General features: G+C 70.7%; 56 protein-coding genes (2 of these 56 only partly in view). 34 read left to right on the top strand and 22 right to left on the bottom strand.

Annotation, left to right across the window (positions count from 1 at the left end; translation table 11 throughout):
- From rho to ACZ6CV_RS05350, 8 genes are all read left to right on the top strand, one after another.
- Positions 1-1214: the 3' portion of a transcription termination factor Rho gene (gene rho / locus ACZ6CV_RS05385; RefSeq protein ID WP_469249706.1), read on the top strand. 880 nt of this gene lie to the left of the window's left edge; 1214 of the gene's 2094 nt are visible here — the last part of the coding sequence; the start codon falls outside the window, past its left edge; its stop codon occupies positions 1212-1214.
- 319 nt (positions 1215-1533) lie between these two features.
- Positions 1534-2664, top strand: a complete 1131-nt coding sequence (locus tag ACZ6CV_RS05380; RefSeq protein ID WP_469249705.1) for an LCP family protein — start codon at positions 1534-1536, stop codon at positions 2662-2664.
- Between the two features lie 172 nt (positions 2665-2836).
- Entirely contained in the window at positions 2837-3058 is a 222-nt protein-coding gene (rpmE, locus tag ACZ6CV_RS05375) for a 50S ribosomal protein L31 (protein ID WP_355802802.1), read from the top strand.
- 116 nt (positions 3059-3174) lie between these two features.
- Positions 3175-4251 carry a peptide chain release factor 1 gene (gene prfA / locus ACZ6CV_RS05370; protein WP_355802801.1) on the top strand — a complete coding sequence of 359 codons (1077 nt, stop codon included), beginning with the start codon at positions 3175-3177 and terminating at the stop codon, positions 4249-4251.
- 48 nt (positions 4252-4299) lie between these two features.
- Positions 4300-5145: a peptide chain release factor N(5)-glutamine methyltransferase gene (gene prmC, locus ACZ6CV_RS05365; RefSeq protein WP_469249704.1), complete on the top strand. Its 846-nt coding sequence runs from the start codon at positions 4300-4302 to the stop codon at positions 5143-5145.
- 49 nt (positions 5146-5194) lie between these two features.
- Positions 5195-5842: an L-threonylcarbamoyladenylate synthase gene (locus ACZ6CV_RS05360; RefSeq protein ID WP_355802798.1), complete on the top strand. Its 648-nt coding sequence runs from the start codon at positions 5195-5197 to the stop codon at positions 5840-5842.
- Entirely contained in the window at positions 5839-6492 is a 654-nt protein-coding gene (locus tag ACZ6CV_RS05355) for an arsenate reductase/protein-tyrosine-phosphatase family protein (RefSeq protein WP_355802796.1), read from the top strand. The genes ACZ6CV_RS05360 and ACZ6CV_RS05355 overlap by 4 nt, the downstream gene beginning before the upstream one ends.
- 76 nt (positions 6493-6568) lie before the next feature.
- A complete protein-coding gene (locus ACZ6CV_RS05350; RefSeq protein ID WP_469249703.1) occupies positions 6569-7825 on the top strand; it encodes a serine hydroxymethyltransferase in 1257 nt (418 codons plus the stop codon).
- An 87-nt stretch (positions 7826-7912) separates the two neighbouring features.
- Here ACZ6CV_RS05350 and ACZ6CV_RS05345 read toward each other — a convergent pair whose 3' ends face one another.
- Positions 7913-8308, bottom strand: coding sequence for a hypothetical protein (locus ACZ6CV_RS05345; RefSeq protein ID WP_469249702.1), 396 nt, complete (start codon positions 8306-8308; stop codon positions 7913-7915).
- 498 nt (positions 8309-8806) lie between these two features.
- Between ACZ6CV_RS05345 and ACZ6CV_RS05340 the strand changes: the two genes are divergently transcribed.
- The 11 genes from ACZ6CV_RS05340 to ACZ6CV_RS05290 all read left to right on the top strand — a co-directional run bounded on the left by ACZ6CV_RS05340 (position 8807) and on the right by ACZ6CV_RS05290 (position 18834).
- Positions 8807-10132, top strand: coding sequence for an MraY family glycosyltransferase (locus ACZ6CV_RS05340; protein WP_469249701.1), 1326 nt, complete (start codon positions 8807-8809; stop codon positions 10130-10132).
- A gap of 290 nt (positions 10133-10422) precedes the next feature.
- The gene (locus tag ACZ6CV_RS05335) at positions 10423-10872 is read left to right on the top strand and encodes a hypothetical protein (RefSeq protein ID WP_469249700.1); all 450 of its coding nucleotides are present in this window, start codon (positions 10423-10425) and stop codon (positions 10870-10872) included.
- Positions 10873-11148: 276 nt separating this feature from the next.
- Positions 11149-11919 (top strand): F0F1 ATP synthase subunit A, encoded by a 771-nt coding sequence (gene atpB, locus ACZ6CV_RS05330; RefSeq protein WP_469250278.1) that lies wholly within the window; start codon positions 11149-11151, stop codon positions 11917-11919.
- Positions 11920-11991: 72 nt separating this feature from the next.
- A complete protein-coding gene (gene atpE, locus ACZ6CV_RS05325; protein ID WP_016643250.1) occupies positions 11992-12237 on the top strand; it encodes an ATP synthase F0 subunit C in 246 nt (81 codons plus the stop codon).
- A gap of 41 nt (positions 12238-12278) precedes the next feature.
- On the top strand, positions 12279-12833 hold the full coding sequence (locus ACZ6CV_RS05320; RefSeq protein ID WP_469249699.1) for a F0F1 ATP synthase subunit B: 555 nt from the start codon (positions 12279-12281) through the stop codon (positions 12831-12833).
- A complete protein-coding gene (locus tag ACZ6CV_RS05315) occupies positions 12830-13654 on the top strand; it encodes a F0F1 ATP synthase subunit delta (RefSeq protein WP_469249698.1) in 825 nt (274 codons plus the stop codon). The genes ACZ6CV_RS05320 and ACZ6CV_RS05315 overlap by 4 nt, the downstream gene beginning before the upstream one ends.
- 111 nt (positions 13655-13765) lie before the next feature.
- A complete protein-coding gene (gene atpA / locus ACZ6CV_RS05310; protein ID WP_355802785.1) occupies positions 13766-15355 on the top strand; it encodes a F0F1 ATP synthase subunit alpha in 1590 nt (529 codons plus the stop codon).
- A gap of 21 nt (positions 15356-15376) precedes the next feature.
- Positions 15377-16294, top strand: a complete 918-nt coding sequence (locus ACZ6CV_RS05305) for a F0F1 ATP synthase subunit gamma (RefSeq protein ID WP_355802783.1) — start codon at positions 15377-15379, stop codon at positions 16292-16294.
- Positions 16294-17736 (top strand): F0F1 ATP synthase subunit beta, encoded by a 1443-nt coding sequence (gene atpD, locus ACZ6CV_RS05300; RefSeq protein ID WP_469249697.1) that lies wholly within the window; start codon positions 16294-16296, stop codon positions 17734-17736. Before ACZ6CV_RS05305 ends, atpD begins: the two co-directional genes overlap by 1 nt.
- Before the next feature lie 130 nt (positions 17737-17866).
- The gene (locus tag ACZ6CV_RS05295; RefSeq protein WP_355802780.1) at positions 17867-18238 is read left to right on the top strand and encodes a F0F1 ATP synthase subunit epsilon; all 372 of its coding nucleotides are present in this window, start codon (positions 17867-17869) and stop codon (positions 18236-18238) included.
- A 146-nt stretch (positions 18239-18384) separates the two neighbouring features.
- On the top strand, positions 18385-18834 hold the full coding sequence (locus tag ACZ6CV_RS05290) for a DUF2550 domain-containing protein (RefSeq protein WP_355802778.1): 450 nt from the start codon (positions 18385-18387) through the stop codon (positions 18832-18834).
- A 60-nt stretch (positions 18835-18894) separates the two neighbouring features.
- Here the strand turns inward: ACZ6CV_RS05290 and ACZ6CV_RS05285 are convergent, their stop codons facing one another.
- The 3 genes from ACZ6CV_RS05285 to ACZ6CV_RS05275 all read right to left on the bottom strand — a co-directional run bounded on the left by ACZ6CV_RS05285 (position 18895) and on the right by ACZ6CV_RS05275 (position 22782).
- The gene (locus tag ACZ6CV_RS05285) at positions 18895-20709 is read right to left on the bottom strand and encodes a glycosyl hydrolase family 18 protein (RefSeq protein ID WP_469249696.1); all 1815 of its coding nucleotides are present in this window, start codon (positions 20707-20709) and stop codon (positions 18895-18897) included.
- A 235-nt stretch (positions 20710-20944) separates the two neighbouring features.
- The gene (locus ACZ6CV_RS05280; protein WP_469249695.1) at positions 20945-21595 is read right to left on the bottom strand and encodes a response regulator; all 651 of its coding nucleotides are present in this window, start codon (positions 21593-21595) and stop codon (positions 20945-20947) included.
- On the bottom strand, positions 21592-22782 hold the full coding sequence (locus ACZ6CV_RS05275) for a sensor histidine kinase (RefSeq protein WP_469249694.1): 1191 nt from the start codon (positions 22780-22782) through the stop codon (positions 21592-21594). Before ACZ6CV_RS05275 ends, ACZ6CV_RS05280 begins: the two co-directional genes overlap by 4 nt.
- A 153-nt stretch (positions 22783-22935) precedes the next feature.
- Here ACZ6CV_RS05275 and ACZ6CV_RS05270 point away from each other — a divergent pair, with 153 nt between their 5' ends.
- On the top strand, positions 22936-23475 hold the full coding sequence (locus ACZ6CV_RS05270) for a hypothetical protein (RefSeq protein ID WP_469249693.1): 540 nt from the start codon (positions 22936-22938) through the stop codon (positions 23473-23475).
- Positions 23476-23479: 4 nt separating this feature from the next.
- On the opposite strand, the gene ACZ6CV_RS05265 is transcribed toward ACZ6CV_RS05270, so the two are convergent.
- From ACZ6CV_RS05265 to ACZ6CV_RS05255, 3 genes are read right to left on the bottom strand one after another with little or no spacing between them, the layout of a single operon-like run.
- Entirely contained in the window at positions 23480-24067 is a 588-nt protein-coding gene (locus ACZ6CV_RS05265) for a cob(I)yrinic acid a,c-diamide adenosyltransferase (RefSeq protein WP_469249692.1), read from the bottom strand.
- Positions 24068-24080: 13 nt separating this feature from the next.
- Positions 24081-24836 (bottom strand): ABC transporter permease, encoded by a 756-nt coding sequence (locus ACZ6CV_RS05260; RefSeq protein ID WP_469249691.1) that lies wholly within the window; start codon positions 24834-24836, stop codon positions 24081-24083.
- 26 nt (positions 24837-24862) lie between these two features.
- Entirely contained in the window at positions 24863-25645 is a 783-nt protein-coding gene (locus tag ACZ6CV_RS05255; RefSeq protein ID WP_469249690.1) for an ABC transporter ATP-binding protein, read from the bottom strand.
- 84 nt (positions 25646-25729) lie between these two features.
- Between ACZ6CV_RS05255 and ACZ6CV_RS05250 the strand changes: the two genes are divergently transcribed.
- The 4 genes from ACZ6CV_RS05250 (at position 25730) to ACZ6CV_RS05235 (ending at position 30618) form a co-directional block, all read left to right on the top strand.
- On the top strand, positions 25730-26371 hold the full coding sequence (locus tag ACZ6CV_RS05250) for a TetR/AcrR family transcriptional regulator (RefSeq protein WP_469249689.1): 642 nt from the start codon (positions 25730-25732) through the stop codon (positions 26369-26371).
- A gap of 147 nt (positions 26372-26518) precedes the next feature.
- Positions 26519-27367 (top strand): 3-hydroxyacyl-CoA dehydrogenase family protein, encoded by an 849-nt coding sequence (locus tag ACZ6CV_RS05245; protein ID WP_355802761.1) that lies wholly within the window; start codon positions 26519-26521, stop codon positions 27365-27367.
- A 196-nt stretch (positions 27368-27563) separates the two neighbouring features.
- A complete protein-coding gene (locus ACZ6CV_RS05240; protein WP_030792181.1) occupies positions 27564-27887 on the top strand; it encodes an STAS domain-containing protein in 324 nt (107 codons plus the stop codon).
- 247 nt (positions 27888-28134) lie between these two features.
- Complete coding sequence (locus tag ACZ6CV_RS05235) at positions 28135-30618, top strand: ATP-binding protein (RefSeq protein WP_469249688.1); 2484 nt, start codon at positions 28135-28137, stop codon at positions 30616-30618.
- Positions 30619-30704: 86 nt separating this feature from the next.
- Here the strand turns inward: ACZ6CV_RS05235 and nucS are convergent, their stop codons facing one another.
- Positions 30705-31376, bottom strand: coding sequence for an endonuclease NucS (nucS, locus tag ACZ6CV_RS05230; RefSeq protein ID WP_362364886.1), 672 nt, complete (start codon positions 31374-31376; stop codon positions 30705-30707).
- A gap of 253 nt (positions 31377-31629) precedes the next feature.
- Here nucS and ACZ6CV_RS05225 point away from each other — a divergent pair, with 253 nt between their 5' ends.
- Positions 31630-32022: an SCO5389 family protein gene (locus ACZ6CV_RS05225; protein ID WP_355802756.1), complete on the top strand. Its 393-nt coding sequence runs from the start codon at positions 31630-31632 to the stop codon at positions 32020-32022.
- A 73-nt stretch (positions 32023-32095) separates the two neighbouring features.
- Here ACZ6CV_RS05225 and ACZ6CV_RS05220 read toward each other — a convergent pair whose 3' ends face one another.
- Positions 32096-33130 (bottom strand): LLM class flavin-dependent oxidoreductase, encoded by a 1035-nt coding sequence (locus tag ACZ6CV_RS05220; RefSeq protein WP_469249687.1) that lies wholly within the window; start codon positions 33128-33130, stop codon positions 32096-32098.
- Positions 33131-33338: 208 nt separating this feature from the next.
- Here ACZ6CV_RS05220 and ACZ6CV_RS05215 point away from each other — a divergent pair, with 208 nt between their 5' ends.
- The gene (locus tag ACZ6CV_RS05215) at positions 33339-33671 is read left to right on the top strand and encodes an ATP/GTP-binding protein (RefSeq protein ID WP_362364892.1); all 333 of its coding nucleotides are present in this window, start codon (positions 33339-33341) and stop codon (positions 33669-33671) included.
- A 22-nt stretch (positions 33672-33693) separates the two neighbouring features.
- Here the strand turns inward: ACZ6CV_RS05215 and ACZ6CV_RS05210 are convergent, their stop codons facing one another.
- The 8 genes from ACZ6CV_RS05210 to mce all read right to left on the bottom strand — a co-directional run bounded on the left by ACZ6CV_RS05210 (position 33694) and on the right by mce (position 44531).
- On the bottom strand, positions 33694-34557 hold the full coding sequence (locus tag ACZ6CV_RS05210; RefSeq protein ID WP_469250277.1) for an ABC transporter permease: 864 nt from the start codon (positions 34555-34557) through the stop codon (positions 33694-33696).
- A 113-nt stretch (positions 34558-34670) separates the two neighbouring features.
- Positions 34671-35873 (bottom strand): ABC transporter ATP-binding protein, encoded by a 1203-nt coding sequence (locus tag ACZ6CV_RS05205; protein WP_469249686.1) that lies wholly within the window; start codon positions 35871-35873, stop codon positions 34671-34673.
- A 155-nt stretch (positions 35874-36028) separates the two neighbouring features.
- Positions 36029-36856 (bottom strand): hypothetical protein, encoded by an 828-nt coding sequence (locus tag ACZ6CV_RS05200; RefSeq protein ID WP_469249685.1) that lies wholly within the window; start codon positions 36854-36856, stop codon positions 36029-36031.
- A gap of 47 nt (positions 36857-36903) precedes the next feature.
- Positions 36904-37674 carry an ABC transporter permease gene (locus ACZ6CV_RS05195; protein WP_358711762.1) on the bottom strand — a complete coding sequence of 257 codons (771 nt, stop codon included), beginning with the start codon at positions 37672-37674 and terminating at the stop codon, positions 36904-36906.
- Between the two features lie 3 nt (positions 37675-37677).
- A complete protein-coding gene (locus ACZ6CV_RS05190; RefSeq protein ID WP_469249684.1) occupies positions 37678-38655 on the bottom strand; it encodes an ABC transporter ATP-binding protein in 978 nt (325 codons plus the stop codon).
- Between the two features lie 73 nt (positions 38656-38728).
- Positions 38729-39664 (bottom strand): coiled-coil domain-containing protein, encoded by a 936-nt coding sequence (locus tag ACZ6CV_RS05185; protein WP_362364906.1) that lies wholly within the window; start codon positions 39662-39664, stop codon positions 38729-38731.
- Positions 39665-39846: 182 nt separating this feature from the next.
- On the bottom strand, positions 39847-43851 hold the full coding sequence (gene scy / locus ACZ6CV_RS05180) for a polarized growth protein Scy (RefSeq protein ID WP_469249683.1): 4005 nt from the start codon (positions 43849-43851) through the stop codon (positions 39847-39849).
- A gap of 239 nt (positions 43852-44090) precedes the next feature.
- Entirely contained in the window at positions 44091-44531 is a 441-nt protein-coding gene (gene mce / locus ACZ6CV_RS05175) for a methylmalonyl-CoA epimerase (RefSeq protein ID WP_469249682.1), read from the bottom strand.
- Between the two features lie 138 nt (positions 44532-44669).
- On the opposite strand from mce, the gene ACZ6CV_RS05170 reads away from it, so the two are divergent.
- Together ACZ6CV_RS05170 and meaB are read left to right on the top strand one after the other, a co-directional pair.
- Entirely contained in the window at positions 44670-45872 is a 1203-nt protein-coding gene (locus ACZ6CV_RS05170) for an acetyl-CoA C-acetyltransferase (RefSeq protein WP_469249681.1), read from the top strand.
- Between the two features lie 49 nt (positions 45873-45921).
- The gene (gene meaB, locus ACZ6CV_RS05165; protein WP_362364918.1) at positions 45922-46878 is read left to right on the top strand and encodes a methylmalonyl Co-A mutase-associated GTPase MeaB; all 957 of its coding nucleotides are present in this window, start codon (positions 45922-45924) and stop codon (positions 46876-46878) included.
- Positions 46879-47019: 141 nt separating this feature from the next.
- Here meaB and ACZ6CV_RS05160 read toward each other — a convergent pair whose 3' ends face one another.
- Positions 47020-47739 (bottom strand): PepSY domain-containing protein, encoded by a 720-nt coding sequence (locus ACZ6CV_RS05160; RefSeq protein WP_469249680.1) that lies wholly within the window; start codon positions 47737-47739, stop codon positions 47020-47022.
- 150 nt (positions 47740-47889) lie between these two features.
- Between ACZ6CV_RS05160 and ACZ6CV_RS05155 the strand changes: the two genes are divergently transcribed.
- Together ACZ6CV_RS05155 and ACZ6CV_RS05150 are read left to right on the top strand one after the other, a co-directional pair.
- Complete coding sequence (locus ACZ6CV_RS05155) at positions 47890-48609, top strand: response regulator transcription factor (RefSeq protein ID WP_469249679.1); 720 nt, start codon at positions 47890-47892, stop codon at positions 48607-48609.
- Positions 48606-50096 (top strand): sensor histidine kinase, encoded by a 1491-nt coding sequence (locus ACZ6CV_RS05150; RefSeq protein ID WP_469249678.1) that lies wholly within the window; start codon positions 48606-48608, stop codon positions 50094-50096. The genes ACZ6CV_RS05155 and ACZ6CV_RS05150 overlap by 4 nt, the downstream gene beginning before the upstream one ends.
- A gap of 207 nt (positions 50097-50303) precedes the next feature.
- On the opposite strand, the gene ACZ6CV_RS05145 is transcribed toward ACZ6CV_RS05150, so the two are convergent.
- The 4 genes from ACZ6CV_RS05145 to ACZ6CV_RS05130 all read right to left on the bottom strand — a co-directional run bounded on the left by ACZ6CV_RS05145 (position 50304) and on the right by ACZ6CV_RS05130 (position 52991).
- Positions 50304-50780 (bottom strand): MarR family winged helix-turn-helix transcriptional regulator, encoded by a 477-nt coding sequence (locus tag ACZ6CV_RS05145; protein WP_469249677.1) that lies wholly within the window; start codon positions 50778-50780, stop codon positions 50304-50306.
- A gap of 117 nt (positions 50781-50897) precedes the next feature.
- The gene (locus ACZ6CV_RS05140) at positions 50898-51704 is read right to left on the bottom strand and encodes an AIM24 family protein (RefSeq protein ID WP_469249676.1); all 807 of its coding nucleotides are present in this window, start codon (positions 51702-51704) and stop codon (positions 50898-50900) included.
- Positions 51701-52351 carry an AIM24 family protein gene (locus ACZ6CV_RS05135; RefSeq protein WP_362364931.1) on the bottom strand — a complete coding sequence of 217 codons (651 nt, stop codon included), beginning with the start codon at positions 52349-52351 and terminating at the stop codon, positions 51701-51703. The genes ACZ6CV_RS05140 and ACZ6CV_RS05135 overlap by 4 nt, the downstream gene beginning before the upstream one ends.
- Position 52352: 1 nt before the next feature.
- The gene (locus ACZ6CV_RS05130) at positions 52353-52991 is read right to left on the bottom strand and encodes an AIM24 family protein (RefSeq protein WP_469249675.1); all 639 of its coding nucleotides are present in this window, start codon (positions 52989-52991) and stop codon (positions 52353-52355) included.
- Positions 52992-53156: 165 nt separating this feature from the next.
- Here ACZ6CV_RS05130 and ACZ6CV_RS05125 point away from each other — a divergent pair, with 165 nt between their 5' ends.
- The 4 genes from ACZ6CV_RS05125 to ACZ6CV_RS05110 all read left to right on the top strand — a co-directional run.
- Positions 53157-53507: a DUF3817 domain-containing protein gene (locus ACZ6CV_RS05125; protein ID WP_358711779.1), complete on the top strand. Its 351-nt coding sequence runs from the start codon at positions 53157-53159 to the stop codon at positions 53505-53507.
- Positions 53504-53797 (top strand): MTH1187 family thiamine-binding protein, encoded by a 294-nt coding sequence (locus ACZ6CV_RS05120; RefSeq protein ID WP_355802719.1) that lies wholly within the window; start codon positions 53504-53506, stop codon positions 53795-53797. Before ACZ6CV_RS05125 ends, ACZ6CV_RS05120 begins: the two co-directional genes overlap by 4 nt.
- Before the next feature lie 183 nt (positions 53798-53980).
- Complete coding sequence (locus ACZ6CV_RS05115) at positions 53981-54691, top strand: hypothetical protein (protein ID WP_469249674.1); 711 nt, start codon at positions 53981-53983, stop codon at positions 54689-54691.
- Positions 54688-55198 carry the 5' portion of a DUF4166 domain-containing protein gene (locus ACZ6CV_RS05110; RefSeq protein WP_469249673.1) on the top strand. 179 nt of this gene lie beyond the right edge of the window, so 511 of the gene's 690 nt are visible here — the first part of the coding sequence; it begins with the start codon at positions 54688-54690; its stop codon lies beyond the right edge, outside the window. The genes ACZ6CV_RS05115 and ACZ6CV_RS05110 overlap by 4 nt, the downstream gene beginning before the upstream one ends.

Below are 55198 nucleotides of genomic sequence, written 5' to 3'. Positions count from 1 at the left end.
ACCGCGACCGCCGGGGCCGTCGCGGCCGCGACGAGCAGGGCTTCGGCAACGAGCCGCAGGTCTCCGAGGACGACGTCCTGATCCCCGTCGCGGGCATCCTGGACATCCTCGACAACTACGCGTTCATCCGTACGTCGGGCTACCTCCCCGGCCCCAACGACGTGTACGTCTCGCTCGCCCAGGTCCGCAAGAACGGCCTGCGCAAGGGTGACCACGTCACCGGTGCGGTGCGCCAGCCCAAGGACGGCGAGCGCCGCGAGAAGTTCAACGCGCTGGTCCGCCTTGACTCGCAGAACGGCATGGCGCCCGAATCCGGGCGCGGGCGGCCGGAGTTCAGCAAGCTGACGCCCCTTTACCCGCAGGACCGGCTCCGCCTGGAGACCGACCCGGGCGTGCTCACCACCCGCATCATCGACCTCGTCGCGCCCATCGGTAAGGGTCAGCGCGGTCTGATCGTGGCCCCGCCGAAGACCGGCAAGACCATGATCATGCAGGCGATCGCCAACGCGATCACGGTGAACAACCCCGAGTGCCACCTGATGGTCGTCCTGGTCGACGAGCGTCCGGAAGAGGTCACCGACATGCAGCGGTCGGTGAAGGGCGAGGTCATCTCCTCGACCTTCGACCGTCCCGCCGAGGACCACACCACGGTCGCCGAGCTCGCCATCGAGCGTGCCAAGCGGCTGGTCGAGCTGGGCCACGACGTCGTCGTGCTGCTCGACTCGATCACGCGCCTCGGCCGTGCGTACAACCTCGCCGCCCCGGCCTCCGGCCGCATCCTGTCCGGTGGTGTCGACTCCACGGCGCTGTACCCGCCGAAGCGCTTCTTCGGTGCCGCGCGCAACATCGAGGACGGCGGCTCGCTGACCATCCTCGCGACCGCGCTGGTGGACACCGGTTCGCGCATGGACGAGGTCATCTTCGAGGAGTTCAAGGGCACCGGCAACGCCGAGCTCAAGCTCGACCGCAAGCTCGCCGACAAGCGCATCTTCCCGGCGGTGGACGTGGACGCGTCCGGCACCCGCAAGGAAGAGATCCTGCTCGGCAGCGACGAGCTCGCCGTCACCTGGAAGCTGCGCCGCGTGCTGCACGCGCTCGACCAGCAGCAGGCGATCGAGCTGCTGCTCGACAAGATGAAGCAGACGAAGTCGAACGGCGAGTTCCTGCTGCAGATCCAGAAGACGACCCCGACGCCGGGCAACGGCAACGACTAGTCGTCCGCATCGATCGCACCGGGCCGCCCCGTCACAGCCGTGACGGGGCGGCCCTTTTGGTGCGTGGGGGCCGGGAGAGACGTTGGCCACACGCATAAGAGATTCTCACGGTCACGGCCCGTAGCCCGGTGGCAGAAAAAGCCGCAGGTGAGGCCTGAAATCGAGGGGCAGGGGAACACGGGCAGTCACCGGTGGTGCCCGGGGCGCGCACAGTCCGCTGTGCAACCCTTCAAGCGGTTTCGCCGTCTGACAAGTGACGAGACACCGCTACCTGGCCCTGAAAGCAGGGGGTAACCGACCGACGAGGACTGAGGAGCGCATGACCGACGAGAGCACGCCCGCGGGTACGGACGACGCGAAGCCCAGGCGCTCCCGCGGCGGCGGTGGCGGCCGGCGCCGCAAGCCCCGTCGGCGCAACAAGGTCCTCGTCGCCACGGCCTGGACCGCGGCCTCGGTGGTCGTCCTCGGGGGAGTGGGCGCGGGGTTCCTGTACTTCAAGCTCAACGGCAACATCAACGGCGTCGACATCAACTCCGCGCTCGGCACCGACCGCCCCGCGGACGTCGACAACGGCTCGCAGGACATCCTCGTCCTCGGCTCCGACTCGCGCTCCGGCGACAACGCCAAGTACGGCAAGGACGAGGGCGCGGCACGCTCGGACACGGCGATGATCGTGCACGTCTACAAGGGCCACAAGAAGGCCAGCATCGTCTCCATACCCCGCGACACCCTCATATCCCGGCCCTCGTGCAAGACCGACGAGGACAGGACCGACCCGGGCGGTCAGCGGCAGATGTTCAACACGGCGTACGAGGTCGGCGGGCCCGCCTGCGCCGTCAAGACCGTCGAGAAGATGTCCGGCATCAGGATGGACCACTACCTCGAGGTCGACTTCACGGGCTTCAAGAAGCTCATCGACACCCTGGGCGGCGTCGACATCACCACGAAGAAGGCCATCCACGACAAGGACAGCCACCTCGACCTGGACGCCGGCAAGCACTCGCTCACCGGCGAGCAGGCCCTCGGCCTGGTCCGCACCCGGCACGGCGTCGGCGACGGCAGCGACCTCGGCCGCATCCAGCTCCAGCAGGCGTTCATCAAGGCCCTCCTCGACCAGGTCAAGGACGTCGGCGTCTTCAGCAGCCCGAAGAAGATGTACGACCTCGCGAACGACGCGACCAGCGCCATCACCACCGACTCCGACCTCAACGACGTCAAGTCCCTCGCGAGCTTCGCGAACGGCCTCAAGGGCATCGGCGCCGGCGACATGAAGATGGTCACGCTGCCCATCCAGTACGACCCGAACGACCCCAACCGCGTGCTGCCCCTGGAGAAGGCCGACCAGGAGGTCTGGGACGCCCTCAGGGCCGACAGGCCCATCCCCAAGTCCGCCACCGACCAGTCCGCGGGCGACAAGGGCGACGCGGGCGACGTGGTCGCCGGCGGCTGAGCGGCGGCGCGGGGCCCGGTGCGCGGCCCGTGCGGGCTCCCGGGGAATAGATCGGCACCTACCCCGGTTTTGGGAGATACGGCCGGTCCTGGCAGACTGGTACGTCGGCCCCGGTTCACGTACGAGCAATCCGCACGTACGACCCGGCGCCCTCCCGAAACTAGGAGACACCTTGAAGCGCGACATCCACCCCGAGTACTTCGAGACCCAGGTCAGCTGCACCTGCGGCGCGGAGTTCACCACCCGCAGCACGATCCCGAGCGGCACCGTCCGTGCCGAGGTCTGCTCCGAGTGCCACCCGTTCTACACGGGCAAGCAGAAGATCCTCGACACCGGTGGCCGCGTGGCCCGCTTCGAGGCCCGCTTCGGCAAGGCTGCGGCTGCCAAGAAGTAGCGAGCCACTGCGCCGGTCATCGGCCGCCCTCGGGAGGGGGTGGCCGGGACCGGCGCTTTTGCCGTCCCGCAGCCGATTCGCGTAGAACCACCGCGCAGAAAACCAGGAGCCCCCGAATGTTCGAGGCGGTCGAGGAACTGATCGGCGAACACGCCGATCTCGAGAAGAAGCTCGCCGACCCGTCGGTCCACGCCGACCAGGCCAACGCGCGCAAGCTCAACAAGCGCTACGCCGAGCTGACCCCGATCGTCGCGACGTACCGCTCCTGGAAGCAGACCGGGGACGACATCGAGACGGCGCGCGAGTTCGCCGCCGACGACCCCGACTTCGCCGCCGAGGTCAAGGACCTGGAACGGCAGCGCGAGGAGATCACCGAGAAGCTGCGGCTGCTGCTCGTGCCCCGGGACCCGTCCGACGACAAGGACGTCATCCTGGAGATCAAGGCGGGCGCGGGCGGCGACGAGTCGGCCCTCTTCGCCGGCGACCTGCTGCGCATGTACCTGCGGTACGCGGAGCGCATCGGCTGGAAGACCGAGATCATCGACTCCACCGAGTCCGAGCTCGGCGGCTACAAGGACGTCCAGGTCGCCGTGAAGACCAAGGGCGGCAACGGCGCGACCGAACCCGGCCAGGGCGTCTGGGCGCGACTGAAGTACGAGGGCGGCGTGCACCGCGTGCAGCGCGTGCCCTCCACCGAGTCCCAGGGGCGCATCCACACCTCCGCCGCCGGTGTCCTGGTGACGCCCGAGGCCGAGGAGATCGACGTCGAGATCCACGCCAACGACCTGCGCATCGACGTCTACCGCTCCTCGGGACCCGGCGGCCAGTCCGTCAACACCACCGACTCCGCCGTGCGCATCACCCACGTGCCGACCGGCGTCGTCGCCTCCTGCCAGAACGAGAAGAGCCAGCTGCAGAACAAGGAGCAGGCCATGCGCATCCTGCGTTCCAGGCTGCTCGCCGCCGCGCAGGAGGAGGCGGAGAGCAAGGCCGCCGACGCCCGCCGCAGCCAGGTCCGCACCGTCGACCGCTCCGAGAAGATCCGCACGTACAACTTCCCGGAAAACCGGATCTCGGACCACCGCGTCGGCTTCAAGGCGTACAACTTGGACCAGGTGCTCGACGGTGAACTCGACCCGGTGATCCAGGCCTGCGTCGACGCCGACTCCGCCGCCAAGCTCGCCGCCGCGTAAGGCACCCCCGCCGTACGCCCCCTTCACGACCGCCCCCGGAGGACCAGCGTGAACCTGCTGCTCGCGGAAGTGGCCCAGGCCACCCAGCGGCTGGCCGACGCCGGCGTGCCCTCGCCGCGCAACGACGCGGAGGAGCTCGCCGCCTTCGTGCACGGCGTGAAGCGGGGCGAGCTGCACTCCGTCAAGGATTCCGACTTCGACGCCCGCTACTGGGAGACGATCGCGCGCCGCGAGGCCCGCGAGCCGCTGCAGCACATCACCGGGCGGGCCTTCTTCCGCTATCTGGAGCTGCAGATCGGACCCGGCGTCTTCGTGCCGCGCCCGGAGACCGAGTCCGTCGTCGGGTGGGCCATAGACGCCGTCCGCGCGATGGACGTCGTCGAACCGCTCATCGTCGACCTGTGCACCGGATCCGGCGCCATCGCCCTCGCCATGGCACAGGAGGTGCCGCGCTCGCGGGTGCACGCCGTGGAGCTGTCCGAGGACGCCCTCACGTGGACGCGGAAGAACGTCGAGGGGTCCAGGGTCAAGCTCCGCCAGGGAGACGCCAGGGAGGCCTTCCCGGAGCTCGATGGCCAGGTCGACCTCGTCATCTCCAACCCTCCGTACATCCCGCTCACCGAGTGGGAGTACGTCGCCCCCGAGGCCCGCGACTACGACCCGCAGCTGGCGCTCTTCTCCGGCGAGGACGGCCTGGAGCTGATCCGCGGCATCGAGCGCACCGCCCACCGGCTGCTGCGCCCCGGCGGGGTCGTCGTCATCGAGCACGCCGACACCCAGGGCGGCCAGGTCCCGTGGATCTTCACGGAGGAGCGGGGCTGGGCCGACGCGGCCGACCACCCCGACCTGAACAACCGCCCGCGCTTCGCGACCGCCCGCAAGGCGATGCCGTGAGCACCAACACGTCACGTCAGCAGTACGTTTCAGTGAGGAGTCCGGACTAATGGCACGGCGATACGACACCAACGACGCGACCGACCGTACGACCGGTCTGCGCGAGGCCGCGTCCGCCGTCCGCCGTGGCGAGCTGGTCGTGCTGCCCACGGACACCGTCTACGGCATCGGCGCCGACGCCTTCACCCCGGAGGCCTGCGCCGACCTGCTGGACGCCAAGGGCCGCGGCCGCAACATGCCCACCCCCGTCCTGATCGGCTCGCCCAACACGCTGCACGGCCTGGTCACCGACTTCTCCGAGATGGCCTGGGAGCTCGTCGACGCCTTCTGGCCCGGCGCCCTGACCCTCGTCGCCAAGCAGCAGCCCTCCCTGCAGTGGGACCTCGGCGACACCCGCGGCACCGTCGCCATCCGGATGCCGCTGCACCCCGTCGCCATCGAGCTGCTCACCGAGGTCGGCCCGATGGCCGTCTCCTCGGCCAACCTCACGGGACACCCCGCCCCCGAGGACTGCGACGCCGCGCAGGAGATGCTCGGCGACTCCGTCTCCGTCTACCTGGACGGCGGCCGCACCCCCGGCATCGTCCCGTCGTCGATCGTCGACGTCACGGGCAAGGTGCCGGTGCTGCTCCGCGCGGGCGCGCTCGACGCGGACGAGCTGCGCAAGGTGGTACCCGACCTCGAGGTGGCGAATTGACAGCCCCTGAGACGGGGCGTGGCATAGCGGGCTTCCCGGGATCCGCGGGCTCCTTCCGCATCCTCCACGTCAGCACCGGCAACGTCTGCCGCTCGCCGATCACCGAGCGGCTGACCCGGCACGCCCTGGCCGACCGCCTCGGCGACCCGCTCACCGGCGGCCTGATCGTGGAGAGCGCGGGCACCTGGGGCCACGAGGGCGCCCCGATGGAGACCAACGCCGAGCAGGTCCTCGCCGACTTCGGCGCGGACCCCACCGGCTTCATGGGCCGCGAGCTCCTCGACGACCACGTCATCCGCGCCGACCTGGTCCTCACCGCGACCCGCGACCACCGCGCGCAGGTCATCTCCATGGGGCACTCGGCCGGCCTGCGCACGTTCACGCTCAAGGAGTTCACCCGCCTCGTACGGGCCATAGACCCGACGACCCTGCCGGAGCCGGACGGCAACGGCGTGGTGGAGCGCGCCCGCGCCCTGGTGCGGGCCGCCGCGGCGCTGCGCGGCTGGCTGCTCGCGCCGAGCGTGGAGGCCGACGAGGTGTACGACCCGTACGGCGCCCCGTTGCCGTTCTTCCGGTCGGTGGGCGACGAGATCAACCAGGCCCTCGACCCGGTGGTGACGGCGCTGACCGGGGTGGGCGCACACAGGTAGCCGCGGCCCCGCGCGCACCCGCCCGCGCAGGCCTACATTGGATCTGAGGTCACCCCTGCGAGGCCCGGAGCCCACGATGACGGTCAGCACCGCACCCACCGCCCCCGCGGCGTACACGGACCTCGACGCGCTGCGCCGGCAGGACCCCGAGCTCGCCGAGATCATCGCCGGCGAGGTCGCCCGGCAGTCCGACGCGCTGCAGCTGATCGCCGCCGAGAACTTCACCTCGACCGCGGTCCTCACCGCGCTCGGCTCCCCCCTCGCCAACAAGTACGCCGAGGGCTACCCGGGCGCCCGGCACCACGGCGGCTGCGAGCTGGTCGACGCCGCCGAGCGGATCGCCGTCGACCGCGCCAAGGCGCTGTTCGGCGCCGAGCACGCCAACGTGCAGGCGCACTCCGGGTCCTCCGCGGTGCTCGCCGCGTACGCCGCGCTGCTGCGACCCGGCGACACCGTCCTGGCGATGGGCCTGCCGTACGGCGGCCACCTCACGCACGGCTCGCCCGCGAACTTCTCCGGCCGGTGGTTCGACTTCGTCGGCTACGGCGTGGACCCCGAGAGCGGCCTCATCGACTACGACCAGGTGCACGCCCTGGCCCGCGCCCACCGCCCCAAGGCCCTGGTGTGCGGCTCGATCTCCTACCCGCGGCACATCGACTACGCGGCCTTCCGGGAGATCGCCGACGACGTGGGCGCGTACCTCATCGCCGACGCCGCGCACCCCATGGGCCTCGTCGCCGGGGGAGCGGCGCCCAGCCCCGTGCCGCACGCCGACGTCGTCTGCGCCACCACGCACAAGGTGCTGCGCGGTCCGCGCGGCGGTCTGCTGCTGTGCGGCGCGGACCTCGCGGAGCGGATCGACCGCGCGGTCTTCCCGTTCACCCAGGGCGGCGCGCAGATGCACACGATCGCGGCTAAGGCCGTGGCGTTCGGCGAGGCGGCGACACCGGCCTTCACGGCGTACGCCCATCAGGTGGTCGCGAACGCGCGGATCCTGGCCGGGGAACTGGCCGCGGGCGGCTTCACGATCACCACCGGCGGCACGGACACACATCTGATCCTGGCCGACCCCACGCCCCTCGGCGTGGACGCACACACGGCCCGCGGCCGCCTCGCGGCGTCCGGCATCGTCCTGGACACCTGCGCCCTGCCGCACGGCGAGCCGAGGGAACGGGGCCTGCGCCTGGGCACGGCGGCGGTCACGACCCAGGGCATGACGGCCACGGAGCTGACCCGGGCGGCGGCCCTGCTGGTCGCGGCGGTGCGCGAGAACGCGAACGTACGAGAAGAGGTACGCGAACTGGTGGGAAGATTTCCGCCGTACCCGCAGTGAGGCCTTCCGGTAATTGTCGTGCCCGCAAAAAAAGACGGGTCGGCCTGTAATTCACCCAGGCCGACCCGCCCTATATCGCGTCGGACCTCAGCAGCCCTTCACCTTGCGCGGGGTGTCCGGGCCGAAGTGGCCCGTTTCGTGGTACCACTTGACCGTCTTGTGCGGCTTGACCTTCTTGCAGGAGAGGTCGGCCGCGAATTTGATGTCGACCTTCCGCTTCACCGTGCGGCTGCCGCAGTTCTTGTAGTAGATGTTCCAGCGCTTGTTGCCCCACGGCCCCGGGCCGTCGTGCAGCCGCTTGATGGTGCCGCCACACCTCAGCCGCTGGGCATCAGCCCCGTCGGCGGAAGTATCGGAGTCCTGCACCGTGACGGACCCGGCGCGGCTAGGGGCATCCGCGTCATCAGCTGTCGCCGGGGCCGCGAGTCCCACGGTTCCCGCAATCATCGCTGCTGCTGCAGCGATGCCAATGGCCTTACGCATTTTTCTCCTTGGTCAGAGGAAAAGAGAAGGCGTCGAGCAATTAGTTCCACATTGCCCTTGCCCCCGTTTGTGTTTTCTTTCTATCGCGCTCAAGAGGAGACACTCAACGAATTAAAGCTGCTTGAAACGCGAACCTTTTGCGCAATGTCTTGAATGATCCTTGCGGGAATTCCCGCTTGACGTTTGAAGGCGTCGGGAGCGATCAAGAAGAGGCAGGTCGAGTCCTTGTGAAGTGGGACAGTCCGCTTGCGGCGCCGGTGGCGCCGCGAGAACCTTGGCGACATCTCACCGGTCGTCGGGCGTGGCGCCCGCCGGACTTCGGCTGGTGGCATCTCGAGCGCACGCCGGTGACGGCGTCGGGCTGCGGCGACCAAGGGCGTTAGACCCCTCGTCTTCTGGTGAAGGCGAGGCATGGCGAGAATGTGAGGCGACACGATCGCAAGGCTCACGCCACTAGGCTGTGAGCCGAGATGGCCAGCGAGACCTGTGGGGAAGCCCGTGCGTGAATACCTCCTGACGCTCTGCATCACGGCCGCGGTGACCTACCTGCTGACCGGCCCGGTGCGGAAGTTCGCGATCGTGGCCGGCGCCATGCCGGAGATCCGCGCTCGTGACGTGCACCGGGAGCCCACGCCCCGGCTCGGGGGCATCGCGATGTTCTTCGGGCTCTGCGCGGGCCTGCTGGTCGCGGACCACCTGCCGAACCTGAACACCGTCTTCGAGAACTCCAACGAGCCGCGCGCGCTGCTCTCCGGAGCCGCGCTGATCTGGCTGATCGGTGTCCTCGACGACAAGTTCGAGATCGACGCCCTGATCAAGCTCGGCGGCCAGATGATCGCCGCGGGCGTCATGGTCATGCAGGGCCTGACGATCCTGTGGATCCCGGTCCCCGGCGTCGGCACGGTCTCGCTGACCTCGGGCCAGGGCACGCTCCTGACGGTGGCGCTCGTCGTCATCACCATCAACGCCGTCAACTTCGTCGACGGCCTCGACGGCCTCGCGGCGGGCATGGTCTGCATCGCCTCCGCCGCGTCCTTCATGTACGCCTACCGGATCTGGTACGGCTACGGCATCGAGGCCGCGGCGCCCGCCACGCTCTTCGCCGCCATCCTCATGGGCATGTGCCTGGGCTTCCTGCCGCACAACATGCACCCCGCCCGGATCTTCATGGGCGACTCCGGCTCGATGCTCATCGGTCTCGTCCTCGCGGCCGGCGCCATCTCCGTCACCGGCCAGGTCGACCCGGACACGATGAGGCTGAACTTCGGCGGCGGCCGCGACGCCACGCACGCGATGCTGCCGGTCTTCATCCCGCTCCTGATGCCGCTCACGATCATCGCGATCCCCTTCGCCGACCTGGTCCTCGCGATCGTCCGGCGCACCTGGAACGGCAAGTCGCCGTTCGCCGCCGACCGCGGCCACCTCCACCACCGGCTCCTGCAGATCGGCCACTCGCACAGCCGCGCGGTGCTGATCATGTACTTCTGGTCGGCGCTCATCGCCTTCGGCACCGTCGCGTACTCGGTGCACTCGACGAGCGTGTGGATCCTGCTCCTCATCGTCGCGTTCAGCGGGCTCGGTCTCGTGCTGCTCCTGCTGCCGCGCTTCACCCCGCGCACCCCGCGCTGGGCCGAGAACTTCGTGCCGCCGCGGTACCGGCGTCGCCGGGCGGCGGCACAGGACGTGGACGGGGCGGCGCACGAGGCCGACGCGACGGATGAGACGGTGGGGGAAGGACGCGACGCGAGTGACCCGGATCAGAAGACTCCGGTCTCCGCGGGCGTCAACGGAGCGACTGCGGTCGGCGAACGTTCCCACCTCTAGAACCGGTGGGACGTCCGAACGTCACGTTGACGCCCCGTTCGAAATCGCCTCAATACCAGACAACTTGCCGCTTCAGATGCACAGACGCGCGGATTACCTCTCATGTGTGACAGTGAGCACACCCAGCAGGTAAAGACCTCATCAAATAGTTTGTGATACGGTTCACGAGATCCCGGGATAGAGCCGAAGGACCGTAGTGCGACGGTCGATTGGCCCGAGGGACCCTCTCGACCCGGGTCTACGCTCGTCCATGACGACACCCTGCCCCCATCAGTAAGCGGAGCGCCGCCATGCCGTCTCAAGACACCCGAACTCTCCTCCAGTCCGCCGTGCCCACGGCTGCCGTCGGCGCGATCGTCGCCGTGGTCAGTGGTGTGGTCGCTGGGGGCAAGGGGGTCATCGGGGCTGTTGTCGGCACGCTGGTCGTGATCACGTTCATGGGGCTCGGGATGTTCGTCCTGCAGCGGACGGCAAAATCGCTTCCGCAGCTTTTTCAGGCGATGGGCATGATGCTCTACGTCGCCCAACTGTTGCTGCTGCTCCTCTTCATGGGCTTGTTCAAGGACACCACCCTCTTCAATCCGAGGGCTTTCGCTGCGGCACTCGTGGCAGCGACCGTCGTGTGGATGGCCGCTCAAGCCCGGGCGCACATGAAAGCCAAGATCCTTTACGTGGAACCCGACTCCGGCAGTGAGTCCGTCAATAAGGACAAGCCGGAGAAGTCGGGGTCTTCGACGTGAGGGGTAGGGGCGGGATAAATGCCCGTTCGAGATGCTGCTATCGTCCGGTGCCAACTGCGGCACTGCGGGCGCGGGCATCTGAGCTGACGCCTGCACGATCGCGAGGCTCGATGCCTGAATGCCGCTCACACTTCCGAAACACCAGTCCGGTGCCGACCCGCGGCTGCGCGCCGCGCCGACACGACAACGAGGTTGCCGTACCTATGCGTCACGCCGAAGGAGCCCGCGGTGAGTGCTGACCAAACTGAGCTCGCCTTTGACTGGAGCTGTCGGATCATGTCCGACAACGGCTGTGGCTTCCCGGCTCCGGGCCTGCACTCGTTCCTCTTCAAGCCGTTCGCCACCGTCGGTGGGATCGAGCTCAACAAGGTGATGCTGCTCGCCCTGTTGACCACCCTCGTCGTAGTCACGTTCTTCTACATCGCGTTCGGCAAGGCCAAGATGGTCCCGGGCAAGGTGCAGATGATGGGCGAGGCCGGCTACGACTTCGTTCGACGCGGGATCGTCTACGAGACGATGGGCAAGAAGGACGGCGAGAAGTACGTCCCGCTCATGGTCTCCCTGTTCTTCTTCATCTGGATCATGAACATCTGGTCCGTGATTCCGCTGACCCAGTTCCCGGTCTCGTCGATCATCGCCTACCCCGCGGTGCTCGCGGCGGTCGTCTACCTGGTGTGGGTCCCGCTCACCTTCAAGAAGCACGGCTTCGTGGGTGGTTGGAAGAACATCACGGGATTCGACAACTCGCTCGGCCCGATCAAGTGGCTCGTGTCGTTCATCGAGTTCTTCTCGAACCTGCTGGTGCGTCCCTTCACGCACGCGGTGCGACTCTTCGCCAACATGTTCGCCGGTCACCTGATGCTGGTGATGTTCACCGTCGCCTCCTGGTACCTGCTGAACAGCTGGCTGATCCCGGCCGCCGGTGTCTCCTTCGTGATGACCATGGCCATGATCGTCTTTGAGCTTTTCGTGCAGGCTGTCCAGGCGTACGTCTTCGTGCTCCTCGCCTGCTCGTACATCCAGGGCGCTCTCGCCGAGAACCACTGACGCCCTCCCACCACCCCCTAAGCGCCCGGTGGCCAACCCCCACCGGTCCATGAAAGAGAAGGAAGTAACGGCATGTCCGCGACTCTCGAGCTCGCCGCCCTCCAGGGTGACATCAAGGCCCTCGGCTCCATCGGCTACGGCCTCGCGGCCATTGGCCCCGGCATCGGTGTCGGCATTGTCTTCGGTAAGGGCACCGAGGCCCTCGCCCGTCAGCCCGAAGCTGCCGGTCTGATCCGTGCCAACCAGATCCTCGGCTTCGCCTTCTGTGAGGCGCTCGCCCTCATCGGCATCGTCATGCCGTTCGTCTACGGCTCCTGATCGCCCGAGACGATTAGTCCCGTTCGACGAAAGGCAATGATGTGATCGCCAACCTGGTACAGCAGGCGGCCGAGCACGCGGAGGAGCAGAACCCGCTCATTCCGCCGGGCCCCGAGCTGCTCGTCGGCGCCATCGCCTTCGCCATCGTCTTCTTCTTCTTCTGGAAGAAGCTCCTCCCGAACATCAACAAGGTTCTGGACGAGCGCCGGGAGGCGATCGAAGGCGGTATCGAGAAGGCCGAGGCCGCGCAGACCGAGGCCCAGAGCGTTCTTGAGCAGTACAAGGCTCAGCTCGCCGAGGCCCGGCACGAGGCCGCGCGTCTGCGCCAGGAGGCGCAGGAGCAGGGCGCCCAGCTCATCGCCGAGATGCGGGCCGAGGGCCAGCGTCAGCGCGAGGAGATCGTCGCCGCCGGGCACGCCCAGATCGAGGCCGACCGCAAGGCCGCCGCGCAGGCGCTGCGTCAGGACGTCGGCCAGCTGGCCACCGACCTGGCCGGCAAGCTCGTCGGCGAGTCCCTCGAGGACCACGCCCGGCAGAGCCGCACGATCGACCGTTTCCTCGACGAGCTCGAGGAGAAGGCCGAGGCTGCTCGATGACAGCGCACGGAGCGAGCCGCGAGGCCCTGGCCGCCGCGCGCGAGCGCCTCGACGCGCTGACGGACAGCACCTCGGTCGACGCCAAGCGGCTCGCGGACGAGCTGGCGGCCGTCACGGCCCTGTTCGCCCGCGAGGTCTCGCTGCGTCGGGTCCTGACCGACCCGGCGCAGTCCGGCGAGGCCAAGGCCGAGCTCGCGGGACGCCTGCTGTCCGGGCAGGTGGGCGGCGAGGCCGCCGACCTGGTGGCCGGCATGGTGCGCTCGCGCTGGTCGCAGTCGCGTGACCTGGTGGACGCCATCGAGGAGCTCGCCAACCTCGCCGACCTGACCGGTGCGCAGAAGGCGGGCGCGCTGGACAACGTCGAGGACGAGCTGTTCCGGTTCGGCCGGATCGTCGCCTCGAGCACCGGCCTGCGGGCCGCGCTGACCGACCGCGCCGCGACCGGTTCGGCCAAGAGCGAGCTGCTGCGCAGCCTGCTCGGCGGCCGCGCCGAGGACGTCACGGAGCGGCTGATCGAGCGCCTGGTGACCGCGCCGCGTGGACGTAGCCTGGAAGAGGGACTGGAGTCCCTCTCCAAGCTGGCCGCGGACCGCCGCAACCGCATGGTCGCCGTCGTCACTTCCGCCGTTCCGCTCTCGGACCGGCAGAAGGAGCGTCTCGGCGCCGTCCTGGCCAAGGTGTACGGACGTCCGATGCACCTGAACCTCGACGTGGACCCCGAGGTCCTCGGCGGGATCACGGTCCAGGTGGGCGACGAGGTCATCAACGGCAGCGTCGCGGACCGCATCGCGGAGGCCGGTCGCCGCATGGCCGGCAGTTAAGACAACAAGCACGACCTACGGCCCTAGTTGGGCCGTGCAGAGGATTCCTGGGGGCTGACCCCAGACCCCCCAAGAAAACTTCGGGCCCAACAAGGAGAGCAGGGAACCCAGATGGCGGAGCTCACGATCCGGCCGGAGGAGATCCGGGACGCGCTGGAGAACTTTGTCCAGGCGTACAAGCCGGACGCGGCCTCGCGCGAGGAGGTCGGTACGGTCACCGTCGCCGGCGACGGTATTGCCAAGGTCGAGGGCCTGCCCTCGGCGATGGCGAACGAGCTGCTGAAGTTCGAGGACGGCACCCTCGGCCTCGCGCTGAACCTCGAAGAGCGCGAGATCGGCGCCGTCGTCCTCGGCGAGTTCAGCGGTATCGAGGAGGGCCAGCCGGTGCAGCGCACCGGTGAGGTGCTCTCCGTCGCCGTGGGCGAGGGCTACCTCGGCCGCGTCGTCGACCCGCTCGGCACCCCGATCGACGGCCTCGGCGAGATCGAGACCAGCGGACGTCGCGCCCTCGAGCTGCAGGCCCCCACGGTCATGCAGCGCAAGTCGGTGCACGAGCCGATGGAGACCGGCTACAAGGCCGTCGACGCGATGACCCCGATCGGCCGTGGCCAGCGTCAGCTGATCATCGGTGACCGTCAGACCGGCAAGACCGCCCTGGCCGTCGACACGATCATCAACCAGCGCGACAACTGGCGCTCGGGCGACGTGAACAAGCAGGTGCGCTGCATCTACGTCGCCATCGGTCAGAAGGGCTCCACCATCGCCTCCGTGCGCGGTGCCCTCGAAGAGGCCGGCGCGCTGGAGTACACGACCATCGTCGCCGCCCCGGCGTCCGACCCGGCCGGCTTCAAGTACCTGGCGCCGTACACCGGTTCGGCCATCGGCCAGCAGTGGATGTACGAGGGCAAGCACGTCCTCATCATCTTCGACGACCTCTCCAAGCAGGCCGACGCCTACCGCGCCGTGTCCCTGCTGCTCCGCCGCCCGCCGGGGCGCGAGGCCTACCCGGGTGACGTCTTCTACCTGCACTCGCGTCTGCTCGAGCGCTGCGCGAAGCTCTCGGACGAGCTGGGCAAGGGCTCGATGACCGGTCTGCCGATCGTCGAGACCAAGGCGAACGACGTGTCGGCGTTCATCCCGACCAACGTCATCTCCATCACCGACGGCCAGTGCTTCCTGGAGTCGGACCTCTTCAACGCCGGTCAGCGCCCCGCGCTGAACGTCGGTATCTCCGTCTCCCGAGTCGGTGGTTCCGCGCAGCACAAGGCGATGAAGCAGGTCTCCGGACGCCTGCGCGTGGACCTCGCCCAGTTCCGTGAGCTGGAGGCGTTCGCCGCCTTCGGTTCCGACCTGGACGCGGCGTCCAAGGCCCAGCTCGAGCGCGGCCAGCGCATGGTCGAGCTGCTCAAGCAGCCGCAGTACGAGCCGATGGCGACCGAGGACCAGGTCGTCTCCGTGTGGGCCGGTACGACGGGCCGCATGGACGAGGTGCCCGTCAAGGACATCCGCCGCTTCGAGCGCGAGCTCCTCGAGTACCTGCACCGCAAGGAGCAGGGCCTCATGACCTCCATCAAGGAGGGCGGCAAGATGTCGGACGACACCCTGCAGGCCGTCGGCGACGCCATCGCGGAGTTCAAGAAGCAGTTCGAGACCTCGGACGGGAAGCTTCTCGGCGAGGACGCTCCGGCCGCCGCCAAGTGACGTAAGGAAGGGACCTGACTCATGGGAGCCCAGCTCCGGGTCTACAAGCGTCGCATCCGATCCGTCACCGCGACCAAGAAGATCACGAAGGCGATGGAGATGATCGCCGCCTCGCGCGTCGTCAAGGCGCAGCGCAAGGTGGCGGCCTCCACGCCGTACGCGACCGAGCTCACCCGCGCGGTCACGGCGGTCGGCACTGGTTCGAACACGAAGCACCCGCTGACGACCGAGGCGGAGACGGCGACCCGTTCCGCGGTTCTGCTCCTCACGAGCGACCGCGGACTGGCCGGCGCCTTCAACTCCAACGCCATCAAGGCCGCGGAGCAGCTCACCGAGCGTCTCGAGGCCGAGGGCAAGGAGGTCGACACGTACATCGTCGGCCGCCGCGGTCTGTCCCACTACAACTTCCGCGAGCGCAAGGTCGCGGAGTCGTGGTCGGGCTTCACCGATGAGCCCACGTACGCGGATGCCAAGAAGGTCGCGGTGCCGCTGATCGAGGCCATCGAGAAGGAGACGGCGGAGGGCGGCGTGGACGAGATCCACATCGTCTACACCGAGTTCATCTCGATGATGACGCAGACGGCCATCGACGGCCGGCTGCTGCCGCTCAGCCTCGAGGACGTCGCGGAGGAGTCGCCCACCAAGGGTGAGCTTCTTCCGCTGTACGACTTCGAGCCGTCGGCGGAGGACGTCCTCGACGCCCTGCTGCCGCGCTACGTCGAGAGCCGAATCTACAACGCGATGCTCCAGTCGGCTGCCTCCAAGCACGCCGCCACGCGCCGCGCGATGAAGTCGGCGACCGACAACGCCGGGGATCTGATCAACAGCCTCTCCCGGCTTGCCAACGCGGCCCGCCAGGCCGAAATCACCCAGGAAATCAGCGAGATCGTCGGCGGCACAGCAGCCCTGGCCGACGCGACCGCGGGGAGTGACAAGTAATGACGACCACTGTTGAGACGGCCGTTGCCACGGGCCGCGTCGCCCGGGTCATCGGCCCGGTCGTCGACGTGGAGTTCCCCGTCGACGCGATGCCGGAGATCTACAACGCGCTGCACGCCCAGGTCGACGACCCGGCCACGCCGGGCGCGAAGAAGACGCTGACCCTCGAGGTCGCCCAGCACCTGGGTGACGGCGTGGTCCGCGCGATCTCGATGCAGCCCACCGACGGCCTGGTCCGCCAGGCGCCCGTCACCGACACCGGCAAGGGCATCTCGGTGCCGGTCGGCGACGTGACCAAGGGCCGTGTGTTCAACACCCTCGGCGAGGTCCTGAACGACGACCCGTCCACGGTCGCCGACGCCGAGCGCTGGACGATCCACCGCAAGGCCCCGGCCTTCGACCAGCTCGAGTCCAAGACCGAGATGTTCGAGACCGGCCTGAAGGTCGTCGACCTTCTCACCCCGTACGTCAAGGGTGGAAAGATCGGTCTGTTCGGTGGTGCCGGTGTCGGCAAGACCGTGCTGATCCAGGAAATGATCGTCCGTGTGGCCAAGCTGCACGACGGTGTCTCCGTCTTCGCCGGTGTCGGCGAGCGCACCCGTGAGGGCAACGACCTCATGGTCGAGATGGAGGAAGCCGGCGTTCTGGACAAGACCGCGCTGGTCTTCGGCCAGATGGACGAGCCGCCGGGCACGCGTCTGCGTGTCGCCCTGGCCGGTCTGACCATGGCGGAGTACTTCCGCGATGTGCAGAAGCAGGACGTGCTGTTCTTCATCGACAACATCTTCCGCTTCACGCAGGCCGGTTCCGAGGTCTCGACCCTGCTCGGCCGTATGCCGTCCGCGGTGGGTTACCAGCCGAACCTGGCCGACGAGATGGGTCTCCTCCAGGAGCGCATCACGTCGACCCGTGGTCACTCGATCACCTCGATGCAGGCGATCTACGTCCCCGCGGACGACCTGACCGACCCGGCCCCGGCCACCACGTTCGCCCACCTCGACGCGACGACGGTGCTTTCCCGTCCGATCTCCGAGAAGGGCATCTACCCGGCCGTGGACCCGCTGGACTCCACGTCCCGCATCCTGGACCCGCGCTACATCGCGCAGGACCACTACAACACCGCCATGCGTGTCAAGGGGATCCTCCAGAAGTACAAGGACCTCCAGGACATCATCGCGATCCTCGGCATCGACGAGCTCAGCGAAGAGGACAAGCTCGTCGTCGCCCGTGCCCGTCGCGTGGAGCGCTTCCTGTCGCAGAACACCCACGCCGCCAAGCAGTTCACCGGCGTGGACGGCTCGGACGTCTCCCTCGACGAGTCGATCACGGCCTTCAACGCCATCTGCGACGGCGAGTACGACCACTTCCCCGAGCAGGCCTTCTTCATGTGCGGTGGTCTCGAGGACCTCAAGAAGAACGCCAAGGAGCTCGGCGTCTCCTGAGCTTTCGCTCGATCCGGAGAGGGGCGGGGACACCCCGCGCAGGGGCCGTGTCCCGCCCCTCTCCGTACGCCCACTAGAATTTGACCCAACACCCGGCGAAGCCGCCGGGTGGTGACCCGAGGAGCCACCCTTGGCTGCTGAGCTGCATGTCGAGCTGGTCGCAGCGGACCGCAGTGTCTGGTCCGGTGAGGCCACCCTGGTCGTCGCGCGCACCACGTCCGGCGACATCGGCGTCATGCCCGGTCACCAGCCGCTGCTCGGTGTGCTGGAATCGGGCCCGGTGACCATTCGTACGAGCGACGGCGGCACGGTCGTCGCCGCTGTCCACGGAGGATTCATCTCCTTCGCGGACGACAAGCTGTCGCTGCTGGCCGAGATCGCGGAGCTCTCCGACGAGATCGACGTCCAGCGCGCGGAGCGGGCGCTGGAGCGCGCGAAGTCGGAGGCCGACGCCTCCGCCGAGCGGCGTGCCGACGTCCGACTGCGTGCGGCGACGCGCTGACCTCAGCGCGCGCGGCGTAACGTGACTCAGCCGCGGCCAGGTCCGGGAACATTCCGGACCGGGTCGCGGCTGAGGCAATGCGGGTGCAATGTGTTGGTCCGTTGTCGGCCCTTCGGCCGACGGTAGAGGCGAGGAGGTCGGTGCCGATGATCCTCACTCTGCTCGTGTGCGGACTTGCTTTGATCGTGCTGGTGTTGGTGGGGCTCTTCGTCTTCGGACTGCGGCGCCGGCTGATCCAGCGCTCCGGCGGCACCTTCGACTGCAGCCTGCGCTGGAACGCCCCGGAGAAGGGGGACACGTCCGGCAAGGGCTGGGGGTACGGGGTCGCCCGCTACAACGGCGACCGGGTCGAGTGGTACCGCGTCTTCTCGTACGCGCCGCGGCCCCGCCGGGTCCTGGAGCGTTCGGCCATCGAGGTCGTGGACCGGCGCGCGCCGGACGGCGAGGAGGAGCTGGCCCTGCTCTCCGACGCGATCGTCCTCGGCTGCCTGCACCGTGGCTCCCGCCTGGAACTGGCGATGAGCGAGGACGCCCTGACGGGTTTCCTGGCCTGGCTGGAGGCGGCGCCGCCAGGGCAACGCGTCAACGTGGCGTGACATGAAGAAGCCGGGAAGACAGGGGGCGATCCCGTCTTCCCGGCTTCGTATCGGGGACGGTTACTTCAGACCGTCGTTGATGGCGGACACCAACTCACCGTTGGAGGTGTCGCCGCTGAACTCCCAGAAGAACGCGCCGCCGAGCCCCTGCTGCTTGGCCCACGTCATCTTCGCCCGCACCGTCGCGGGGGTGTCGTAGGACCACCAGTTGGTGCCGCAGTGGGCATACGCGGTCCCGGCCACCGTGCCGTTGGACGGGCAGGAGTTCTTGAGGACCTTGTAGTCCTCGATGCCCGCCTCGTACGTCCCGGGCGCCGCGCCGGTGGCCGTGCCGCCCGGCTCCTTCTGGGTGACACCCGTCCACCCGCGGCCGTAGAAGCCGATGCCGAGCAGGAGCTTGGCCGAGGGGACGCCCTTCGCCTTCAGCTTGGCGATGGCGGCGGCGGAGTTGAAGCCCTCCTTCGGGATGCCCGGGTAGGACGTGAGCGGGGAGTGCGGGGCCGTCGGGCCCTTGGCGTCCCACGCGCCGAAGAAGTCGTACGTCATCACGTTGTACCAGTCGGCGTACTGCGAGGCGCCGCCGTAGTCGGCCGCGTCCAGCTTGCCGCCGTCCGAGCCGTCCGCGGAGATCGCGGCGGTGACCAGGCTCTTCGAGCCGAACTCGGAGCGGAAGGCCTGCATCATGTTCTTGAAGACGGCCGGACCGCTGGTGTCGCAGGACAGCCCGCAGGCGTTCGGGTACTCCCAGTCCAGGTCGATGCCGTCGAAGACGTCGGCCCAGCGCGGGTCCTCGACCAGGTCGTGGCAGGACTTGGCGAACGCCGCCGGGTTCTTCATGGCGTCGGTGAAGCCGCCGGACCAGGTCCAGCCGCCGAAGGACCAGAGGATCTTGACGTTCGGGTACTTGGCCTTGAGCTTGCGCAGCTGGTTGAAGTTGCCGCGCAGCGGCTGGTCCCAGGTGTCGGCGACGCCGTCGACGCTCTGGTCGGCGGTGTAGGCCTTGTCGATCGCCGCGTAGGAGTCGCCCATGGTGCACTTGCCGCCCTGGACGTTGCCGAAGCTGTAGTTGATGTGCGTGATCTTGTCCGCAGAGCCGGAGGTCGCGATGTTCTTCGCGTGGTAGTTGCGCTGGTAGACGCCCCACTCGGTGAAGTAGCCGAGCTTGACCTTGTCGCCGGGCTCGGGGTCGGGGCCGCCGCCGCCCGTGGTGCGGACCTTGACGGCGCCGCTCGCGGGACCCGTCTGGTCGGCGGTGTCACGGGCCTGGACGGTGTACGAGTAGTCGGTGCCGGCGGTCAGTCCGGTGTCGCCGTACGAGGTGCCGGTGACCGTGGCGACCTTGGCGCCGTCGCGCAGGACGTCGTAGTTCTTGACGCCCTTGTCGTCGGTGGCGGCCTTCCAGTCGAGCTTGACCGAGGTGTCGGTGATGCCGGACGCGGTCGGGGTGCCGGGTGCGCTCGGCGGGTTGTCGCCGGGGACGCTGCCGCCGTCACAGCTCGCGCCGTTCAGCTCGCACTTGGAGGGGGCGCCGGGACCGCTGCCGTTGAACCCGAAGGAGACCGAGGCGCCGGGGGCGAGCGTCCCGTTCCAGCCGACGTTCTTGGCACTCCAGCGGGTGCCGGAGTTGGTGACGGTGGCGTCCCAGGCGGAGGTCACCTTGGTGTCGGAGGGGAAGTCCCAGGCGACGTTCCAGGAGCTGATCGTGGTGGTGCCGGTGTTCTTGATCGTCCACTTGCCCTCAAAGCCGCCGCCCCAGTCCTGGGTCTTGGCGTACGTGGCGGTGGCCGCGGGTGCGGCGTCCGGGGCGGCTTCGGCGGATCCGCCGAGGGCGACCAGGGTGGCGAGCGGGAGCAGCAGTGTGGTGACCGCCGCCACGGCTCGGTGTCTGGATCCGACTCTCGGGCGTGCGGTGCTGTGAGTGAAGCGCACGAGTGCTCCTCGGGTGAGTTCCGGGGGGTCTGAGGGGTTGGGACCCTGCGCCGCCCGTGAGCACGTGGACACGTGGGGGAGTGCTCACCGCAGTGCGGTGAGAATAGAAAGGTCTGGACCATCGGTCAAGAGGTCTGTACCAGTGGCCGGTTCGCGCCGGTCGGAATCCCGGCCGCGCCGGTCAGACGCCCAACTCCTGTGCCAGTACGGCGGCTTGGACCCGGCTGCGCAGTTCCAGCTTGCCGAGCATCCGGCTGACGTGCGTCTTCACCGTCGCCTCCGCCATGGCGAGCCGGGCGGCGATCTCCGCGTTCGACAGGCCCTCGCCGATGCAGGAGAGCACCTCGCGCTCGCGGCGGGTGAGGCTGTCGAGGACGGCCGGGTCCGGCGCGTGCTCGTCCCGTACGGCCCTCGACGGGGCACCGAACTCGGCGATCAGCCGGCGGGTGACGGCCGGCGCGATGAGCCCCTCGCCGCGCGCCACCGTACGGACGCCCTCAAGGAGGTCCTTCGCCTCGGTGTTCTTCAGGAGGAAGCCGGAGGCGCCCGCGCGCAGCGCACCGAACACGTACGCGTCGAGGTCGAAGGTGGTCAGGACCAGGACGTCGGCGAGCCGCTCGGCGACGACCTGCCGGGTCGCCGCCACCCCGTCCATGCGTGGCATCTGGATGTCCATCAGGACCAGGTCGGGGCGGAGTTCGCGGGCGAGCGCGACGGCCTCCTCGCCGTCCGCGGCCTCGCCGACGACCTCGATGTCGGGGGCGCTGCGCAGGATCAGCACCAGCCCCGCGCGCACGGCCGACTGGTCTTCGGCGACCAACACCCGGATCATTCCTTGGCTCCTTCGTCCGCGGGGTCGACGGGCAGGGTCGCGAAGACGTTCCAGACCTTGCCGTCGGGGCTGCTCTCGGGGCCCGACGCGAAGGCGCCGCCGAGGAGTTCGGTGCGCTCGCGCATGCCGACGAGCCCGGCTCCCGAGCCCGGCGCGCGGGGCCCCGAGCGATCGCCGTACGGGCTGCTCACCCGGATCGTCAGGGCGCGCGGCAGCTGCTCGATGGCGACGGTGACGACGCCGGGCGAGGCGTGCTTGAGGGCGTTCGTCAGAGACTCCTGCACGATCCGGTAGGCCGCGAGCTCCACGGGCGCGGGCAGCTTGGGGCCCGCGGGGGTGCGGGCGTCGTCGAGTGCGACGTCGAGGCCGTTGGTGCGGAAGCCGTCGAGCAGGGCGGCGAGGCCCTCCAGGGTGGGCGCGGCCGCCGGTTCCAGGTCGCCGCTCTGGTCGCGCAGGATGCCGATGAGGCGGCGCATCTCGGCGAGCCCCTCGACGCTGTTCTCGCGGATGACGGCGAGCGCGTCCCTGCTCGTCGCCGGGTCGTCGAGGGAGAGCGCGGCGGTGGAGTGGATGGCGATCGCGGAGAGGTGGCCCGCGACCATGTCGTGCAGCTCGCGGGCCATCCGCGCGCGCTCGGCGGAGACGGCCTGGACGCGGTCCATCTCGGCGAGCAGCGCGGTCTGTTCGGCCCGCAGCTTGGCCGCGGCCGTCGCCTCGCGGTGGTTGCGCACCAGGACGCCGGTGGCGGCCGGGGTGAAGGCCACGATCGCGGTCGCCACGCCGAGCAGGACGGCCTGCGGGTCCTGCCACCAGGCGAGGAAGGCGATGGTCAGGGCCACGGTGATGAGGCCGGTGGTGATCGGGATGCGCCGGGCGGCGGCCGGGGTGCCGTAGACGACGGCCGCGTACATGATGTCCGTGAACATCAGGATCGACGCGAGGTTGCCCGCCGTGAACTGGTCGGCCACCAGCGCGAAGGTGGCGACGACGAGGGCGAACTGCGGTCGGCTGCTGCGCAGCAGTTCGAGCCCGGCCAGGACGAGGAGCGGCACCAGCGCCCAGTGGGTGCCCAGCGGCCGGTCGCTCTGCGACTCGAGGCCGAGCGCCCACAGCGCGAGCCCGCACAGCAGGCTGCCCACGGCGATCTGCACGTCGACGCGCTGCGGGCGGGGGAGGGTCGGGGCCATGCGTCCATCCAACACGGTGGGGTGGTGCCACGCCTGGTCCTGGGGGAGGAACCGCCCGCTACATCGAAGGATGCAGTGCCGTTTCGTCACTGACGACGATGATCGTGACCCGGTGCGACGGAAGTCTGGAGGGGTGAACGAGAGGAGAGCGTCGTGATCGTCGCGCTGATCATCATCTGCGAGGCCGGCTTCTGGGTGCTGCTGGCCGCCGGGCTCGTCCTGCGCTACTGGGCGAAGATGCCGCGTGCGAGCGTGGCCGTGCTGCTGTGCGAGCCGCTGCTCGAAGTCCTGCTGTTCGTCGTCACCGCGATCGACCTGAAGAACGGCGCCGAGCCGGACTGGAAGCACGGCCTGGCCGCCGTGTACATCGGCTACTCGATCGCCCTCGGCCACTACACGGTCAAGTGGGTCGACGTCCGCGTCGCCCACCGCTTCGCGGGCGGCCCCGCCCCTTCGACCCCGAAGTACGGCACGGCCCGCGCCGTCCACGAGTGGAAGATCGCCGCCCGCTGGGTCCTCGCCGCCCTCATCGCCATGGCGCTGCTGCAGGGCGCGGTCTGGTACGTGGGCGGGGACGGCGAGGTCTCCTCGCTGCGGATGTGGCAGCAGCGGATGCTGTGGGTGATCGGGATCAACCTGATCATCGCCGCGACGTACACGCTCTTCCCGAAGAAGGCGCCCGTCGGTGCGTGAGGCCCTACCGCTCGCCGCCCGGCACCCACAGCACGTCGCCGACCGCCTTGTTCGCCGTACGGGCGAGGATGAAGAGCAGGTCGGAGAGGCGGTTGAGGTAGGTGGCGGTGAGCGGGTTCATGCTGCCGTCCTGCGCACCGGAGCCGTGCACCTCGAAGGCGGCCCACGTCGAGCGCTCGGCCCGCCGCACCACCGTGCACGCCTGGTGCAGCAGCGCCGCGCCGGGCGTGCCGCCCGGCAGGATGAAGCTGCGGAGCTTCTCCAGCTCCTCCAGGAAGCGGTCGCAGTCCGCCTCCAGCTTGTCGATGTAGGACTGCTCGACGCGCAGCGGCGGGTACTTCGGGTCCTCGACGACGGGGGTGGAGAGGTCGGCGCCCACGTCGAAGAGGTCGTTCTGCACCCGGACCAGGACCTTGACGACCTCCGCGTCGAGCTGACCGAGGGCGATCGCCGTGCCGATCGCGGCGTTGGCCTCGTTGGCGTCCGCGTACGCCGCGATCCGCAGATCGGTCTTGGCGGTGCGGCTCATGTCGCCGAGGGCGGTGGTGCCCTGGTCGCCGGTCCTGGTGTAGATGCGCGTCAGATTGACCATGGGGTCAGCCTAGTTACGCGCCCGCCCTGCGGAAGACACGTGTGCCCACCGTCACGGACCCGAGCGTGAGGGCCGCCGCCGTTAGGACGCCGTACAGCATCGCCGCCCCCGCGTAGTCGCCCACGTACGCAGCCCGCACCGCGTCCACCAGATAGCGGAACGGCATGAAGTGCGAGAGCACGTCCAGCCAGCCGGGTGCGAGCGCCATCGGCAGCATCAGGCCGGAGAGCAGCATCGCGGGCATGCTGACCGCGTTGACGACGGGACCGAACTCGTGCGGCTTGGAGACGAGCATCGCGAGCGCGTACGAGAGGGACGCGAGGACGATCGTCAGGACCCCGACGAAGGCGAAGCCGACGAGGATCCCGACGAGCGGCGCCCGCAGCCCCATCGCGACGGCCGCGAGGACGAGCAGCACCGCCTGGAAGACGAAGAGCGCGGCGTCGCGGAGCACCCGGCCGAGCAGCAGCGCGAGCCGGCTGACCGGCGTCACCCGCATCCGCTCCACCACCCCGAACTGCTTCTCGATGATGAGCGCGAACCCGCTGTACGAGGCGCCGAACAGGCCGAGTTGGAGCAGCAGCCCCGGCACGAGCACCTGCCAGGAGTCACCGCGCGAGCCGAGCGGCAGGCCGGTCAGGAGCGGGCCGAAGAAGAGCAGGTAGAGCAGCGGCATCAGGACGCCGAAGAGGATCTGGAAGGGGGAGCGCAGGGTCTGGCGGGCGTACCGCCCGAAGATCAGCGCGGTGTCGGTGAGGAACGCGGACATAGGTGGGGTCCCGTGGGTGTGAGGGTTCAGACGGCGGCCGGTGCCGCGTCCTTGGGGGCGAGGTCGCGTCCGGTGATCGCCAGGAACGTGTCCTGGAGCGAGGCGTCGATGGACCCGCCGTACCGCAGCTTGAGCGCGCTCGGCATGCCCTCGGCGACCACGACGCCTTTGTCGATGATCACCAGGCGGTCGCAGAGCGCGTCGGCCTCGTCGAGGTAGTGGGTGGTCAGGACGACGGTGGTGCCGTGCTCGTCGCGCAGCCGCCGCACCAGCGCCCACAGGTCGGCCCTGCTGCCCGGGTCGAGCCCCGTCGTCGGTTCGTCGAGGAAGAGCACCTCGGGCCGGTGCATGAGGCCCATGGCGATGTCCAGGCGCCGCCGCTGACCGCCAGAGAGCGTCGCGCAGGGGCGGTCGAGGAATTCGGTGAGGCCGAGGTCGTCTGCCAACTCGGCCGCGCGCGACGTGGCGTGATCCTTCGTCAGGCGGTAGAGGCGGCCCTGGGTGACCAGTTCCTCGCGTACGGAGACGCTGAGGTCGACGCCGCCGGACTGGGCCACGTACCCGATCGCGCGCCGCACGGCGGCCGGGTCGCGGGCCAGGTCGTGGCCGGCGACGGTGGCGGCGCCGCCGGTGGGGGCCAGGAGCGTGGTCAGCATGCGCAGCGTCGTCGTCTTGCCCGCGCCGTTGGGTCCGAGGAAGCCGAGGATCTCGCCGGGGGCGACGGTGAGGTCGATGCCGCGCACGGCGTCGACGGGGCCGCGCTTGGTCCGGAAGGTCCGGGTGAGTCCGGCCGTGCTGATGATTGCCATGGCGACCAGAAAAACAGAGTCCCTTAAATTTTGCAATCGCCCCAAGTTTTCAGTTGCCCAAGGAAGGGGCCGTAGGGTGAGGCCATGGCTGAAGGGCTCAGGGAGCGCAAGAAGCGGCAGACGAAGCAGCGGATCTCGGACATCGCGACCGGGCTCTTCCTGGAGCACGGCTTCGTCACGGTGACCGTCGCGGACGTCGCGGAAGCCGCCGACGTCTCGGTGAACACGGTCTACAACTACTTCCCGGCCAAGGAGGACCTCTTCCTCGACCGGGGCGCCGACGTCGTCGACCGGCTCTCCCGCCACGTCCGCGGCCGCCGCGCCGGGGAGTCCGCGGCCGACGCCGTCCTGCGCGAGCTGCGCACCGACGTGGAGGGCGTCTCGCCGGCCGTCGGGCTCTTCCCCGGCTGGGCCGACTTCATGAAGGTCATCACCGAGGCGCACGCCCTGCGCTCCCGGCTCTGGGCGATCCAGCAGGAGGCCCTCGACAACCTCACCAGGACCCTCGCCGAGGAGACCGGAGCCGCCGAGGGCGACCCGCTGCCCGGGCTCGTCGCCGGACAGCTCTCCTGGGTGCACAGCACGCTGATGGCGTGGATCGGCGACGAGATGACCAAGGGCCGGCGGCCGGCCGAAGTCTCCCGTGACGCCCTCGGTCTGCTGGACGAGATGGAGGACCTGCTGAGCGAGAAGGTCCTCAACTACGCGCCGCGCGCCGCCGAATGACACGTACCGGTGTGATGTCCGTCATGTGAGACGTGACGCGCGTTACTTCACTGCCACAGGCGACCTCACGACCGCTAACGTGCGCCGAAGAGGCATACGTAAAGAGCGTGTGAGCCAAGCGTGATCAGCGGTAGGGGAGTCGGAACAGTGGCAGGGAAGCTCGCCGTCATCGGAGCCGGACTCATGGGGTCCGGCATCGCTCAGGTCTCCGCCCAGGCGGGCTGGGACGTCGTCCTGCGCGACGTCACCGACGAGGCCCTGACCCGGGGCACCGACGGCATCAAGGCGTCGTACGACAAGTTCGTGGGCAAGGGCAAGCTCGCGGCCGACGACGCCGAGGCGGCGCTCGCCCGCATCACCACGACCACCGACCTGGACGCGGTCGCCGACGCGGACATCGTCGTCGAGGCCGTCTTCGAGAAGCTCGAGGTCAAGCACGAGATCTTCCGCACGCTCGACAAGCTCGTGCGGGACGACGCCGTGCTCGCCTCCAACACCTCCGCCATCCCGATCACCAAGATCGCGGCCGTGACGGAGCGTCCGGAGCGCGTCGTCGGCGCCCACTTCTTCTCGCCGGTGCCGATGATGCAGCTCTGCGAGCTGGTGCGCGGCTACAAGACCAGCGACGAAACCCTCGCCCGCACCCGGGAGTTCGCCGAGTCCGTCGGCAAGACCTGCATCGTCGTCAACCGCGACGTGGCCGGCTTCGTGACGACCCGGCTGATCTCCGCGCTCGTCGTCGAGGCGGCGAAGCTCTACGAGTCGGGCGTCGCCACCGCCGAGGACATCGACATCGCCTGCAAGCTCGGCTTCGGGCACGCCATGGGGCCGCTCGCGACGGCCGACCTCACCGGCGTCGACATCCTGCTGCACGCCACGAGCAACATCTACACGGAGTCCCAGGACGAGAAGTTCGCGCCGCCGGAGCTGATGCGCCGGATGGTTGACGCCGGTGACATCGGGCGCAAGAGCGGGCAGGGGTTCTACAAGCACTGAACCAGCACTGACGTACGCCGTCTGACGACCCGTCGGGCGCATCGCCGCCCCACGGGTCACCCCTCGGAGTGAATTCGGTATCGGTTCGCTTACAGACGGCAACTTCCTCGCCCACGCGGCAGTCAGTTGCAGTGACATACGCAGACGCCCTACGTATCGGGCGTCACCGCAGACACAGCACTCTCGGGGAGCGCATATGCACATCAGGGGCGACCAGGCCCAGCTGGTCGTCGGGGGCCGCCTCGACGTACGCAGCGCGGCGGACGCCCGCACGGTCCTGCACTCGGCCGTCGACGACGGCGCCGGCGACCTGGTGCTCGACCTGTCCGAACTCGACTCGTGGGACGCCACGGGACTCGGCGTCATCATGGGCGCGCACCGCCGCGCCGGGCGGTGCGGACGCAGACTCGTCCTGCGTCACGTGCCGCCCCAGATGCAGCGTCTCCTCGTGGCCACCCGACTGCACCGCATCCTCGCCATCGAGGGCGGCATCGGAGTCGAATCGCTCCCCAGAGCCTGACGCACCGCCCGGACACCCATCGCGCCCGGAACCGCCCGACAGCACACCGAGAGCGCACAATCCTCACGAACCCGTGACGTCTCGGACGGGACGGCACCCCGCCCTCCCGGAGATACTGGGCCAACGTCTAGGGTTCGGTCGCCACCGATATACGAACCCGCACGGGGGCACCGGACCAGAAGCGACAGCGCAGTGTGCACGAAGGCCGGAGGGGGCTCTGCACACCACGCATCTGGGGGCTAGGACCATGAACCCGATGAACCGGGGACCCGAAGAGTACGGCCATGACGGCATGGACGACGACCGCGGCGACGGCACGCCGGGCCCCGGACGCCCGCCGCGCGAGCCCGCGACGCCCGACTTCGGCCAGCCGGCACCCGCCCTGGCCCGCACCGTCCGGCTCGTCTCCGGCGACTTCCTGCTCACCGTCAACCCCGTCGACGGCAGCGAGATCGAACCCTGCCCGCCCGGGGAGCGCCCCGAACGGCCCGCCAAGCGCACCGCCGACGACCGCGCCGAGCTGCGCCGCGCCGCCCTGCCGCCGGTGCCGCCGGGACCCGCGCTGCCCCGGCTGCCGCTCCTTGAGCGCCAGGAGGAGCGCGAGCGCCTCGTACGGCTCCTGGCCCGCGGCCGCTCCGTACGGCTCACCGGACCCGCCGGATCGGGGCGTACTGCGCTCCTGAACGCCGTCGCGGACGACTGCGCCGACCTCGCGCCCGACGGCGTCGTCCGTCTCTCCGGGTACCGCAGGACCCCCACCGAACTCCTCCACGACCTCTTCGCCGTCGTCTACGAGGCTCCGCTGCACCGCCCCGAGCGCGGCCTGCTGCTCGAACTGGTCCGCGACATCGGCGCCGTCGTCGTCCTCGACGACTTGGAGTTCGGCGGCGCCGGACTCGACGAGCTGCTCGACGCCACCCCCGAGTGCGCCTTCCTCGTCGCCACCACCCCCGACGTCGCCGCGCCCTCCGCCGACTCCCACCTCGAAGAGGTCTTCCTCGGCGGCCTCGGCCGCGGCGGCGGCCTCGAACTCCTGGAGCGCGCCGTCGGCCGGATCCTCGACGACGAGGAGGCCAACTGGGCCGGCGACCTGTGGTTCGAGTCCGAGGGACTGCCGCTGCGCTTCGCCCAGGCCGGCGCCCTGCTCCGCCAGCGCGACCAGCTCCGCGCCGACCCGCACGCCTTCGAGGAGCACGGCCCCTTCGACGGCGCCCCGGCCGACGCGCCCTTCGACGACGACGCCCCGGACGTGCCGCTGCCCTCGCTCGCCGACGGCGCCGCACCCGCCGCGCTGCTCGCCTCGCGGCTCAGCCCGTCCGCCCGCGCCACGCTGACCTTCGCCGTCGCCCTCGGCGGCGAGCTGCCGCACCAGGCCCACCTGCCCGCCCTGGTCGGCGACACCCACGCCGACGCCGCCCTCGCCGAACTGGTGAGCTGCGCCCTGGTCACCCCGGTCGGCGCGCACTACCGCCTCGCCGCCGGGGTGCGGACCCAACTGGAATCCGTCGGGTACGCCGACGACGCGGCCGCGCACGCCCTGGCCGCCGCCCAGCACTACGCCTGGTGGGCCGGACACCCCTCGGTCTCCCCGGAGCGGGTCGCCGCCGAGGCGGACGCCGTGCAGGCCGCGCTCGCCGCCCTGGTCGCCACGGAGAGCGGCGCCGCCGTGCTGCTCGCCAGGACCGCCGCGCCCGCCTTCGCGGGCGGGCTCGACTGGGCCGCCTGGGAGCGGGCCCTCAGGTCAGGACAGGAGGCGGCGCGCAATGCCGGTGAGGTCGCCGAAGAGGCGTACTTCCACCACGAGTTGGGGATCCTCGCGCTCTGCGGCGGGCGGCTCGACCGGGCCCGCGCCGAGCTGGAGGCGTCCATCGGGCTGCGCGGCGCGCTCGCCGACAAGCGCGGCATGATCTCCGGCCGCAGGGCCCTCGCGCTGGTCGCCGACCGCTCGGGCGGCGCGCGGTCCGCCGTGGGCGGCGACTCTGTGGCCGGCGAGGAGCTGCCCGAGGTCCGGCACGAGGAGTCGGCGTCGCCCCCCGGCGGCATCCCCGCCGTCTTCGCGCTGCCCGTACCGCCCCCGGAACCGGAGACCGTGGTCACCCACAAGGTGACGCCCACCGTCGTCGCCCCGGGGCCCGCGCCCAGCCGCCGCTCCATCATCCACGGCACCCGGCGCAACCTCGTCGCCGCGGGCGCGGGCGCCCTGCTCGCCGCCGTCCTCGGCACCGTCGTCACCCTCGGCGCCACCTCCGACAACGACGCCCCGCAGGGCGACAAGGTCAAGACGGAGCAGTCGGCGACCCCGGAGGGCGAGGGCGACGGCGCCAACGCCGACCCGCCGGGGCAGGACTCCACGAGCCGCCCCGTCGACCCCGGCGAGGACGGCGTCACCGGCACCGCCGACGACCCGACGCCGAGCGGCAGCGCCGCCGATCCCTCCGGCAGTCCGAGCGGCAGCGGCAAGCCCTCCGGCTCCCCGAGCGGCAAGCCGACCGAGCCGAGCGACAAGCCCACGAAGCCGACGGACAAGCCGACCGAGCCCACCGACAAGCCCACCAAGCCCACGCACGAGCCGACGGACCCGCCGACGGACGATCCGACCGACCCGCCCACGCAGGAGCCGACGCCGTCCGACTCCAGCGACGCCCCCTCCTCGCCCGAGATCTCCGACTCGGCGAGCCGCTCCGGCGCATCGCCGAGCGACGCGGACGGCGCGTCGGCGACGGCGGGCTGAGCGTCCCGTACGCACGACGGAGGGCCGGGTCCACCAGGACCCGGCCCTCACTCGTACTCCTCGCGACAGGTACTGCCCGCGACAGGTCAGAACAGCCGCAGCTTGTCGTCCTCGATGCCGCGCAGGGCGTTGTAGTCGAGGACCGCGCAGCCGATCCCGCGGTCCGTGGCGAGCACGCGGGCCTGCGGCTTGATCTCCTGGGCCGCGAAGATGCCCTTGACGGGCGCCAGGTGCGGGTCGCGGTTCAACAGCTCCAGATAGCGGGTGAGTTGCTCGACGCCGTCGATCTCGCCGCGCCGCTTGATCTCCACGGCGACGGTCTGCCCGTCGGCGTCGCGGCAGAGGATGTCCACCGGGCCGATCGCCGTCATGTACTCGCGGCGGATGAGCGAATATCCCTCACCCAGTGTCTCGATCCGGTCGGCGAGGAGCTCCTGAAGGTGTGCTTCCACGCCGTCCTTGATGAGACCCGGGTCCACGCCCAGCTCGTGCGAGGAGTCGTGCAGGATCTCCTCCATCGTGATGATGAGCTTCTCGCCACCCTTGTTCACGACGGTCCACACGCCCGCGTCGTCCCCGGTGCCCTCCTTCAAGGTGCAGGGCGGCGACATCCAGTTGAGCGGTTTGTAGGCCCTGTCGTCCGCGTGGATGGAGACGCTGCCGTCCGCCTTCACCAGGATCAGGCGAGGGGCCGACGGGAGATGGGCGGTGAGCCGGCCCGCGTAGTCCACGGAGCATCGGGCAATGACGAGACGCATGGGGCGCAACGCTACTCGACTCGGGGCGGTGTACGCGATTCGTCCCCGGCCGGCCCGCGGCGAGGGCGCGGCCGCGCGACTTGTCCGCCGATGGACCCGTTCGATCCTGGCCGGTTATGCGCCCAATCTCCTGGTGCGGTCACGGCCCGTTGCCTACCGTAGAAGCAAGAGGTCGTCATCCGTGCACGCTGCGTAGGCGGACTCCATCCCTGTCCGTAGGCCCCCGCTCCACGGGGGTGCGAGAGGAGAACCCATGTCGCTCGACGTCTCACCGGCACTGTTGGAACAGGCCGAGCGAGGCGAGGTGGACGAAGCGGAATTCGTCGACTGCGTCCGGACCTCCCTGCCTTACGCATGGGAGATGATCAGCTCTCTGGTGGCCCAGCTCAAGGTTGACGGCGGCGAGTTCGCCGACAACCAGACCCCGCCGCCGGACGAGCAGGCGCGCGGCCAGCTGCTGCGCGCTCTCGCGAGCGACGCCATCCGCGGTGCCCTGCAGCGGCACTTCGGCGTGCGCCTCGCCTTCCAGAACTGCCACCGTGTGGCGGTTTTCCCGCTGGATCCTTCGGTGGACGACCGGCTCGCCCGTTTCACCTCGATCCGGGGCCAGTTGCTCAACCAGTCGCCGGAACTGCGGGACTGCTGACGTCTGTTGCTGCCGCTCCGTACGCGGGAGGTGTGTCAGTCCGGAGCGGCAGCTCCACCGTCGACGGCGGGTCTCAGCCGAGCTGGGGAAGCACTTCGGCGCCCAGCCTCCGTACGTTCTCCTCGGTGGCCGCGAGGTCGCCCGAGCCCTCCACGAGCAGCGCGAAGCGCGTGATGCCGGTGCGCTCCGCGGTCGCGGCGAGCCGGTCCGCGCACACCTGCGGGGTGCCCACCGGGTGCAGCCCGCAGAGCAGTTCGGTGTACGCGAGCGGGTCCCGCATGGCGCGGTGGCGGCCGTCGACGGTCACATGGGCGTCCAGCCCCTGCTTCAGCCAGCCGGGCATCGCCTTCTGTAAGACCTCCGCCGCATCCGGACGACGGTCGGCGACCTGGGCGACACCGGCCGAGACGTGTGAGGCGGCGGTGATGTCCTCGGGCGGATGGCCGGAGGCACGCGCGTGCCGATTCCACAAGGCCACCATTTCGGCCTTCTCGTCGTCGCCCACGTGCATGCCGAGCAGCATGGGAAGGCAGCGCTGCGCGGCGAGCCGGACACTCGCCGGCGAGGTACAGGCGACGACGACCTCGGGGCCCTTGCCGCCCGAGCCGTCGAGGGCCTCCTGCGGGCGCGGGACGACGGCGACCTCGCGGAAGGGATACCGCTCGCCCCGGCCTTCGACACGGGGCTCGCGCAGCCACCGCAGGAGCAGGTCGAGGGAGTCGGGAAACCCCTTCTCGTACGCCTCCAGGCCGGCTCCGAAGACCTCCAGGTCCACCCAGGGGCCGCCGCGTCCGACCCCGAGCGAGAACCGTCCGCCGGACGTCACGTGCAGCAGCGCCGCCTGCTCGCCGAGCGCCACCGGGTGGGCGGTCGGGAGTACGCTCACGGCTGTGCCGACGTGGATCCGCCGGGTCCGGCCGAGCAGCAGCGCCGCGAGGGTCACCGCCGACGGACAGGTGCCGTACGGCACGAAGTGGTGTTCGGCGAGCCAGACGGAGTCGAGCCCCGCCTCCTCGGCCACCTCGGCGGACCGCACCGCACGGTGCAGCGCCTCCCCCTGCCCCTGTCCGGGAAACTGGGCGGCGAGAACAAAACTACCTACACGCATCGAACTCCTGCCTCCTTGGCGCCGACGCAGGCACTCCCCCTACGGGCAACAACGCATGACACGTGCCAAAGGCACGGCCTGGCAGAAAGATTGTTGGATTTTCCGTGCAGCGGCCGGGATCGGGGCGCCCCGCGCGGGACGTCCGCCCCTCGGCGCGGCGCGTAGGCTGGTCACCCTCCTGACCGCCGTACAGCCCGTGAGGTGTTCCGTGTCCCCGCGTCGCAACCGCCCCAAGGGCGCCGGAGAGCCGAGGATGTCCGCGGACGCGGAACCGTCCGGCCGCTACGGCGGCTTCCAGAGCACCGAGAGCTGGCAGGGCGAGGAGTGGAGCGTGCGCCATGTGGCGGGCGCGAGCGCGGCGGGCAAGCGGTACCGCTGCCCGGGATGCGACCAGGAGATCCCCTCGGGGCTCGCCCACGTGGTGGCGTGGCCGGAGCACTCGGGCGTGGACGAGCGCAGGCACTGGCACAAGGCGTGCTGGAACGCGAAGGACCGCCGCACCACGCGGGTGCAGCGGTCCCGTAACGCGCCGAGGTACTGAACTCCCCCTCGGATGGCGTGTCTTACACGTCGCGCTTCTCCAGGAGGGCGAAGGCGCCCGCGACGGCGAGGGCCGTGACGACCACGAGCAGCGTCAGCTGCGAGCCGCCGCTGCCGCCGGTCTCGTCCGCGCCGAAGACCTTGGCGAGGGCGGTGATGGCGTTGTAGTCGTTCATCTTCTCGCCGAGCGGCTGCGTGCTCTCCCAGATCATCAGGAAGCCGCCCAGGATCGCGGGCAGCAGCACCACGCCGAGCATCGCCGTGATGGCGCCCGCGGAGTGCCGCAGCATGGAGCCGACGGCGAGCGCGAGCACGCCGAGGAGCGAGACGTACAGACCGCCCTTGAAGACCGTGCCGGCCCACGGCAGGTCGCCCGCCTCCGGGCCGCTGTTGACGGCCGACGCCGTGAGGCCCACCAGCAGGATGGAGCCGGCGGAGACGACGAACGCGACCACGAAGAAGATCAGGATCTTCGCCGTGAGGACGCGGTGGCGCTGCGGGGACGCGGTGAACGTCGTACGGATCATGCCCGTGCCGTACTCGGACGAGGTGACCAGCACGCCGAGCGTGATCAGGCAGATCTGGCCGAGCATCAGGCCGAAGAAGGCCGGGACGGTGAACGGCATGTCCGCGTAGTCGGCCGGCTCCGTGTTCGCGACGGCGAGCAGACCGATGCCGACGACCAGGAGCAGGAAGACGCCGAGGGTCCACATCGTGGAGCGGACCGACTTGATCTTCGTCCACTCGGAGGCGAGGGCGTTGCCGAGGTGGGTCTTCTTGACCGGGATCGGCGAGGTGTAGGCGTTGGCCATCGCCTGCTGCCAGGCGGAGGGCGGCGCGGGGGCGGCGGGCGCGGGGGCGGCGGGGACGCCGGGGGCACCCTGCATCGGGGCTCCCTGCGCGGGGGCACCCTGCATCGGGGCGCCCGCCGGTGCGTACGCCTGCTGGGGCTGCGCCTGCGGCTGCGGCTGTGGCTGCTGCTGCGGAGTCGGAGGCGTGGTCATCGCTGGTCCTCGCTGTCGCGCTTGGTCATGTCGGGGGCGGGGGCCGCCGGGGCGGGGGCCGCGGGGGCGGCCGGGGCTGCGGCCGGGGGCTGCTGGGGCGCCGTCGCGTAGGGGTTCGGCGTCCCGGGGGCGCCCGGTCCCTGCGGCGGCGCGAAGGGCTGACCGCCCTGCTGGGGCGGCGGCGGGGCGTACCAGCCGGGCTGGCCCTGGCCGGGCACCGGCGGCTGGCCGGGCGGCAGCGCGCCGGGCGGCGCCTGCTGCTCGAAGCCGGCGCGCTGGTCGACGGTGGAGCGGTAGTCGACGGCGCCCTGCGTCATCCGCATGTACGCCTCTTCGAGGGAGGCCTGGTGCGGGGAGAGCTCCCACAGGCGGGCGTTCGCGTCGTGCGCGAGGTCGCTGATGCGGGGGAGCGGCAGACCGGTCACGCGCAGGGCACCGTCCGGCTCCGGCAGCACCTGGCCGCCCGCCTCGGTCAGCGCGGCGGTCAGCTTCTCGCGCTGCTGCGGATCGGTGTCCGGGGTCCGCACCCGGGCGAAGTCCGCGGAGTTGTGCGAGATGAAGTCCTTGACGCTCATGTCGGCGAGCAGCTGGCCGCGGCCGATGACGACGAGGTGCTCGGCGGTCAGCGCCATCTCGCTCATCAGGTGGGACGAGACGAAGACCGTGCGGCCCTCGGCGGCGAGGGACTTCATCAGGTTGCGGACCCAGAGGATGCCCTCGGGGTCGAGGCCGTTGACCGGCTCGTCGAAGAGCAGCACCTGCGGGTCGCCGAGGAGCGCCGCCGCGATGCCGAGCCGCTGGCCCATGCCGAGCGAGAAGCCCTTGGAGCGCTTCTTCGCCACGTCCTGCAGCCCCACGACGCCGAGCACCTCGTCGACCCGGCGGGCCGGGATGCCGGAGAGCTGGGCGAGGCAGAGCAGGTGGTTGCGGGCGTGCCGGCCGCCGTGCACCGCCTTGGCGTCGAGCAGCGCGCCGACCTGGCGCGGCGCGTTCGGGAGCTTGCGGTACGGGTAGCCGCCGATCGTCACCTGCCCGGTGGTGGGAGCGTCGAGCCCGAGGATCATGCGCATCGTCGTCGACTTGCCGGAGCCGTTGGGCCCGAGGAAGCCGGTGACGGTACCGGGCCGCACCTGGAAGGAAAGGTTGTACACGGCTGTCTTGGCGCCGTAGCGCTTCGTCAGGCCGACTGCCTCGATCATTCTCCGCACCCATCGAATGGTTCAGGACGTCGGGGCACACGCCCCCGTAAGGGTTAGGAGGATAACGGGGAGCTGACGGTTCCAGCCAAGAGCGAGCAGAACTCAAGGGGGGGGCGCAGGGGCCGGGCCTCGGTCAGCCGGGAGCCGGGTCTCGGTCAGCCGGGCGGAGCGTGGAGTTCCGTCCAGGGCAGCACCCAGCCCTCCTCGGCGAAGAGAAGCGTGCCCCGTGCACGCAGCTCGGGGTCGACCGCCGCCCGCCGCACCCACGTCGCGGCGTCCGGCCCGAGCAGCTCGCGCAGCCGGGGCGAGGCGTCGAGGAGCCGGTCGAGGAGGACCGCCTGGTCGCCGCCGCCCGGCCGGGGCAGTCCGGTGGCCGGGTCGGCGAGGAGACCGCGCACGCTCACGTAGACCTGGGCCGCGTCGAGCCGCTCGCCGGTCGGCAGGACCATCCCGTACGCCGCTCCGGGCAGCGCCACCCGCCGGTAGTTGGGCAGCTCCGTGGCGTCGACCGCGGAGAGCTGGGCCGGGTCGAGCCAGGAGACGACGAGCGTGCCGCGCGCCTCGGGGGCGGTGTAGGGGGCGGCCGCGACGTACCCGGCGCGGCCGATGTGCGCGGAGTGGCCGACGCCGATGCCGCGCAGCCGCACGGGCACCATCGGCACGGCACCGGGGACGCCGAGCCGGGCGAGCTTGTGGGCGAGCTGCCCGGGGGAGGCGTTCGAGCCGACGGCGATCACGGGCAGCCGGCCGGCGACGGGCGGCTGCCCGAGGCCGTCCAGGACGTCGTTCAGCGCGGGGTGGGGCCGGTGGCTCCCGTCGACGCTCCACGCGCCGAGCCCGCCCCGCCGGGCCCGGAGCGGCAGCAGTTCGGCGCCGGTCAGCAGGGAGGGGACCGTGACCGGCAGGCCGGGGTAGGTGAGGGGCTGCAGGGCGGGCACCCCGTCGAGACCGAGCGCCGCGAGTCCGCGGTTCTGCGCCGTCACACGCCCCCCTGTGGCCTCGCGGCCGTACGTCCCGCGGGACGCTCCCCTCACGCGTCCCGCTTCTTCAGCAGTACGTACCCACCGATCAGCGCGGCCACCACCCACACCAGCATGATCCCGAGCCCGCCCCACGGCCCGTACGGGGTGTCGTCGTCGAACGGCGTCTTGACCTGCATGATCTTGCTGCCGGCCTGGTCGGGCAGGAAGCGGCCGATCTTCTTGGTCGCCGAGACGTTGCCGAGGATGTTGGAGATCAGGAAGAAGAACGGCATCAGGATGCCCAGCGAGAGCATCGGGCTGCGCAGCATCGCCGCGACGCCCATCGAGAACATCGCGATCAGCGTCATGTAGAGGGCGCCGCCGATCACGGCGCGCAGCACGCCGGGGTCGCCGATCTGCGCCTTGTACTGCCCGAGCATCGCCTGCCCGACGAAGAACGTGATGAAGCTGGTCGCCAGGCCCACCACGAACGCGAGCAGCGTGGCGACGGCGATCTTGCTGAACAGGAAGGTGGCGCGCTGCGGTACCGCGGCGAGCGAGGTGCGGATCATGCCGGTGCTGTACTCGTTCGACACGACGAGCACCCCGAAGACGATCATCGCGAGCTGGCCGAGCGACATCCCGGCGAAGCTGATGAAGGTCGGGTCGAACGTCAGCTTGTCCTCGGTGTCGAGGCTGTCGTAGTCGTTCTTGGACAGGATGCTGATCAGCATGCCCAGCGCGATCGTGACGACGACGGCGAGACCGAGCGTCCAGACGGTCGACGAGACCGAGCGGATCTTGGTCCACTCCGACTTCAGGACCTGTGCGGCGGCCATCGCTCAGACCCCCTTCCGCTGCTGCTGCCAGCCCTCGCCCCAGCCGGCGGGCGGCGCCGGCTCCGCCGATCCGCCGTCCGTGTGCGCGTGGTACTCGACCGACTCCGCGGTGAGCTGCATGAAGGCCTCCTCCAGCGAGGCCTGCTGGGGGCTCAGTTCGTGCAGGACGAGCTGGTGGTTCGCCGCGAGCTCGCCGAGCCGCTCCGAGGGCGTCCCGTCCACTTCGAGGGCGCCGTCGCCCGCCTCGACGGCGGTGATGCCCGCCTCGTGCAGGACGTCGAGGAGGCGTTCGCGCTGCGGGGAGCGGAGTCTGACGTACGACCGGGAGTTCCGCCGGATGAACTCCGACATCGACATGTCGGCGAGGAGCCGGCCCTGGCCGATGACGACGAGGTGGTCGGCGGTGAGCGCCATCTCGCTCATCAGGTGCGAGGAGACGAAGACCGTACGGCCCTGGGCGGCAAGGGACTTCATCAGGTTCCTGATCCAGTGGACGCCCTCGGGGTCGAGGCCGTTGACCGGCTCGTCGAACATCAGGATCTCGGGGTCGCCGAGCAGGGCGCCCGCGATGCCGAGCCGCTGGCCCATGCCGAGCGAGAAGCCCTTGGCCTTCTTCTTGGCGACGGCGGTCAGACCGACCGTGTCGAGGACCTCGGAGACCCGGGCCCGCGGAATGCCGTTGCTCTGCGCCAGACAGAGGAGATGGTTGTAGGCGCTGCGGCCGCCGTGCATCGCCTTCGCGTCCAGCAGCGCGCCGATGTACTTGAGCGGGTCCTTCAGCTGCGCGTACTGCCGGTTGTCGATGCGTACCGAGCCGGCCGAGGGGTTGTCGAGGCCGAGCATCATGCGCATGGTCGTGGACTTGCCCGCGCCGTTGGGGCCGAGGAAGCCGGTGACCATGCCGGGGCGCACGGTGAAGGTCAGCTCGTTGACGGCCACCTTCTCGCCGTACCGCTTGGTCAGCCCCTGGAGCTCGATCATGCGCCCACGCTAGAACGGGACAAAGCCCCCTGCCACTCGATGGCGGGGGGCTTCGCTGCTCCGGCGGATCGCTTCAGCGGGTCTGCTGCGCGGGGACGCCGCGCGAGACCGGCTCGTCGTCGGCGGGCGTGCCGGCGGCGGCCACGGCCGCGCCGGTGAGCGTCGCCAGCATCTCGCGCACGTTGGTGAGCTGCGCGTTGATCGAGTCGCGCCGGTTCGTCAGGGCCGCGAGCTCGCGCTCGGACTCCGAGCGGATCCGGTCCGCCTTGGCGTTCGCGTCGGCCACGATGTCCTCGGCCTGGCGCTGGGCGGTCTCGACGGTCTGACGGGCCCGGCGCTCGGCGTCGGTCCGCAGCTTCTCCGCCTCCAGACGCAGCTGCTCCGCGCGGTGCTCGATCTCCGCGAGGCGCTTCTCCGCCTTGGCCTGACGCGATGCCAGGTCGCGCTCGGACTGCTCGCGGCGCTTGGCGAGGTTCGTCTCGAAGTCCGCGGCGGCCTGGGCGGCCTTGGCGCGGGTCTCCTCGAAGAGGGCGTCCGCCTCCTCGCGCTTGGACTGCGCGTCCTTCTGGGCCTCGGCACGCAGGGCGTTGGCCTCGCCCTTGGCCTTCTCGACGATCCGGACGCCCTCGTCCTCGGCCTTGGCCTTGCGCTCGGTGGCGAACGACTCGGCGTCGTTGCGCACCTGCTGGGCCGCGGACTCGGCGAGCTCACGGTGCTGCTCGGCCGCGCGACGGGCCTCCTCGCGCAGGTCCTTCGCCTCCTCCTCGGCGAGGCGGAGGATCTTCTCGACGCGGGCACCGAGACCGGCGTACGACGGCTCGGCGTCGGCGACCTGGGCCTGGGCGTTCTGCGTCTCGAGGTGCAGCTCCTCGATGCGCTTTTCCAGAGCAGTGATGCGGGCAAGAGCGCTGTCACGGTCGGAGACGAGCTTGGAGATACGTTCGTCCACCTGAGCGCGGTCGTACCCACGCCGCACAAGCTCGAAGCCGTAGGGGGAAGTGTCGCTCATGGGGTTCCTGTCGAATGAGACCGGTGAGGTGATAGAGGGAATCCTAGGGGTCAAGGCGGCGTGTCATCGAGCAGATGCCCGTTTGATCTGGAGAATGACACCCCTTTTGAGTGGCTAACCGCCAGAGCACTTGCCAGCGACAGGGCCAAAGGTCCTTACAGAGCACGGCAGATGCCCTTTGGCTAGCCCTCCGACTGCTTGCCACCCGATCGTGTCGATCCCGCCGCGGCCCCGGCCTTGACGCCGCCCGCACCGGAGCCGCCACCGGCCCCGGGCTTCGCACCGCCTGACGGGGCCTCGAAAGACTCCAACGCCTCAAGCACGTCCTGGACACGGGAGATCTCCGCATTGATGTCCTCCCGACGGCGGACCAGGATCTCCAGCTCGCGCTTGCCCTCCTCGACCGTACGCGTCGCCTCCTCCTCGGCGTCGGCCCGGATCCGCTCGGCCTCGCCCACCAGCGCGGCCTTCTTCGCCTCGGCCTCCTTCAGCAGGCCCTCGGCCTTCTTCACCGCGGAGATCCGCACCTTGCTCGCCTCGGAACTGGCGTCCGAGAGCAGCTCCTTGGCCTTCGCCTGCGCCTCGGCGAGCTGCTCCTCGGCGGCCTTGACCAGCGCGTCGCAGCGCTCGCCCGCGGTCTTCATCGCCTCGGCGGACTCGCGGCGGGCGCGCTCGTGCAGCTCCTCGATCTCGGCGGTGAGGCGGTCGCGCTGCTCCTCCGAGCGCTCCCTTATGGCGGTGGCGTCCCTGCGGGCGCCGATCAGCAGCTCGTCCGCGTCCGTACGGGCCTTCTCCACCAGGGAGTTGCCCTCGACCGTGGCCTCGGCGACAAGGCGCTCGGCCTCCTTGCGGGCCGCGCCGACCATCGTGTCGGCCTGCGCCTCGGCCTCCGTGGTCGCCTTGAGGGCCTTCTCCTGCGCGTCGGAGGTCAGCTTGTCCGCCTCGGACGCGGCCTCGGTGATGAGGGTGTCGACCTGCTCGGCGGCCTCCTGACGGCGCTTGTTGGCGGCCTGGCGGGCCTCGTCGAGGGTCCGCTCCGCCTCGTCGCGCGCCTCGGACGTGAGCCGCTCGGCCTCGCGCGCCGCGTCCGCCTTGAGCCGCTCGGAGTCGCTGCGGATCCGCTCGGCGTGCTGCTGCGCGGAGTTGACCGTCTCGGCGGCCTCGGCGCGCAGCCGCTCCGCGTCGCCGGAGGCGTCCGAGATGAGCTTCTCGGCCTTCGCCACCGACTCCGCGCGCACCCGCTCGGCCTCGGTGACGGTCTCCGCCGTGAGCCGCTCGGCCTCGGCGGTCGACTCGGCACGCAGCCGCTCGGCCTCCGCCGTCGACTCCGCGCGCAGCCGCTCGGCCTGCTCGGCGGCCTCCGTACGGACGCGCTCGGCCTCCGCGATCGTGTCGTTCTGCAGCTTCTCGGCCTCGCTGCGGGCCTCGCCGATCAGCTGGTCGGCCTGGGTCGCGGCGTCGCCGCGGATGCGGTTGGCGTCCTCCCGGGCGTCGGCGCGCGTACGGGACGCGTCCTGCTCGGCCTGCGCGATGGTGTCCGATGCCTCGGTACGCACCCGCTGGGCGTGGTCCGAGGCGTCCGAGCGCATCCGCTCGGCCTCCGCCATGGCCTCCGCGACCGTCCGCTCGGCCAGGGACTTCGCCGCCTCGGACGCCTCCGCGGCCTCGCGCCGGACGCGGCCCGCGTCCTCGGTGGCGCGCTCCCGCTCGGCGTAGGCGTCGGCGCGGACGCGGTCGGCCTCCTCCTGCGCCTCCGTCCGGGTGCGCTCGGCGGCGTGCTCGGCGGCCGAACGCAGCCCCGCCACCTCTTCCTGCGCCGCCTCGTGCAGCCCGGCCACGGAGTCCCGTACGGACTGGGCGGTCTGCTCGGCGGCCGAGACCATCTCGGTGGCGCGGCGGTCGGCCTCCTCGACGAGGCGGACCGCCTCGGCCTGCGCCTCCTCGACGCGCTTGCGCGCGGAGGCGAGGAGCTCCTCGCTCTGCTCGCGGGCCCGCTCGCGCTCCTGGTCGGCCTCCGCGCGTGCGGAGCCCAGCGTCTCCTCGGCCTCGCGGCGGCGCCGGGCCGCTTCCTCCTGGGCGGCGGCCAGCGCCTCGGCGGCCTCCGCGGCGACCCGCTCGGCGGCGCCCGCGGCCTCGGCGCGGACCCGGTCGGCGGACTCCTGCGCCTCGGTCTTGAGCCGCTCGGCCTCTGCGGCGGCCTCCGACCGCAGCCGTACGGCGATGTTCTCGCCCTCCGCGCGGGCCTGCGAGGCGTCGGCGGCGGCCTCGGTGCGCAGCCGCTCCGCCTCGGTCTCGGCCTGCGCCTGCAGCGTGCGGATCCGCTCGGCGGACTCCGCGCGCAGCCGGTCGGTCTCCTCGGTGGCCTGACCGCGGATGCGCTCGGCCTCCGCGCGGGCGTCGGTCAGCGCCTGCTCGGCGGCGGAAAGACGCTCCTCGGCCTCCGTGTGCAGCCGCGTCAGCTCCTCGGCTGCCTCGGCCTGACGTGCCGCTATGGCCCGCTCGGTCTCCTCGCGCAGCGCCCGCGCGGCCTCCTCGGCCTCGGACTTCGTCGCCTCGGCCTGCTCGTCGGCCTCCTCGCGGTGCCGCTCGGCCTCCGCGCGGGTGCGCTCCAGGGTCTCCTCGGCCTGCGTGCGCAGGGTCGTGGCGCGCTCGACGGCCTCCGCGCGGACCCGCTCGCTCTCGATGGTCGCGGCGGTGCGCAGCTCCTCGGCGTCGGCCTTCGCCTTGGCGAGCAGCTCCTCGGCGGACTTGGCCGCCTCCTCGATCTCCTTGACCGCCTCGCGCCGCGCCTCGCCGCGGATGCGCTCACCCTCGGCGACCGCGTCGGCGCGCAGCTGCTCGGCCTCGCCGCGCAGCCGGCGCGCCTCCTCCTGCAGCTCGACGGTCTTGGCGCGGTACTCCTTGGTGTCGTCCTTCGCCGCGCCCTTGAGCTCCTCGGCGATGTCGTGCGCCTCGGCGCGCAGCCGGTCGGCCTCGGCCTCCGCCTCGGAGCGGATCCGCTCGGCCTCCTCGGTGGCGGCCTTCGTGGTCTCCTTGGCGTTCTTGGACGCCTTGTCGAGGACCTCCTCGGCGGTCCGCGCGGCCTTCGCGAGCTGGCCCGCGGTCTCCTCGGCGGTGATCGTGCGCGCCTTCTCGGCGGCGTCCGCGATCAGCTTCTCGGCCTCCGCGCGGGCGTCGGCGACCAGTTGCTCGGCCTCGGCCCTGGTGGACTCGGCCTCCTTGGTGGCCTCGCCGACCAGCCGGGCGACCTGCTCCTTGGCGGTGCGGGTGCGCTGTTCGTTGGCCCCCTCGGCGGCCGAGAGCTGCTTGGAGGCGGTCTCCTTGGCCTCGGCGAGCACCTTCTCCGCCTCGGCGCGCGCCGCGCGCAGCGCCGTCTCGGCCTCGGCCATCCGCTGCTCGGCGGCCCGGCTCGCCTCGGCGGCCTGCCGGCGCGCCTGCTCGGACTCGGTCGCCGTGGTGGAGCGCAGCTGCTCGGCGTGGTCGGTGGCCTCCTGGGCCTGCGTCGACGCGGCGTTCAGGAGGCGCTCGGCGTCGGTGCGGGCGCGGCGCAGGATCGCTTCCGCCTCGGCGCGGGCGGCCTCGGCGTCACCGGCCAGGCGCCGGCGGGCCTCCTCGGCGATCCGGGCGGCCTCGGCGCGGGCGGCGGCCAGTGCCTGGTCGGCCTCGGCGCGCGACTCGTCGAGGAGGCGGCGGGCCTGCTGTTCGGTACGGGCCCGCAGCTGCTCGGCCCACGCCACGTTCTCGTTGACGTGCGACTCGACGGTCTGGCGGCGCTCGGCCAGCTCCTGGTCGAGCTGCTGGCGGCGGGAGACGGCCTCGGCGTGCAGCTCCGACTGCAGGCGGGCCTGCTGTTCGGCGTGCTCCTGGAGGATGCGCTGGGTCTGGGCACGGGCGTCGCGCAGCTCGCGCTCGGCGTCGGTGCGCAGCTGGTCTGCCTGGATCTGGGCATTGCGGAGCATCTGCTCGGCCTGATACCCGATGTCCGCGCTGTCGTAGGCAGGGCGGGACGCGAGGTTGCGGCGCGCCTCGTGCAGCTTGGCGCGCAACACCTCGACCTGGTAGCCGAGGTCCTCGGCGTGCTGGACGGCCTTCTCCCGCTCGGTCTTCAGCCGGTCCATCTCGGCCTCGAACCGGGACAGACTGTCGGTCTCAGCCCGCGAGTTCTCTTGGCGTTCGTAGCCCCGCACTGCGCGGTCCCATCCTTCCCCAAGCTCGTCGAGCAGGGGATACCCCAACCCTGGTCGCACGTCTCTCCAACGAGCCCCGTCCATCCGCCGAACGAGGCCCCCGGGGGAATGGTGTCAGATCAACAGTGGAGCATGGGCTGCTGCCCCGACGCTCGTCCCCCGAAACCCGGACCCCGGCATGTGGCCGCCCGGAACTTCGGACGGCCGCCCCTCACCCTACCGGCCCGGATATACGGAGGTCAGTGCTCCAGGGCCGCGGAAGGTGCCGAAGTGACGAGTTCGGTGAGGACTCCGTGGCAGTCCTTCGGGTGCAGGAAGGTGATGCGCGAGCCCATGGAGCCGATCCGGGGCTCTTCGTAGAGCACGCGTACGCCCTTGTCCTTGACGGCCGCGGCGTCGCCGTCCACGTCCGCGGTGCCGAAGGCGATGTGGTGCACGCCCTCGCCGTTCTTGGCCAGCCACTTGCCCACCGCGGAGTCGTCGCGGGTGGGCTCCAGGAGCTGCAGGTAGGAGGCGCCTCCGTCGTCGGTCTCGTTGATCTTGAGCATGGCCTCGCGCACGCCCTGCTCCTCGTTGACCTCGGTGTGGAACACCTCGAATCCGTACGTCGCGCGGTAGAACTCGACGGTCTTGTCGAGGTCGAAACAGGCGATCCCGATGTGATCGATTCGCGTCAGCATGGTTCAAGTGCAGCGCTTCATGCGGTGATTACGCAACGTGCGCGCGATCACACCTGCCGCACGGTGACGGCGGGGGTACTGCTCAGTACATTCAGATAAACCCTCGTTAACTCCTCTCCTCCCAAGGGGTCGTCGCACATGGCAGGAACGACCGGCACCACCTCAGTGATCGTCTCGGGCGCTCGCACGCCCATGGGCCGCCTCCTCGGCTCGCTGAAGTCCTTCTCGGGTGCGGACCTGGGGGGCTTCGCGATCAAGGCCGCGCTGGACCGCGCGGGCATCGGAGGCGACCAGGTCCAGTACGTGATCATGGGCCAGGTGCTCACCGCCGGGGCAGGGCAGATCCCGGCGCGCCAGGCCGCCGTCAAGGCGGGCATCCCCATGAACGTTCCCGCGCTCACCATCAACAAGGTGTGTCTCTCGGGCCTCGACTCCATCGCCCTCGCCGACCAGCTGATCCGCGCCGGCGAGTTCGACGTCGTGGTGGCCGGCGGCCAGGAGTCGATGACCAACGCCCCGCACCTGCTCCCGAAGTCCCGCGAGGGCCACAAGTACGGCGCGATCGAGATGATCGACTCGATGGCGTACGACGGCCTGACCGACTCCTTCGACGGCATCGCCATGGGCGAGTCCACGGAGAAGCACAACACCCGGCTCGGCATCCGCCGCCCCGAGCAGGACGAGGTGGGCGCGCTCTCCCACCAGCGCGCCGCCGCCGCCCGCAAGAACGGCCTGTTCGAAGCCGAGATCACCCCGGTCGAGATCCCGCAGCGCAAGGGCGACCCGGTCCTCTTCTCGCAGGACGAGGGCATCCGCCCGGAGACCACGGTCGAGTCGCTCGGCAAGCTGCGCCCGGCCTTCGGCAAGGACGGCACGATCACCGCGGGCACGGCCTCGCAGATCTCCGACGGCGCGGCCGCGGTCGTCGTCATGTCCAAGGCCAAGGCCGAGGAGCTGGGCCTTGCCTGGATCGCGGAGATCGGCGCGCACGGCAACGTGGCCGGGCCGGACAGCTCGCTCCAGTCGCAGCCGTCCAACGCGATCCAGCACGCTCTGAAGAAGGAGGGCCTGGCGGTCTCGGACCTCGATCTGATCGAGATCAACGAAGCCTTCGCGGCCGTCGCCGTGCAGTCAATGAAGGACCTCGGGGTGTCCTCGGAAAGGGTGAACGTCAACGGCGGTGCCATTGCCCTGGGTCACCCGATCGGGATGTCCGGCGCACGCCTCGTGCTGCACCTCGCCCTGGAGCTGCGGCGGCGCGGCGGCGGAGTCGGCGCGGCCGCGCTGTGCGGTGGCGGTGGCCAGGGCGACGCCCTGATCGTCAAGGTGGCCAAGGCCTAGGCCTTCGCTCGGCCGCCGCAGTGAGTCGTACGTAGCGAACGGAGCTGTGATGCAGGACGTCCCCTCCCTGGTGGCGCAGGCCCGCGAGGGCAGGCCGCGGGCCGTGGCCCGGCTGATCTCACTGGTCGAGGGGGCGTCGCCGCAGCTGCGGGAAGTGATGGCGGCGCTGGCGCCGCTCGCCGGCAACGCGTACGTCGTCGGGCTCACCGGCTCGCCCGGTGTCGGCAAGTCGACATCGACGTCGGCGCTCGTGAGCGCCTACCGCAGGACCGGCAAGCGGGTCGGTGTGCTCGCCGTCGACCCGTCGTCCCCCTTCTCCGGGGGCGCGCTCCTCGGCGACCGGGTGCGGATGTCGGACCACGCGTCCGACCCCGGCGTCTACATCCGCTCCATGGCGACCCGCGGCCACCTCGGCGGGCTCGCGTGGGCCGCGCCGCAGGCCATCCGGGTCCTGGACGCCGCGGGGTGTGACGTGATCCTCGTGGAGACCGTCGGCGTCGGGCAGTCCGAGGTGGAGATCGCCTCGCAGGCCGACACCTCGGTCGTCCTGCTCGCCCCCGGCATGGGCGACGGCATCCAGGCGGCGAAGGCCGGAATCCTGGAGATCGGCGACGTGTACGTCGTCAACAAGGCGGACCGGGACGGCGCCGACGCGACCGCCCGCGAGCTGAACCACATGCTGGGCCTCGGCGAGTCCCGCGGCCCCGGCGACTGGCGGCCGCCCATCGTCAAGACGGTCGCGGCGCGCGGCGAGGGCGTCGACGAGGTCGTCGAGGCGCTGGAGAAGCACCGGGCGTGGATGGAGGAGCGGGGAGTCCTCGGCGAGCGCCGGGTCGCCCGCGCCTCCCGCGAGGTCGAGACGATCGCCGTCACGGCCCTGCGCGAGCGGATCGGATCGCTCCACGGCGACCTGCGTCTCTCCGCGCTCGCGGAGCGGATCGTGGCGGGCGAGCTGGACCCGTACACGGCCGCGGACGAACTGGTCGAGGGGCTCACGGAGAGCTGAGGCCCCGGGCCCCGGGCCCCGGACCCCGGACCTGGCCCCCGTGCCCCGGACAGGCACAGGGGCGGCGCCGGTGGCGCCGCCCCTGTGGCGGATGCGGTCGACGGGCGTGGGGCGCCCGTAAGCCGTTCGATGCGGTGTCGGTCAGTCGTCCGAGCCGTCGTCGTCGTGGTCGCCGTGGTCGTCGTCCCGGGCGTCCGAGTGGTCCGCGGTGACCTTGCCGTTGCTCAGGCCGACGTGCCAGTCGGACTCGGCACCCTTGGGGCCGGTCGTCTCGACGTCCCAGGCGCCCGCCTTGCCGTCGTCGTCCAGGTCCACGGAGGTCACGGTGCCCTTGTCCGCGGCGGCGCGGGCGGCGTCGGCGGCGCTGGTGGACGCGCCCTTGAGGGCGGCGGCGACCCGCGCGGTGTCGGCGGCGTCGTCACCGTCGTCGTCCTTGTCGACCCAGGAGCCGAGGACCTTGCCCGTGCCCGGGTCGACCTCGACGCTGTGCCAGGTCTTGCCGTTCAGGACGTCGACGTCCCAGACCAGGCCGCCGTCCTCGTCGTCGAGCTCGGCGGAGACGGCCGTGCCCTTGGTGTGGGCGAGGGCGGCCTTGATGGCGTCCGGGGCGGTCACCTTCGCGGCCTTCGCCTCGGCGGAGTTCTCCGTGGCGTCGTCGCGGTCGTCGTTCTTGCCGTCGGAGTCGTCGCCGCGGTCGTCGTCGCTCTTGCCGTCGTCGTGGCGGTCGTGGTCCTTCAGCTGGACGCTCGACTTGCTCGCGGCGCCGCCGTCGTCGTCACCGCCGACCGCGAAGGCGGTCGCGGTGCCGCCTCCGATCAGGGCCGCGGCGGCGACGGTGGCGATGACGATGTTGCGCTTCATGAGGGTCCTCCCGAGAAGTGGGCGGTACGGGCGGCGGCCGGGGGGCCGCTGCCGTTCGCTTTCGACATGGACCAATCTGGCTGAGCGATCCTGAACGCACGCTGAAGCCGCCTGAAGAACTCTTCAGCTTCGCTCTGCCACCCTGAACGCATGCGCCCACCCGTCTCCCACCACCACCCTGCCGGAGGCGCTACGCGCCACACCTATCGACTCTTGATCGTGGAAGACGAAAAGCGCCTCGCGCTGTCGCTGGCCAAGGGCCTGACCGCCGAGGGCTACGCCGTCGACGTCGTCCACGACGGCGTCGACGGACTGCACCGCGCGAGCGAGGACACGTACGACCTCGTCATCCTCGACATCATGCTGCCGGGCATGAACGGCTACCGCGTCTGCTCCACGCTGCGCGCCGCGGGAAACGACGTGCCGATCCTGATGCTCACCGCCAAGGACGGCGAGTACGACGAGGCGGAGGGGCTCGACACGGGCGCCGACGACTACCTCACCAAGCCGTTCTCGTACGTCGTCCTCGTCGCCCGCGTGAAGGCACTGCTGCGCCGCCGCGGCTCCGCGGGCCCGTCCCCGGTCCACACCCTCGGCGACCTCAAGGTCGACACGGCCGCCCGTCGCGTCTTCAGCGGGGAGGACGAAGTCACCCTCACCGCCAAGGAGTTCGCGGTCCTGGAGCAGCTGGTCCTGCGCTCCGGCGAGGTCGTCTCCAAGGGCGACATCCTCGACCACGTCTGGGACTTCGCGTACGAGGGCGACCCCAACATCGTCGAGGTGTACGTGAGCACGCTGCGGCGCAAGCTCGGCGCGGCCCTCATCCAGACCGTGCGCGGCGCCGGTTACCGTCTGGAGGCCCCGCGATGAGGAAGCCCGGGAAACTCTTCGGATCGGTCCGCGCCAGGGCCACGCTCGGCGCGAGCCTGGTCGTCGCCCTCGCCCTGGTCGCCGCGGGCGCCGCCGTGCTGCTCTCGCTGCGGACCAACCTCACCGACCAGGCCGGATCCCGCGCCGACTCGGCCGCGCGCAAGGTCGCCTCCCAGCTCGTCGCGGGCCGGCCGTACGACGATCTCGACCTGCCGGACGACGAGGACTCGCCCGTCCAAGTCGTCGACGACAAGGGCAGGTTGGTGGCGGCGAGCGACGACCTGCAGAAGATCAGCGGGACCGGCGTCGACGCGGTCAAGCCCGCCCCCGCCCCGTCCGCCCGCCCGTCCGCCCCGGCCTCCGGGAAGAGTCACGGGGGCGGGGGAACGGACGAGGAGGAGGAGGCGGGGGACAGCGGCGACGACGAGCCCGGGGAGAGCGGCGACGAGCTCGGTGAGGTCGACGACGAGACCACGTACACCGACGGCACCGCCACCGTGGACGGCGAGAGCGCCGACTTCCGGTTCGCCGCCGTCGAGGTGAGCACCGAGGCCCGGGGCGACCTCACCGTCCACGCGGGCGGCTCCCTCTCCAGCCGGCAGAGCGCGGTCTCCACGGCGCTCACGTCCATGCTGATCGGCTTCCCGCTGCTGCTCGCGGTCGTCGCGGGCGTCACCTGGCTGGTGACGCGGCGGGCCCTGCGTCCGGTGGCCGCGATCACCGAGGAGATGGCCGCGATCACCGCGTCGGAGGACCTGGCGCGCCGGGTGCCCGAGCCGGACACGCACGACGAGATCGCCGGCCTCGCCCGCACCACGAACGAGACGCTCGCCGCGCTGCAGACCTCCGTGGAGCGCCAGCGCCGGTTCGTCGCGGACGCCTCGCACGAACTGCGCAGCCCCATCGCCTCGCTCCGCACCCAGCTCGAAGTGGGCGCCGCGCACCCGGAGTTGCTGGACGTCGACGGCGCCGTCGAGGACACCGTACGGCTCCAGGAGCTCGCCGCCGACCTGCTCCTGCTGGCCCGCCTCGACGCCGGGGAGAAGCCGGGCGGCGCGCCGGTCGACCTGGCGGCCTTCGTACGGGAGGAGCTCTCGCAGCGCACCCGGGACCGCGTCGAGGTGCACGCGGACCTGAAGAGCTGCGAAGTCGTGGGCTCGCGCGCGCAGTTGGCGCGGGTGCTCGGCAACCTCGTGAACAACGCCCAGCGGCACGCCCGCTCCCGCGTCACGGTCACCACCCGGAACGACGGCGCCTGGGCCGTCCTCGAAGTGGCCGACGACGGCAGCGGTGTGCCGGCGGACGAACGGGAGCGGATCTTCGAGCGGTTCGTACGGCTCGACGACGCGCGGACCCGCGACGAGGGCGGGGCCGGTCTCGGCCTCGCCATCGCGCGGGACGTCGCGGTGCGGCACGGCGGCACCCTGGTGGTGCGTGCGGCCCCGTCCGGTGGTGCACTCTTCGAACTCCGGCTGCCCAGCCCTTAGGGTCTTTCGTTTGGATCAGGCCGGGCTCGCGGGGTCCGGCACGCACGCTCGCGGCGTTGTCGTCGGTCGCCATGGCTCCGCCATGCCTCCCTCCTCCGCCTTGCGATCGCACGCACCGGACCCCGCTCCCTGATCCGGCCTGATCCAAACGAAAGACCCTAGTCGTCGGCGGAGTGAGGGAGTCGCGGCCGGTGCCGGCGGAACGGGTCAGGGCTTGCCGCGCTGGGAGCGCAGGTGTTCCGCGATCGGGCTCAGGGCCTTGCGCAGGTCCTCGAGGGCCTCGGGGGTGATGAGGTCCACGAAGTGCCGCCGCACGGACGCGACGTGGTGCGGGGCCACCTTCTGCATGGTCGCCATGCCCTCGTCGGTGAGGACGGTGTAGAGGCCCCGTCGGTCGGACTCGCAGTTCTCACGGCGCACCAGGCCCGCGTTCTCCATGCGGGTGATCTGGTGGGACAGCCGGCTCTTGGACTGCAGGGTGGCGGCGGCGAGATCGCTCATACGCATCCGCAGCTCGTCCGATTCGGAGAGATACACGAGAATGTCGTAGTCGTTCATGGTCAGGTTGAACGGCTGAAGGTCCTTTTCGAGCTGATACGTCAGCATCCGGTTGACCTCCACGTGGGTGCGCCAGGCGCACTGTTCCGCGTCGGTCAGCCACTGCGGGGCCGTCTCGGTCTCCATGGAATCGATTCTACCTAAGAAGTTGAAAGGTGAACGAATGGTGGGATGTGACACGCCTCGCATCCCCGCCTCACGGAGGGGTACAGGCGTTCGCCGTCACACTCCGCAGACTACCGCTCACAGCCCGAAGCGACGCTGGAGGTCCCCCAGTTGTCCGGGAAGGCGCGGTACCCCCGGCTGCTGACCCGGTTGCACCGGACTGCCCTGTCCGCCAGGCACGCCCGCCTGGTTCGGCACCTCTCCCGCTGCCCGTTCGGGCATCAGCGCCTCGGACGACTGCAGCAGCACCGTGCCGGCGCCCACGAACTCGAACTGGTGCTCCTCGCCTGAGGAGCCGCCGATGCCGGTCAGCGCGCGCACGCCTCCGATCACGCCCGTGAGGTATCCGTGGTCGTAGTGGTGGCAGGGGGAGGGGCAGTCGGCCCAGCCCACGAGGGCCTGTGGATCGACGCGGACGGGGGGTTCCATGAAGACCACCGGGCCGTTCGACGCGGCGACGAACGTGCCCGTCCCGATGAGGGTCAGAAAGCCCGGAACGATCGACTGCTTCAGCGCGAGAGTTGGCTGAAAAGCGAGGAGGTTGCCCGAGCGAATGGTCAGGTTGCCCTCGTCCAAGTCGTACGAATTCACGTCGAAGGCCCGGTCGGCGAGGAGCATCTTGCCCTGGCCGTCCGCCACCACCCAGTCGCTTGCGTGCAGCGGCGAATGAAAACTTGAGCGGACGAGACGGTCCAGGCGGCCGTGCCCGATGCCGTTGAAGTCGATCCGCCCGTAGTAGGCGATCATCTTTCCCTTCTGCAGGAACCACTGGCTCCCCTTGAGCTCCACGCAGAAGGTGTACGGATTGACGTTGTCGTCGCTCGGCAGCGTCCGGGGGTCGAAGACGGCGGGCGCCCCCGCGGGGGTCGAGACGTTGGGGTTCACAGCTTCTCCTCCGAAGCCTGGACGTACACCGTGCCGCTGCCCGAGAGCTCCAGCTGGAAGGCCTCGCCGGAGCCGCGGCCCACCATGTCGCGCCAGCCGAGCGCCGTGGAGAGCTTGTTGCGCACGTCGCCGTGGTGCGCCACATACGCCTGCGGGTCCACGTGCACGGGGCGCTGCGGGGTGATCGGCACCTCGATCACGCCGCCGTGCGCCATCACGGCGACCGCGCCGTGGCCCTTCAGGGTCGTGGTGAACAGGCCCTGGCCGCTGACCTGGCCGCGCACCATGCCCATCACGCCGCCCTGGGAGCCCAGGAACATCGTGCCCTGCTGGAGGGTGCCGTCGAAGGCGAGCAGGCGGTCCGCCTCCACGTAGAGCGTGTCTCCGGAGAGGGTGATCAGCTGGATGTGGTGGCCGCCGTGCCCGAAGAGGACCGTGCCGCTGCCGTCGACGGTCATCAGGGGAGTGGCCTCGCCGGCGACCCGGCGGCCGATCATCGAGGCGAGCCCGCCCTGACCGCCCTGGATGTTCGGGGTGAAGGAGACGTCCCCCTTGTAGGCGAGCATGGCGCCGCGCTGGCTGAAGACCTTGACGCCCGGCTGCAGCGTGGCCTCGACCATCTTCGAGTTGATCTCTCGGAAGGGCATCTCAGACGTCTCCCGCGATCGTCGTGCGCTCACTGGGCTGTACGTACACCAGGCCGTCGCCCTCGAAGCGGATCTGGAAGGCCTCGCCGCCGCCCTCGCCCAGGAAGGTGCGGAAGGTGACACCGGACTGGAAGCTCTGGTGGACGTCGCCCTGGTGCGCGATGTACGCCCCCGGGTCGACCGTCAGCGGATACTCGCGGGAGACGCGGAGCACCACCGCGGGCCCGTCGGAGACGATCGCGGCCTGACCGGTGCCCTCGACGGTCGTCGTGAACAGTCCGTGCCCCTGGCTCGCGCCGCGCAGGCCGGTGAAGGTGGTGCCGGTGCGCAGCCCGGCGTCGGTGCACAGCAGGTTGCTCGCCTCGACGTGCAGCTTCTCGCCCTGGAGGCGCACCAGGTTGATCTCGGTGGCGCGGTCGGCGAACCAGCAGGTGCCGTGCCCCTTCACCTCCATGACCGTCATCTGCTCGCCGGTGACGCGGCGGGTCACCATGCCGCGGATCCCCTCGCCGCCGCCGGTCATCTTCTTGAAGGCCATCTGGCCGTCGTACGCGACCATCGAGCCGTTCTTCGCCTTCACGGCGTCGCCGGTCATGTCGACCGCGAGCACTCTGCTCCCTTGGAGCCGGAAAGTAGCCACGAAACGACGGTAGCCGCCGCGTACCCGCCCAGAACAGGGTGAAGGGCCCTGAGCGAACCCGGAGAAGACCCCGATGTCACAATGGGGGTCGCTTGTGCGTCCGTTCACAAGATCGGCCGCCGAGCCCCGCACCCCTCCCGCCGCCCCACCCACCGAAGGTGACCCGTGGACATCAAGACCGCCTCCGCCCTCCGCCGCCTCCGCCTGGTCTCCGTGCCCGAGGGCATCTCCTGGATCGTGCTGCTGGTCTGCACGATCATCAAGTACACGGTCGCCGAGGGCTTCAACGCGGCACCGGTGCTCGGTCCGATCCACGGCGTGCTCTTCATCCTGTACGTGATCTTCTGGCTCGACGCCTGGAACCGTACGAAGTGGGACGCGAAGACGGGCGTCCTCTACTTCGCGTTCTCGATCATCCCCGGCGGCGGGTTCATGGCCGAGCGCAAGCTGAAGCGTGAGGCCGAGGCCGCGGTCATCGCGTCGCGCGCCCGCAAGGAAGGCGTGGTGAACGCATGATCGTCGCCTTCTCCGTGACCCCGCTGGGGGTCGGCGAGGATGTCGGCGAGTACGTCGCCGACGCGGTCCGGGTCGTCCGCGAGTCGGGTCTTCCGCACCGGACCGACGCCATGTTCACCTCCGTCGAGGGGGAGTGGGACGAGGTCATGGACGTCGTGAAGCGCGCCGTCGCCGTGGTCGAGGCGCGGGCGCCGCGCGTCTCCGTCGTCATGAAGGCGGACATCCGCCCCGGGGTGACGGACGGTCTCACCTCCAAAGTGGAGACGGTGGAGCGCCACCTCTCCGCGTAGCCGCGCCCCCCGTACTCGAAGAGCCCCCGTACTCGAAAAGCCCCTGCACCCCAAAAGCCCCCGCCCACCACAGGGCGGGGGCTTTTGCATGCCCGTCGGCACCCCCCATCTTGAGCGACTGCTCAAACAGCTGTACCTTCCTGTTGAGCAGTCGCTCAAAACGCGCTGACGTGGGGGTTTGTTGTGGGTCTGTACATCGAGACGCGGATACGCGCCGATCTCGACGCGCTCTGGGCGCGCACCCAGGAGCCCGACCGGCACCAACGCTGGGACCTGCGCTTCACCGAGATCGACTACCTCCCGCGCGAGGAGGGGCAGCCCCAGCACTTCCGGTACGCCACGCGCGTGCTGCCGTTCCTGACGATCGCCGGCACCGGGGTCTCGGCGGGCGAGAGGCGCCGCGCGGACGGCACCCTGACCTCCGCCCTGCGCTTCTCCTCCCCGCACCCCCTCTCCCTCCTCGAAGAGGGCAGCGGCTACTGGCGCTACGTACCGACCGAGGACGGCACCGGCGTCCGCTTCCTCACCGGCTACGACTACCGCCCCCGCTGGGGCCGGCTCGGGAAGATCGCCGACCGCGCGGTCTTCCGGCCCCTGATGGGATGGGCCACCGCCTGGTCCTTCGACCGCCTGCGGCTCTGGCTGGAGCGGGGCATCACGCCCGAACGGGCCCTGTGGCACGCGGTCGCCGAGACCGCCGCCCGCGTCCTGTGCGTCGTCGCCGCGGTGCTCCTCGCCCCCATGACGGCCCTCGCCGCCGCGGCCCTGATGCTGTTCCTGCCGCCGCTGCCCACGACGCCGGCGGCCCGCCGCTGTCTGCGCACCCCACCGGCACGCGCGCGTGCGCCGCGCCTCCTCGCCACCCTCACCCCGGCCGAGGAGCGTCGCTCATGACACGGCACGCGTCGATCTTCCGTACCGCGATGGGCGCCGACTTCGAACGGCTGCACCCGCAGCTCCGGCGCCGCTTCTCCGTCGGCCTCGCGAGCGGCGAGGCGTGCACGGGCCGGGGCGTGATGGACCGCATCTGGCACGGCGGGCGCTTCGTGCGGCCCTTCCTCGCGCTCGGCGGCACCCGCAACATCTTCGTGCCGCGCGAGGGCAGGCACGTCCCCTTCGTGATCGAGAACGTGCCGTACACCGACACCTACGGGCGTGAGACGGTGACCTTCGTGCGCACCTTCGACCTGCCCGGCGGCCCCCGCCGCTTCGACGCCCAGATGGTCCTCGGCCCCCGGGGCGACCGCGTGCTCGACTACCTCGGCACGCACCAGCACCTCGCCAGCGACCTGCACTTCCGGGCGCAGCCCGACGGTTCGCTCCTGATCCGCTCCGGGGAGCACCGGTTCCGGGAGGGCCCGGTGGACTGCCGGGTCCCCGAGATGATCGGCGGCGACGCGG

The organism is Streptomyces sp. NPDC041713, from assembly GCF_055591085.1.
Note: the sequence above shows the minus strand (reverse complement) of the source record. Positions and strands in the feature narration are given on the sequence as shown.

Bases quoted from the DNA above. Each gene is read 5' to 3' on its own strand.
- ACZ6CV_RS05380 (WP_469249705.1), top strand. From the start codon at position 1,534: ATGACCGACGAGAGCACGCCCGCGGGTACGGACGACGCGAAGCCCAGG.
- prfA (WP_355802801.1), top strand. From the start codon at position 3,175: ATGTTCGAGGCGGTCGAGGAACTGATCGGCGAACACGCCGATCTCGAG.
- ACZ6CV_RS05360 (WP_355802798.1), top strand. From the start codon at position 5,195: ATGGCACGGCGATACGACACCAACGACGCGACCGACCGTACGACCGGT.
- ACZ6CV_RS05350 (WP_469249703.1), top strand. From the start codon at position 6,569: ATGACGGTCAGCACCGCACCCACCGCCCCCGCGGCGTACACGGACCTC.
- ACZ6CV_RS05345 (WP_469249702.1), bottom strand. From the start codon at position 8,308: ATGCGTAAGGCCATTGGCATCGCTGCAGCAGCAGCGATGATTGCGGGA.
- ACZ6CV_RS05335 (WP_469249700.1), top strand. From the start codon at position 10,423: ATGCCGTCTCAAGACACCCGAACTCTCCTCCAGTCCGCCGTGCCCACG.
- atpB (WP_469250278.1), top strand. From the start codon at position 11,149: ATGTCCGACAACGGCTGTGGCTTCCCGGCTCCGGGCCTGCACTCGTTC.
- atpE (WP_016643250.1), top strand. From the start codon at position 11,992: ATGTCCGCGACTCTCGAGCTCGCCGCCCTCCAGGGTGACATCAAGGCC.
- ACZ6CV_RS05315 (WP_469249698.1), top strand. From the start codon at position 12,830: ATGACAGCGCACGGAGCGAGCCGCGAGGCCCTGGCCGCCGCGCGCGAG.
- atpA (WP_355802785.1), top strand. From the start codon at position 13,766: ATGGCGGAGCTCACGATCCGGCCGGAGGAGATCCGGGACGCGCTGGAG.
- ACZ6CV_RS05305 (WP_355802783.1), top strand. From the start codon at position 15,377: ATGGGAGCCCAGCTCCGGGTCTACAAGCGTCGCATCCGATCCGTCACC.
- atpD (WP_469249697.1), top strand. From the start codon at position 16,294: ATGACGACCACTGTTGAGACGGCCGTTGCCACGGGCCGCGTCGCCCGG.
- ACZ6CV_RS05290 (WP_355802778.1), top strand. From the start codon at position 18,385: ATGATCCTCACTCTGCTCGTGTGCGGACTTGCTTTGATCGTGCTGGTG.
- ACZ6CV_RS05280 (WP_469249695.1), bottom strand. From the start codon at position 21,595: ATGATCCGGGTGTTGGTCGCCGAAGACCAGTCGGCCGTGCGCGCGGGG.
- ACZ6CV_RS05275 (WP_469249694.1), bottom strand. From the start codon at position 22,782: ATGGCCCCGACCCTCCCCCGCCCGCAGCGCGTCGACGTGCAGATCGCC.
- ACZ6CV_RS05265 (WP_469249692.1), bottom strand. From the start codon at position 24,067: ATGGTCAATCTGACGCGCATCTACACCAGGACCGGCGACCAGGGCACC.
- ACZ6CV_RS05260 (WP_469249691.1), bottom strand. From the start codon at position 24,836: ATGTCCGCGTTCCTCACCGACACCGCGCTGATCTTCGGGCGGTACGCC.
- ACZ6CV_RS05255 (WP_469249690.1), bottom strand. From the start codon at position 25,645: ATGGCAATCATCAGCACGGCCGGACTCACCCGGACCTTCCGGACCAAG.
- ACZ6CV_RS05250 (WP_469249689.1), top strand. From the start codon at position 25,730: ATGGCTGAAGGGCTCAGGGAGCGCAAGAAGCGGCAGACGAAGCAGCGG.
- ACZ6CV_RS05240 (WP_030792181.1), top strand. From the start codon at position 27,564: ATGCACATCAGGGGCGACCAGGCCCAGCTGGTCGTCGGGGGCCGCCTC.
- ACZ6CV_RS05235 (WP_469249688.1), top strand. From the start codon at position 28,135: ATGAACCCGATGAACCGGGGACCCGAAGAGTACGGCCATGACGGCATG.
- nucS (WP_362364886.1), bottom strand. From the start codon at position 31,376: ATGCGTCTCGTCATTGCCCGATGCTCCGTGGACTACGCGGGCCGGCTC.
- ACZ6CV_RS05225 (WP_355802756.1), top strand. From the start codon at position 31,630: ATGTCGCTCGACGTCTCACCGGCACTGTTGGAACAGGCCGAGCGAGGC.
- ACZ6CV_RS05220 (WP_469249687.1), bottom strand. From the start codon at position 33,130: ATGCGTGTAGGTAGTTTTGTTCTCGCCGCCCAGTTTCCCGGACAGGGG.
- ACZ6CV_RS05210 (WP_469250277.1), bottom strand. From the start codon at position 34,557: ATGCAGGGTGCCCCCGGCGTCCCCGCCGCCCCCGCGCCCGCCGCCCCC.
- ACZ6CV_RS05205 (WP_469249686.1), bottom strand. From the start codon at position 35,873: ATGATCGAGGCAGTCGGCCTGACGAAGCGCTACGGCGCCAAGACAGCC.
- ACZ6CV_RS05195 (WP_358711762.1), bottom strand. From the start codon at position 37,674: ATGGCCGCCGCACAGGTCCTGAAGTCGGAGTGGACCAAGATCCGCTCG.
- ACZ6CV_RS05190 (WP_469249684.1), bottom strand. From the start codon at position 38,655: ATGATCGAGCTCCAGGGGCTGACCAAGCGGTACGGCGAGAAGGTGGCC.
- ACZ6CV_RS05185 (WP_362364906.1), bottom strand. From the start codon at position 39,664: ATGAGCGACACTTCCCCCTACGGCTTCGAGCTTGTGCGGCGTGGGTAC.
- mce (WP_469249682.1), bottom strand. From the start codon at position 44,531: ATGCTGACGCGAATCGATCACATCGGGATCGCCTGTTTCGACCTCGAC.
- ACZ6CV_RS05170 (WP_469249681.1), top strand. From the start codon at position 44,670: ATGGCAGGAACGACCGGCACCACCTCAGTGATCGTCTCGGGCGCTCGC.
- meaB (WP_362364918.1), top strand. From the start codon at position 45,922: ATGCAGGACGTCCCCTCCCTGGTGGCGCAGGCCCGCGAGGGCAGGCCG.
- ACZ6CV_RS05160 (WP_469249680.1), bottom strand. From the start codon at position 47,739: ATGAAGCGCAACATCGTCATCGCCACCGTCGCCGCCGCGGCCCTGATC.
- ACZ6CV_RS05155 (WP_469249679.1), top strand. From the start codon at position 47,890: ATGCGCCCACCCGTCTCCCACCACCACCCTGCCGGAGGCGCTACGCGC.
- ACZ6CV_RS05150 (WP_469249678.1), top strand. From the start codon at position 48,606: ATGAGGAAGCCCGGGAAACTCTTCGGATCGGTCCGCGCCAGGGCCACG.
- ACZ6CV_RS05145 (WP_469249677.1), bottom strand. From the start codon at position 50,780: ATGGAGACCGAGACGGCCCCGCAGTGGCTGACCGACGCGGAACAGTGC.
- ACZ6CV_RS05135 (WP_362364931.1), bottom strand. From the start codon at position 52,351: ATGCCCTTCCGAGAGATCAACTCGAAGATGGTCGAGGCCACGCTGCAG.
- ACZ6CV_RS05120 (WP_355802719.1), top strand. From the start codon at position 53,504: ATGATCGTCGCCTTCTCCGTGACCCCGCTGGGGGTCGGCGAGGATGTC.